Origin of the sequence: Klebsiella sp. CN_Kp091, assembly GCF_040065095.1 — a bacterium.
GTDB lineage: Bacteria > Pseudomonadota > Gammaproteobacteria > Enterobacterales > Enterobacteriaceae > Klebsiella > Klebsiella aerogenes.
This window is the reverse complement of record NZ_JBEAIO010000008.1, coordinates 52,099-109,769: the sequence shown is the minus strand read 5'-3', so window position 1 is coordinate 109,769 and position 57,671 is coordinate 52,099. Positions and strand designations below refer to the sequence as shown.

The following is a 57,671-nucleotide window of genomic DNA, read 5'->3' as shown; positions in this document are numbered from 1 at the left end:
GGCCGGTCGATATGCTGGGGAAAATCCTGCCGCGCCATCTGCAGATTATCTTCGAGATTAACGATTACTTCCTCAAGACGCTGCAGGAGCAGTATCCCAACGATACCGCGCTGCTCAGCCGTACCTCCATCATTGATGAATCCAATGGTCGCCGGGTGCGCATGGCGTGGCTGGCGGTTGTCGTCAGCCATAAAGTCAACGGCGTGTCCGAGCTGCATTCGCGCTTAATGGTCGAGTCGCTGTTTGCCGAGTTTGCAAAGATTTTCCCGATGCGCTTTACCAACGTCACCAACGGCGTCACGCCGCGGCGCTGGCTGGCGTTGGCAAACCCGCCGCTGTCGCAGGTGCTGGATGAGAATATTGGCCACACATGGCGTACCGACTTAAGCCAGTTGAGCGATCTGCTTCAGCATATAGATTACCCGACGGTGAACCAGGCGGTGCGCCGCGCCAAGCTTGAGAATAAGCAGCGGCTGGCGAACTATATCGCCCAGCAGTTGAACGTGGTGGTCAATCCCAAGGCGCTGTTTGATGTGCAGATCAAACGTATCCACGAATATAAACGCCAGCTGATGAATATCCTGCACGTCATCACCCGCTACAACCGGATCAAAGCCGATCCGCAGGCGGAGTGGGTACCGCGGGTGAATATCTTCGCCGGTAAGGCCGCGTCGGCCTACTATATGGCGAAGCATATTATTCATCTGATCAACGATGTGGCGGCGGTGGTGAACAACGATCCGCAGATTGGCGATAAGCTAAAAGTGGTGTTTATCCCTAACTACAGCGTGAGCCTGGCGCAGCTGATTATCCCGGCGGCGGATCTCTCCGAGCAGATTTCGCTGGCGGGAACGGAAGCGTCCGGTACCAGTAATATGAAGTTTGCGCTCAACGGCGCGCTAACCATTGGTACGCTGGATGGCGCTAACGTCGAGATGCTGGAGCACGTTGGCGAAGACAATATCTTTATCTTCGGTAATACCGCGGAACAGGTGGAAGCCCTGCGCAGCAACGGCTATAAACCGCGCGATTACTATGAGCAGGATGAGGAGCTGCATCAGGCGTTGACGCAGATTGGCACCGGTCTGTTCAGCCCGTCGGAGCCTGGCCGTTACCGCGACCTGCTGGATTCACTGATCAACTTCGGCGACCACTATCAGGTACTGGCGGACTATCGCAGCTACGTTGATTGCCAGGATAAGGTGGACGAACTGTACCGTCATCCGGAGGAGTGGGCCAATAAAGCGATGATGAACATCGCCAACATGGGCTATTTCTCATCCGACCGCACGATCCAGGAGTACGCCAAACATATCTGGCATATCGACCCGGTTCGTTTGTAATCGGTTAAGCATCAGCAAAACGGGGCCAGTTGGCCCCGTTTCTGTTTGTGTAGTAAACGTTTTATTCGGAAAAGTGCCGGGAGGGATTCAGGCTATTGCGGGAATATACTATTGACGTGAATTTGCCAGCAGTACGATAAATGCTCAAATAGTTTACGTTCATAGCCTAATAGCTATAATGTTGATGATAGCCTTTAGGCTATGAGGGATCGTCTATGTGGGATGTAGAAACGACGGATACGTTTGATACCTGGTTCGAATTACAAAGCAGAGCTTTAAAAGAGGATATGTTGGCCACGATGCTTATCCTGTCTGAGTTTGGTCCGCAGCTTGGGCGTCCGTATGTTGATACGGTAAAAGGTTCAAAGTTTCAGAATATGAAAGAACTTCGGGTTCAGCATCATGGGCTCCCGGTCCGCGCCTTTTTTGCTTTTGATCCTCTTCGGAAAGCTATCGTTTTATGTGCGGGCAATAAGGATGGCATGAATGAGAAACGTTTTTACAAAGAGATGATTACCCTGGCTGATAGAGAATTCAGCCAGCACCTGACTAAGGAGCGATAATGGGCACGCTAAAAGAACTCATGGCGAAACAGAGTCCTGAAAGCCAGCAGCGTATTGCAGCGAAAGCGGCAGAGATACGTCAGTCTGTCGCTTTAAACTTGCTTCGCGAAGAGTTACAAATTTCACAAACGGAGATGGCTGCGGCTATGGGGGTTAAGCAGCCAACGATCGCTAAAATGGAACAGGCTGATAACGACCCGAGGCTTTCGACCCTAAAGCGCTACATTGCGGCCTTGGGTGGGGAACTAAGTATAAATGTCACGTTGCCGACTGGAAAAAAAGTCTCGTTTAATTTGTGAATCGGTAACCCGGGTCAGGCGCAAGCCGTAGATACGGTTATTGCCCGGCGGCGCTACGCTTGCGCGGGCCTACAGACTGTAATGTAGCCCGGGCCAGGCGTAAGCCGCCGCCCGGGGTATATTAGGATGCTAACGACAGTTCAGACTTTCCCGTATGTTGCGCCAGCCACTCGCTGATGCGCGCCTGCTGCTCGGCATTCAGCCACATACCCTGCTTGGTACGGCGCCAGATAGCGTCATCCAGGCTGCGAACCCACTCGTGTTCGACCAGGTACTTCAGCTCGGCTTCATAAAACTCGTGGCCAAAATCTTCTCCCAGATCGGCAAGCGAGGTCGCTTCGCCAAGGATCCACTCGCTGTTGCTGCCGTAGGTGCGGGCATAGTGGCGGGCCATTGATTCGCTGATAAATGCGAAGCGACGGCGCAGTTTCGCCGCGTAGTCGTCGCGGTCGCCGCCGATATCGCCGCCGGGCAGAACGGCGGTTTTGGTCCACGCCGGGCCAATCCCCTGATAATACGGCGTCAGTTTTTCCAGCGCATGTTCCGCCAGTTTGCGGTAGGTAGTAAGCTTGCCGCCGAATACCGACAGCAGCGGCGCCTGACCGTTCTCATCGTGAATATCGAGCGTATAGTCGCGGGTAATCGCCTGCGGTGAGTCGGACTCATCGTCGCACAGCGGACGCACGCCGGAGTAAGTCCAGACGATATCGTCGCGCGACAGCGTCTTTTTAAAGTGCGCGTTGTAGACGTTCAGCAGGTAGTTGATCTCTTTATCATCGATCGCTACCTCTTTCGGATCGCCGTTGTACTCGACGTCGGTGGTGCCGATAATCGAGAACTCATCCATCCACGGGATGACAAACACGATACGTTTATCTTCGTTTTGCAGGATATAGGCCTGCTTCTGGGTGTGCACGCGCGGCACCACGATATGGCTGCCTTTGATCAGGCGAATGCCATACGGCGAGCGCAGATGCATGCCTTCATCGAAGAAATGTTTCACCCACGGGCCGGTTGCGTTAACCAGACCGCGCGCGTGCCAGGTGAATTTTTCGCCGCTATCGATATCTTCCGCTTCCACCACCCACAGGCCGTTTTCGCGTTTTGCCGAGATAGCGCGGGTGCGGGTGCGAACCTCGCCGCCTTTACGTACCACCATCTGGGCGTTGGCAAGAACCAGACGCGCATCGTCGACCCAGCAGTCGGAATATTCGAAACCGCGCACGATTTCCGGCTTAAGTACCGATTCCGCGCCAAAGCGCAAACCGGTCGAGCCCGGCAGGCTGGTGCGTTTGCCGAGGTGATCGTATAAAAACAGACCGATACGAATCATCCACGCCGGGCGCAGATGCGGGCGATGCGGTAAGCGGAAGCGCATCGGGAAGGCCAAATGCGGCGCCATTTTTAATAACACCTCGCGCTCCGCCAGCGCTTCGCTGACCAGGCGGAATTCGTAGTGTTCCAGGTAGCGCAGGCCGCCGTGAATCAGTTTCGAGCTGGCGCTTGAGGTGGCGCAGGCAAGGTCTCTCGCTTCCAGCATCAGCACGGATAAACCGCGCCCGGCGGCGTCTGCCGCGATACCGGCACCGTTGATGCCTCCGCCTATCACAATCAGATCTTTGATTTCCACGCTCACACCTCGTTCGCTTTCGTTTAAGCTCATAAATGTTCGATATCGCTCACTATAGCAAACAAACGCGCTTTTGGTAACATCAAAAAAACATTTCAGAGTGATGCATGTAACATATTGGCGTTTATTTACCGCCTGACGGTACACTAGCGGGTAAAATCAGGGTCGGTCATCGCCCGTCATGAAGTGCAATAGAGAAGAGAATCATGGAACAATTTGAATGTATCAATGTAGAAGAAGCGCATCAGAAACTGCATCAGCAGAAGGCGGTGCTGGTCGATATCCGCGACCCGCAAAGCTATGCCATGGGGCACACGCCGGGCGCGTTTCATCTGACCAACGATACCCTGGGCGCTTTTATGCGTGATAACGATTTTGAGACGCCGGTGATGGTGATGTGCTACCACGGCAACAGCAGTAAAGGCGCCGCGCAGTATCTGCTGCAGCAGGGCTTCGAGAACGTCTACAGCGTCGACGGCGGTTTTGACGCCTGGCATCGTCATTTCCCGGCGGAAGTCGCGCACGGCTCGCTATAAGCGCGGTACGGTATATACTAGCCCCCTTTGTGTGGAATAAGCGATCCGCTGTATGTTAATGATTACCTCTTTTGCCAACCCGCGCGTGGCCCAGGCGTTTGTCGACTATATGGCGACGCAGGGGGTCATCCTGACTATCCAACAGCACACGCAGAGCGATGTCTGGCTGGCAGATGAAAGCCAGGCCGCGCGGGTGCAGGCCGAGCTGGCCCGTTTTCTCGAAAACCCGGCCGACCCGCGCTATCTCGCCGCCAGCTGGCAATCGGGGCATACCAATAGCGGATTGCATTACCAACGCTTTCCTTTTTTAGCTACCCTGCGTAACAACGCCGGGCCGTTTACGTGGGCGATTTTGCTGGCCTGTATCCTGGTCTTCATTCTGCAAAACGTTCTGGGCGATCAGACGATGATGATCTGGCTTGCCTGGCCCTACGATCCTTCGCTGAAATTCGAAGCCTGGCGCTACCTTACCCATGCTTTCATGCACTTCTCGCTGATGCATATTCTGTTTAACCTGCTATGGTGGTGGTACCTCGGCGGTGCGGTGGAGAAGCGCATCGGTAGCGGCAAACTGGTGGTGATTACCATTATCAGCGCTCTGCTGAGCGGATTCGTCCAGCATCAGTTTAGCGGCCCGTGGTTCGGCGGTTTGTCGGGGGTAGTCTATGCGTTAATGGGCTATGTCTGGCTGCGCGGCGAGCGCGACCCGCAGAGCGGTATTTATCTGCAGCGTGGTCTGATCCTCTTCTCTTTAGTGTGGTTAGTGGCTGGATGGTTTGATGTTTTCGGCATGTCGATCGCCAATGGCGCGCACGTGGCGGGCCTGGCAGTCGGGCTGGCGATGGCGTTTGTCGATACGCTAAATGTGCGAAAACGAACGTAGAGATTCCCAGGGATATTTCATGAAACAAACACAACGTCATGACGCGATTATCGAGCTGGTAAAAAAACAGGGATACGTCAGTACCGAAGAGCTGGTGGAGCAGTTTGCCGTCAGCCCGCAGACTATCCGTCGCGATCTGAATGATTTAGCGGAACAAAAAATGATCCTGCGCCACCACGGCGGCGCGGCGATGCCTTCCAGCTCGGTCAACACCTCGTGGCACGACAGGAAAGCAACCCAGACGGCGGAAAAAGAGCGTATCGCGCGGAAAGTGGCGAGCGAAATACCCGACGGCGCAACCCTGTTTATCGATATCGGCACAACGCCGGAAGCGGTGGCCCACGCGTTGCTCGATCATAATGACCTGCGGATTGTGACCAACAATCTCAACGTCGCGAATACGCTGATGGTGAAAGACGATTTTCGCATTATCCTCGCCGGCGGCGAGCTGCGCAGCCGCGATGGCGGGATCATCGGCGAAGCGACGCTCGATTTTATCTCCCAGTTCCGTCTCGACTTCGGCATTCTTGGTATAAGCGGTATTGATAGCGACGGTTCGCTGCTGGAGTTTGATTACCATGAAGTGCGCACCAAGCGGGCGATTATCGAAAACTCGCGCCACGTGATGCTGGTGGTGGATCACTCGAAGTTTGGGCGTAATGCGATGGTGAACATGGGCAGCATTAGTATGGTCGATGCGGTTTATACCGATATCATGCCGCCCGCAGGCGTGCTGAAGGTGATTAAAGACAACAACCTGCAGCTGGAGCTGTGCTAAACAGCGTTATACCCCGTATCCCATCATTTTGAGCAACCGCTGGGCATGCTGAACGGCATCCTGGCGGTGCGCGACGCCCAGTTTCTGATACAGATTGCGAATATGCGTTTTAATCGTGGTGGCCGCAACATCCAGTTCGCCGGCGATCTGCTCGTTGCTGTAACCGGAATAGATAAGCCCTAACACCTGCCATTCGCGCTGGGTCAGCGGACTGGTGCGGATAAGCTCCGGCACTTCCGGGTGGTTCAGCAGCCGTTCGACGAAGCTCTCGTCGAAGTGGGCGAATTTATGTCGATGATGCTGGTTAATATCGCGCAGGATGCGCTGCGCGCGGTGCTGTTCCAGCTCCGGCAGCGTATTCAGTTGAATCAGCTGGCGCAGCTGCTGGGCCATGGCTTCGCCTTCAATCACGAAGTGGTTGATAAAGCCGGTGCGGTTAGCCAGGGTTAAGGCTTCCATTAACACTTTTTGCGCCTCGCCCTTGCGGTCCGCCTGCCAGTACAGCTGGTTCAACAGCAGCAGGTTACGGTTGATATCGCTCATCAGCCGCAGCGAGCGGGCGTTTTCATTTAACTCTTCCAGCACCATTTCGGCGGAATCAAAATCACCGAGCAGGATCTGCGCGCGGGCAATGTTGCGCCACTGGCTTTGCAGGAAGTGGTTATTGGCGAATTCAGGTTTCGGCGTCTGGCGCAGCCAGTTGGCCGCTGCGGTTTTATCACCGGTCATCTGCCAGTAGATCACCCGCACTTTATCGGCGTTGGAGACCCAATCGCTATGATAATGGCCGTTGCCCAGTAGATTTTCGAGACGGTTTAATAAGCTGCGGGCGTTGTCGAGATCGCCGCGCGCCAGCGAGCACTGCACCATTAACGCCAGGCATTGCAGCTGCTGCTGCGGCTGGTAGTTTGCCAGCACCGCGATGCCGCTGCGGGCGCTTTCTTCAGCTTCATCAAGACGCGCCCACGCCCATAGCAGCTGCGCGCGGATGCGCAACAGGAACTCATGCATCGGCAGCTGTTCAAGATGCTGATCGCGGATAAGCTGGAAAGCTTTATCCTGAATCTCCCATGCCGCCTGCAGGAAGCCCTGGGCAAACAGAATTTCGCTCTGCTGAATCATGCTCCACAGGGCGTAGTGCCAGACGTCATGCCGGCGAGCCATCTGTTCTGTTTGCTGCATCACCGCCAGCGATTTACTCAGGTGGCCTTTGCAGTGCAGCACTTCGCCGTGGACGGAAGTGGCGACGATGCGGCTGTAATAGCTCGCCAGCGGCAGCTCATCCAGGGCCACCATTGCCAGGCGCTCGGCTTCGTCCTGATCGCCGGCGTTGATAGCGACCTGCGCGCGCAGGGCGTTGAAATCGCCGTGCATCGCGGTGTCCATTTCGACATCCATCTCCTGCTCGGCGCGGGCCAGCAGGGTATTCACTTCGCTATAGCGATGCTGGCTCTGCATCAGCCAGGCCTGCAGCAGGATCAGCCGCGGATTTTCCAGCAGGTTCGACCACGGCAGCGCCGCCAGCGATTGTTCCAGCAATCCTAGCTCGCTATGGTTGAACATGCCCCAGGCGTGGTTGAGCAAAATATCGCGCAGCATGGCGGCATCGCCGGCGGCAAGCGCATGATGGATGGCTTCGGTGGGGAACCCCTGCGCCATCCACGCTTCGGCGGCGGCGCGGTGAATTTCCGGTAGCTCGGTGGCCATTTCCCACTGACAGCGCTGGCGCAGGAAGTTGCCGAATAGCGGGTGATAGCGGAACCACTCGCCGGAGTCATCCATCCGGTGCAGGAACAGCCCCTGACGTTCGATCTCTTCCAGTTGCATCTGGCCGTTCTCTTCGCCGGTGACGCGGACGATAAGCGCGTCATTCATCGAGCGCAGCAGCGAGCTTTTTAACAAGAAGCTGCGGGTACGGGCATCGACGTTATCCAGCACTTCATCGACCAGATAGTCGGAAAGGTGGCTGGCGTTAATCCCGGCGAGACGACGGGCGGAGTGCTGGGCTGAGGTGTTTTTCTGCCGGGCGGAGAGGGCGATGAGCTGCAGGGCGGTGGCCCAGCCGGCGACGTCATCGCACAGGCGACTGCTGTCATCGGCTTCAATGGGGGAGGCGAGGCGGCAGTCAAAGAACTGTTTCGCCTCCTGATGAGTAAAAGCCAACTGTTGGCTGCCGATTTCCAGTAACTGCTCGCGCACCCGCAGATTGGCGATCCCCAACTGCGGCAGGTTGCGCGACAGCACTACCAGCGTCATGGTCTCTGGCTGATGGCGCAAGAAGAAGCGCATGGCATCGTGGATCACCGGATTGGTGATCAGGTGATAGTCATCAATGACCAGGTACAGCGGGCGCTGCCAGTCGGCAAGCTCTATAAACAGCTGCGCAAACAGCGACGGCAGGCTGGCGTACTGGCGCTTTTGCACCATGGCTTCGCTGGCGGCGCAGTGGCCGCCTGTCGCCTGTTGAATCGCCGCAATCAGATAGCTGGCGAAGCGCTCTTGTTGATTATCGCCTTCATCGAGCGAAAACCAGCCAAGGTCATGCTTACCCGATGCCCACTGCGAAACGAGCGTGGTTTTGCCGTAACCTGCCGGGCTGGTCACCAACGCGAGACGATAATTGTTCGCGCCGGAAAGTTTCGCCAGCAACCGTTCGCGAACCACAGTGTGTTCAAGACGGGATGGACGACTTAATTTTGACGGAATCAACATAGTTCACTTTTTCGCTGTGCAAGAAAGGGATGGGGATTTTTTTTGCGCTTCGTAATTAATGACTCCTAAGGTCGGCGATAATGAAAGTTATTGCAAGTTATGTCCAAAATTGATGCTCTTGAATTTGCTCTCGGTCACAATTTCTCGCTTCGGTTTTTAATTAGCTTTAAACCGGTACCAGTACGCGCCATGCCTCGGTTTACGACGGTTTCGTCCGGGACGAAATTACTTTACACAGTGTTTTTCGTAGTTGATTGTTTTTATTAAATTATCGTCAGTGGATTCTTAGGGTTAATCTATTTCACGTATTTTTGTCATGGCATCTTTTTATTCTGTCAGTAGTTTATTTTTTATTTCACGATAATGGCACGAGCGAATTTGGCTTTGCGCTATGAATTGCGCTGTAACAAATTTGCCGTTCGTTGCGCTGGCGAAATTATTGTTCTACACGCGCAATAGGGCGGCGAATTCCCGACGACGAGCTAACGTTAAAGTGGCCGCGATCACAATTTTCGCTCATCCCCGCTACTCCTCCCTGTCTAATCCCCCTCGGGAGGAGGCAGCGGCCTCGGGAGGTCGGCACACTAAGGCTAACGTTTTAGTAAAGGACCAGGATTTCTTATGTCACAGACTTCTTTTAACCAGGCTCAGTTTCAGGCTGCACTGACGCGTCAGTGGCAGCGTTTCGGTTTATCGTCAGCCGCAGAGATGACCCAACGCCAGTGGTGGCGTGCGGTCAGCGGCGCGCTGGCGGAGCTTTTGGCGGCGCAACCGGCGGCGGAAGCCGTTAAAGGACAGCGCCACGTTAACTACATTTCGATGGAGTTCCTGATCGGTCGCTTGACCGGTAATAACCTGCTCAACCTGGGCTGGTATGAAGGGGTGAGCGAGACGCTGAAGGCGTACGACATCCAGCTGACCGACCTGCTGGAAGAAGAGACCGATCCGGCGCTGGGCAACGGCGGCCTGGGCCGTCTGGCGGCCTGCTTCCTGGATTCTATGGCCACCGTCGGCCAGTCGGCGACCGGTTACGGCCTGAACTATCAGTACGGCCTGTTCCGTCAGTCCTTTGCCGACGGTCAGCAGATGGAAGCGCCGGACGACTGGGGACGCGGCAGCTATCCGTGGTTCCGCCACAACGAAGCGCTGGATGTACAGGTGGGCATCGGCGGTAAAGTTAGCAAAAGCGGCGAATGGCAACCGGCTTTCGTGATTACCGGCGAAGCCTGGGATCTGCCGGTGCTTGGCTATCGCAATAACGTCGCGCAGCCGTTGCGCCTGTGGCAGGCCAAGCATGCCCATCCGTTCAACCTGACCAAATTCAACGACGGCGATTTCCTGCGCGCGGAGCAACAAGGTATCGACGCGGAAAAATTGACCAAGGTGCTGTATCCGAATGACAACCACCTGGCGGGGAAAAAACTGCGCCTGATGCAGCAGTACTTCCAGTGCGCCTGCTCGGTGGCGGATATTTTGCGTCGCCACCATCTGGCTGGCCGCAAGCTGCATGAGCTGGCGGATTATGAAGTGATCCAGTTGAACGACACCCATCCGACCATCGCCATCCCGGAGCTGCTGCGCGTGCTGATTGATGAGCACCAGATGAGCTGGGACGATGCGTGGGCCATCACCAGCAAAACCTTCGCTTATACCAACCATACGCTGATGCCAGAAGCGCTGGAGTGCTGGGATGAGAAGCTGGTCAAGGCGCTGCTGCCGCGCCATATGCAGATAATCAAAGAGATTAACGACAGATTTAAACTGCTGGTGGAGAAAACCTGGCCGGGCGATAAGCAGGTGTGGGCGAAGCTGGCGGTGGTGCATGACAAACAGGTTCGCATGGCCAACATGTGCGTGGTGAGCGGCTTTGCGGTGAACGGCGTCGCGGCGCTGCACTCCGATCTGGTGGTTAAGGATCTGTTCCCGGAATATCACCAGCTGTGGCCGAACAAATTCCATAACGTGACCAACGGCATTACGCCGCGTCGCTGGATTAAACAGTGTAATCCGGCGCTGGCTGCCCTGCTTGATAAGACGCTGAAGAAAGAGTGGGCCAACGATCTCGACCAGCTGATCAAGCTGGAGAAATACGCTGACGATGCCAAATTCCGTCAGGTTTATCGCGACATTAAGCAGGCGAATAAAGTGCGTCTCGCTGAGTTCGTGAAGCGGCGTACCGGTATCGACATCAACCCACAGGCGATTTTCGATATCCAGATTAAGCGCCTGCACGAATACAAACGCCAGCACCTCAACCTGCTGAACATTCTGGCGCAGTATAAAGAGATCCGCGAAAACCCGCAGGCCGACCGCGTACCGCGCGTCTTCCTGTTTGGCGCCAAAGCCGCGCCGGGCTACTACCTGGCGAAGAATATTATTCTGGCGATCAACAAGGTGGCCGAGGCGATCAACAACGATCCGCTGGCGGGCGATAAGCTGAAAGTGGTCTTCCTGCCGGATTACTGCGTATCGGCGGCGGAAATGCTGATCCCGGCGGCGGACGTCTCCGAGCAGATTTCCACGGCGGGTAAAGAGGCCTCCGGTACCGGCAACATGAAGCTGGCGCTGAATGGCGCATTGACCGTCGGCACCCTTGATGGCGCCAACGTTGAGATCGCCGAGCAGGTTGGCGAGGACAATATCTTTATCTTCGGCCATACCGTGGAAGAAGTTAAGGCTCTGAAGGCGAAAGGCTACGATCCGCTGAAATGGCGTAAGAAAGACAAGCTGCTGGACGCGGTGCTGAAAGAGCTGGAAAGCGGTAAATATAGCGGCGGCGACAAACACGCCTTTGATCAGATGCTGCATAGCCTGCTGCAAGGCGGCGATCCTTACCTGGTGCTGGCTGACTTTAGCGCTTACGTCGCGGCGCAGAAGCAGGTAGACGAACTGTATCGCGACCAGGAAGCCTGGACCCGTGCGGCGATCCTCAACACCGCGCGCTGCGGCATGTTCAGCTCCGACCGTTCTATTCGTGATTATCAGCAACGTATCTGGCAGGCAAAACGCTAAGGACAGGCCTATGGAGAATAAACGCCTTGATAACGCCGCGCTGGCGGCGGGGATCAGCCCCAGCTATATCAATGCGCACGGGCAGCCGCAGTCGATCGCGGCGGCCACCAAACAACGTTTGCTGGATGCTATGCATCGTACGTCTACTGCCGCGAAAGCGGCAGTAGAACCGCTGCCCAGCGTCAAGGTTTTTACCCACGGTAAAAAAATGCAGTTGCCGGTAGCGGGAAGTGGCGCGTTTCACTGGCTGCTGACGACCGAAGAAGGTAAGCAGTATCAGGGTGAGACGCGCGGCGGCGAAACGCTCACCCTGCCGGGGAGATTGCCGACGGGCTATCACACCCTAACCCTCACGCGGGACGGCGAACGCTGGCATTGCCGGGCGATCGTCGCCCCGGCGCGCTGCTACGAACCGCTGGCGCTCAAAGAGGGCAAAAAGCTATGGGGCGCCTGCGTCCAGCTCTACACCCTGCGTTCTGAGAACAACTGGGGCATCGGCGACTTCGGCGATCTACGCGCCATGCTGCCGGAAATCGCCCGTCGCGGCGGCGCGTTTATCGGCCTCAACCCGATTCACGCGCTCTATCCGGCGAACCCGGAGAGCGCCAGCCCGTACAGTCCGTCCTCGCGCCGCTGGCTTAACGTCATCTATATCGACGTCAACGCGGTGGAAGATTTCCAGCGTAGCCCTGCCGCGCAGGCATGGTGGCAGCTTGCGGAAACCCAGCAGGCCCTGCAGGCCGCGCGGCAGACCGCTGATGTCGACTATACCGCCGTCACAGCGCTGAAGCTGACCGCGCTGCGTCTGGCGTGGGCCGAGTTTTCTACGCGTGAAGATGAGCAAATGGCGGAGTTCCGCCAGTTCGTGCTACGCGAGGGCGAAAGCCTCTACTGGCAGGCGGCGTTTGATGCGCTGCATGCGTGGCAAAGTCAGCAGGATCCGATGCGCTGGGGCTGGCCGGCATGGCCGGAGGCGTATCAGAGTACGAGCAGCCCGCAGGTGAAAACTTTCTGTGCGGAACATGCCGATGAGGTGAGCTTCTATCTGTGGCTACAGTGGCTGGCTTATACGCAGTTCGCCGCCTGTTGGCACACCAGCCAGCAGGACGGGATGCCGATTGGCCTGTATCGCGATCTGGCGGTCGGCGTCGCCGAAGGCGGATCGGAGACGTGGTGCGATCGCGAGCTGTATTGCCTCAGGGCTTCCGTCGGCGCGCCGCCGGACATCCTCGGCCCGCTGGGACAAAACTGGGGCCTGCCGCCGATGGATCCGCATGTGATGGCTGCCCGCGCCTACGAGCCGTTTATCGAACTGCTACGGGCGAATATGCAAAACTGCGGCGCATTGCGTATTGACCACGTGATGTCGGTGCTGCGCTTGTGGTGGATACCGTATGGCGAAACTGCCGACCATGGCGCCTATGTGCAGTATCCGGTGGATGACCTGCTGGCGATCCTGGCGCTGGAGAGCCAGCGGCACCGCTGCATGGTCATTGGCGAAGACCTCGGAACCGTACCGGTCGAGATCGTCGGCAAGCTGCGCAAAAGCGGCGTTTACTCGTATAAAGTGCTCTATTTCGAAAATGGCCCTGATAAAACGTTCCGCGCGCCGAAGGCTTATCCGCAGCAGTCGATGGCGGTCGCGACGACCCACGATCTCCCGACGCTGCGCGGTTATTGGGAGAGCGGCGATTTGACGCTCGGGAAGACGCTGGGTCTGTATCCGGATGAAGTGGTGCTGCGCGGCTTATATGCCGATCGCGAGCAAGCAAAGCAGGGGTTGCTGGATGCGCTGCATCGGCACGGCTGTTTGCCGAAGCGCGCCGGGCATAAAGCCTCGCTGATGGCGATGACCTCAACGCTTAATCGCGGGATGCAGCGCTACATTGCCGACAGCAACAGCGCCCTGCTTGGGCTGCAGCCGGAAGATTGGCTGGAGATGGCTTCGCCGGTCAACATCCCGGGCACCAGTACCGAGTATCCCAACTGGCGGCGTAAGCTTAGCGTGACGCTCGAGCAGATGTTTGCCGATGCGCAGGTGAATAAGCTGATTAAAGATCTGGATAAGCGCCGCAAAGCCCGCTAATCCAGAGAGAATTCCCCGGTGGCGCTGCGCTTACCGGGGCTACGGTTGAGAGCCGAAGAACAAAAAGGGAACGAGGATTACACCACCATCCCCAGGACCGTAGCCCGGATAAGGCGCTTTGCGCCGCCATCCGGGAAACGAATAATAAAAAGGCCGGGGCGCATGATGCGCACCCGGCCTTTTTTATCTCAGGGAACGAGGGTTACACCACCATCCCCAGCAGCAGACAACCAACCAGACCGCACACGGAAATGATGGTTTCCAGTACCGACCAGGACTTGATGGTCTCGCCAATGGTCAGGTTGAAATACTCTTTGAACAGCCAGAAACCTGGATCGTTCACGTGCGAGAAGATAACGCTACCGGAACCCACGGCGATAACCATCAGCTCCGGGCTAACGCCGGTGGTGGCAATCAGCGGCGCGGCGATACCACCCGCGGTGATAGCGGCAACGGTCGCTGAACCCAGCGCAATACGCAGCACCGCGGCGATAGACCACGCCATAAACAGCGGTGACATATTGGATTCGTGCATGATAGAAGCGATGTACTTATCCATGCCGCTATCCACCAGCACCTGCTTAAAGGCGCCGCCGCCGCCGATGATCAACAGCATCATGGCAATAATTTTAATAGAGGAGGTCAGCGTATCGTTGATCTGCTCCATGGAACGGCCGCGGTTCAGGCCGAAAGTGAACAGCGCGATCAGCACCGCAATCAGGGTCGCCATCACCGGGTCGCCGAAGAACTCGGCAACGGGCAGGAAGGCGTGGCCCTTCGGCAGAACCATCTCGGCGACGGCGCGCATCGCCATCAGGATCACCGGTACCAGAGAGGTCCAGACGCTGACGCCAAAGCCCGGCATCTCTTCTTCGGTGAAGGTTTTCGGATTGTGCAGGCCTTCCGGGATCGGCTTATCAATACCTTTCAGGAAACGGGCGAAAACCGGGCCGGCGAGAATAACCGTCGGGATAGCCAGAATCGTACCGTAGAGCAGCGTTTTGCCCATATCGGCGTGGAAAATTGTCGCGATAGCGGTCGGGCCCGGGTGCGGCGGCAGGAAACCGTGGGTGACGGAGAGCGCCGCGGCCATCGGTACGCCAACGTATAGCAGCGGGATACGCGCGGAAGCGGCGATGGTAAAGACCAGCGGCAGCATCAGCACGAAACCGACTTCATAGAACAGGGCGAAACCGACGGTGAAACCGGTCAGTACAACGGCCCATTGAATATGTTTTTTACCGAATTTATCAATCAGGGTGGTTGCGATACGCTGCGCGCCGCCGCAGTCCGCCAGCATTTTACCGAGCATAGCGCCGAAGCCCATGATCAGTGCGAGGCTGCCGAGCGTGCCCCCGACGCCGTTTTTGATGGATACGATGACTTTATCCAGAGGCATACCCTGCATTAATCCGACGGCGAGCGCCACCAGAACCAGAGCGATGAAGCCGTTCATTTTGAAACGGATCATCAGCAACAATAACAGGGCAACCCCGATAGCTACGATGACTAATGGCATGATTTACCTGGCCTTAACTTGTTATGGGTAACGTTAAAGTCTGAACATCTACAGTATCCGTTCCGCAGAGGAACAAGGATGTCTTGCACCGTAAAGCTGGCATATTCCTGACCCAGAGAAAGGATAGCTGGCTATTTTTTTGTCGGTGGTGCTTGTCGTGGATGATACGGGTAACATGTGAGCTTTGAGAATGCCCTGAACCGGGTAAATTTTAAATATGAGACTTAAGTCATACTCTCTACCGGGTTTTTGCCGTGCTGGCTAGTCAGAAATGTTGTGCGGTAACATGCGGGAAGGAGAAGTCACCCGGCAAGCGGTTGTTGCCGGGCGAGAGGGCGGAAGCTTAGTAGTAGGAGTGCTCGCCGCGCTGGTGTTCGGTCAGGTCGCGCACGCCTTTCAGCTCCGGGAATTCGTTCAGCAGCTGCTTTTCGATCCCTTCTTTCAGGGTCACGTCGACCATCGAGCAGCCGTTGCAACCACCGCCGAACTGCAGGATAGCCAGACCGTCTTCGGTGATTTCCATCAGCGAGACACGACCGCCGTGACCGGCCAGCTGTGGGTTGATCTGCGACTGCAGCAGGTACTCCACGCGCTCCATTAGCGGGGCATCGTCGGAAACCTTACGCATTTTGGCGTTCGGCGCTTTCAGCGTCAGCTGGGAACCGAGTTGGTCAGTGACGAAGTCGATTTCAGCATCTTCCAGATAAGGCGCGCTGAGTTCATCAACATACGCGGTCAGCTGTTCAAATTTCAGCGCCGTGTCGGTGTCTTCCACCGCATCCGGTGGGCAGTAGGATACGCCGCACTCAGCGTTTGGGGTGCCGGGATTAATCACAAATACGCGAATTTGCGTCCCTTCTTCCTGATTTGCCAGCAGTTTGGCAAAGTGCGCTTGTGCAGCATCGGAAATACGGATCATAGCGTTGGCCTAATAGTTGACTATTTTACTGGGTTATAATACGCCCATCAGCGGGGGTCTACAAGGTACGGCATACACACCATACCTGAACCGTCGCGGCGCCGTTTCGCAAAAGCAGGCGGGAAATCTCGGCGACGGTGCTTCCGGTTGTGACGACATCATCCACAATGGCGATATGGTGGCCCCGAACGGATAATTCAACCTGGAAAGCATTTTTCAGGTTCTGCTTACGTAATCTGGCGCTTAACTGATGCTGTGTTGCGGTACGCCGGATTCGCTTCAACGCATCGCCGCGCCAGGCGCAACCCATCCAGCGCGCCAGCGGGCGGCATAGCGCCTCGCTTTGGTTAAATCCCCGACGCCAGTGGCGGCGTTGCCAAAGAGGCACGCTGATAATCCGGTCCACTGGCGGCAGCCCGCGGTTAAGGCGCAGGCGCAAAATAAGCAGTCGCGCCAGCGCTGGGGCGAGTTCCGGACGAGGCCCGAACTTTAACTGATGCACCAGTCCGCTTAGCGCAGGGGTATAGCTATTCACCGTCACCAGCCGCTGCCAGGGCGGCGGTTTTTGCAGGCAGCGTCCACAGGGTAAGGTGGGCGCCAATGCGGGTAAACCGCACTGCGGGCAGAGTGATTGTGAGATGAGCAGCGAGGCGGTGCAGCGCGAGCAAATCCCCCAGTGAGCGATGGCCAGCGGCATTTGGCATAGCCAGCATAAGCTGTGTGCTGTTAGCATAATTCCCCTCATAGTGATGGAAAGAGAACAGTAACTGATGAATGACATCTGGTGGCAAACCACGGGCGAAGGAAATTGTCATCTTGTGCTGCTGCACGGATGGGGGCTGAATGCCAACGTGTGGGATTGCATTACGCCGGAACTGGCTACGCATTTTACCCTGCACCTGGTGGATCTACCGGGTTATGGCCGCAGCGGTGGTTTTGGCGCCTTAACGCTTGAAGAGATGGCGCAGCAGGTCGTTGCAAAAGCGCCGGAGCAGGCCATCTGGCTTGGCTGGAGCCTGGGCGGGTTGGTAGCGAGCCTGGTGGCGCTGCAGCATCCGCAACGCGTGCAGGCGCTGGTGACCGTCGCTTCTTCGCCGTGTTTTGGCGCGCGCGACCCGTGGCCGGGGATTAAACCGGAAGTGCTGAGCGGCTTCCAGCAGCAGCTTAGTGAAGATTTCCAGCGTACCGTCGAGCGTTTTCTCGCCCTGCAAACCATGGGTACCGAAAGCGCGCGCCAGGACGCCCGTGCGCTGAAAAGCACCGTTCTGTCGCTGCCGATGCCGCCTGCTGAGGTTCTCAACGGCGGGTTGGAGATTCTCAAAACCGCCGATTTGCGTCAACCGCTCGCCGCGCTGACCATGCCGTTTTTGCGCCTCTATGGTCGTCTGGATGGGCTGGTGCCGCGTAAAATCGTTCCGCTATTGGATGAGCTGTGGCCGCAAAGTGAGTCTATCATTTTCGAAAAGGCGGCCCATGCGCCGTTTATTTCACATCCCCAGCCATTTTGTGAGCCTCTGATCGCGTTGAAAAAGCGGCTTAATAATTATTTTTAGCGCCGCGTGGTAAATCATCAGGATCGGGCAATACTTAGGTTGTTGCGGCGGTTGATTATTTCGTTTTTGCCGCCGCAAACTAAAAATAACAACCTTATGGAGAGTAAAGGCTATGAAACTTGTTACAGGTATTGTTGCATCTCTGGTGATTGGCTCCCTCTCTTTTGGCGCGTTCGCGGCGAAAGAGATCCAGAAAGATGAAGTCGCGAAAATGAATCTGACCAAGGTCGGTAGCATCACGACTTCCCGTACCACGTCGCCGATGGACGCGAAGCGCGATCTGTCGAAGAAAGCGGATGAGTTGGGTGGTAAGTACTTCGTGGTGATTGCCGGCGAGAAGAACGAGAAGACGGTTCACGCGAACGCCGACGTGTATAAGTAAGCCCGATTTTCCCTGCCAGGCGCAACCTGGCAGGGCTCCTGCTCAACGTCGTTGGGTAGCCCGGATACGGCGCAACGCGCCGCCATCCGGGATGTCTTATTCAGCGCAAAGACCACCACTCCCGCAGGCAGGCTTTCCCTTCCGGGCAGCTTTTACAGCTGCCGGAAAGGCAGCCATCGGCATCTTCGGTCTTTCTGACGACTTTCCCCATCGCCTCCAGGCGGCTTAATATGGCGTCGATCAGCGGTCGCGGCGTATGCAGGCGGGCGCTCAGCTGTGCGGCTTCCATGCGCCCCTGCAGGGCCAGCATATCGCGAACGTCAATTAACGATGCCATGATGATTGCTCCTTAGTGGCAGTCGCCGGCCGGACTCTGGCAGCAAGACGTCGGGGTTTTACGCGTCGCCAGCAGCGAAACGTCTACCCGGCTCCGCGCCCGACGCAGCAGGCCAAAGACCACGACGTTAAACAGAATCACCGCCAGAATACACACCAGGCTGTAGCGCGGGTGCTGGCTAAAGCTCACGGTCTGGTAGTACAGCGTTGATAGCGAGTAGGCGATATTCAACCCCCACAGCACCGAGAACATCATCCAACCGCGGCTGGACTCACGGGCAATCGCCCCCATCACGGAAATGCATGGAATATAGAGCAGGACGAAGATCAGGTAGCTGTACGCGGCGGCGGCGCTGCCGAATTTACTGCCCATCACGCCCATTGCGCCGGTTTCCATTTCGCCATCGCCTTTGCTTGCTTCAATCGGGTTCGCCAGCACGCTCAGGCTAAAGGTGTCTTTCAGTCCCTGCCAGGTTTCATCGACGGCGGCTAACAGCTCGTCGCCAAGGCTAAACTCCTGTGGGTTAAACTCTTCATTCTGGATATCTTCCGCGGTGTAGAGGGTATTCAGCGTACCGACCACCACTTCTTTCGCCATCGCGCCGGTAAACAGGCCGACGGTTGCCTGCCAGTTATCTTCGTGCACGCCAATGGGCTTAAACACCGGGGTAATCACCCGGCTGACCGAAGCCAGCGCCGAGTCGTTGATGTTATCGACCACTTTGCCGCTGAGCGAGAAGCTGTTCAGCGCGCTGAGGAAAATACTGACGATGACAATCACCTTACCGGCGCGCAGGACGAAGCCTTTCAGGCGCTGCCAGGTTTGAATAACCAGGCTCTTGATGTGCGGTACGTGATACACCGGCAGCTCCATCACAAACGGCGAGGCTTCGCCGCGCATAATGGTGTATTTGAGCATCAGGCCGGTGAGGATCGCCATCACGATGCCCAGCACGTACAGTGAGAAGACCGCCAGCGCGCCGTTCTGCCCGAAGAAGGCAGCGGCGAAGACCGCGAAAATCGCCAGTCGCGCGCCGCAGGACATAAATGGCGCCATCATGATGGTCATTAGCCGTTCACGCGGCGCATCCAGCGTACGGGCGCCCATTACCGAAGGCACGTTACAGCCGAAACCGACGATCAGCGGCACGAAGGATTTCCCCGGCAGGCCTAACGCCTGCATCAGGCGGTCCATCACGAAGGCCGCGCGCGCCATATACCCGGAGTCCTCAAGGAAAGAGAGGAACAGGTACATCATGCCGATTTGCGGCACCAGCGGCAGCACGGTATTGATACCGCCGCCCAGCCCTTGCGCGAGGAACACGGTCAGCCAGTCCGGGAAGTGCAGGGTGTAGCCCAGCCACTGGATGCCGTGAATGAAGATAGCCACCGAACCGGCGTCGAAAATCGGCTGCAGGGCGCCGCCGATGTTGATAGCCAGCAGGAACATCAGGTACATCACGAACAGGAAGATCGGTAAGCCGAGGAAGCGGTTAAGGATAATTTTATCCATCGCCGTGGTGAAGCGGCTCGGCTCGGCGGTCAGGGTGTTACTGACGGCATCGCATACCGCGGCAATGCTTTGATAGCGGGCATCGGCGATATAGAGCGCCGGATCGTCCATCTCGCCGCTCAGGTTGGCCAGCGCCAGATCGAGTTTGTCGGCGGCGTTGCCGGCAAAGGCGCGGCTATAAATATCGCCTTCCAGCATCTGCAGCCCCAGCCAGCGGCGCTGACGCAGCGGCATATCAGCAGGCATCGCCTGCGCCAGCATATCGGCTTCGCGCTGCAGGGATTGCGGATAGTGCACCAGTTCCAGCGGCTGATTTTGCTCATGGCGGTCAAGCGCCATTTTCAGCGCTTCAATACCGCGGCCGCGGGTGGAGACCAGCGGAATCACCGGGCAGCCGAGGCGGGCCGCCAGCGCGTCGACGTCGATGCGGATTTGCTGTTTTTCGGCAATATCGAGCATGTTTAGCGCGACGACGCAGGGAATACCCAACTCCAGCAATTGCAGAGTCAGATAGAGGTTACGTTCCAGGTTCGAGGCGTCGATGACGTTAATCAGCAGGTCGGCATCGCCGCTGAGAATATAGTGACAGGCAATCTGTTCATCGAGCGACGTCTGCGAGGAGATGGTGGTCAGCGAATAGGTGCCCGGCAGGTCAACCAGAGTAACCTGGTGGTCGGTGGTGGTGAAGGCGCCTTCTTTACGCTCAACGGTGACCCCCGCCCAGTTACCCACCCGCTGGCGCGCGCCGGTTAGCTGATTAAATAACGTTGTTTTGCCGGAATTAGGATTACCAATTAAACCAACGGTTAATTTTTTCATTTTTCAGACTCTTAGTGCCGGGTCAGGTGTTATTGCGCAACCGCTTCCAGTTCAATTAACGCGAGGTCTTTTTTACGTAATACCAGGCTCACGCGCCGGGTCTCAATATGAATAGGATCGCCCAGCGGCGCCACGCGCACGACATGAAACGAAGAACCGGGCAACATTCCCAGGGAGAGCAGTTTCTGCCGATAAGCCGGGCTAATATCGCGGGAAAAGCCGGTGATTTTCCACGCACTATCAGGAGTGAATTGCATAGGGCCTACTTGTTATCGCTAACCGAAAAGAGAATTTCCAGGCGCGGCTATTAAAGCGGCGCTGGGGACTATAGCCAACGAAGAAGAATAAAACTTAACTGATAACGATGATAATGAGAATGGTTTGTATCATCAATACATGGCATGGATAATAAATGCGGTTTTCCGGGGAATTTGCTTATTTTTTGATATGACGCAAGAACGTCGCTGTAGCCAAAAATAAGGGAAAAATTAATTTCTTCACTTAATGTTTAATAAAGGTTTCATTAGTTAACAGAATGAAACTTTATAAATTTCGAACTTATTGAAAGGTTACTGGAATATATTAATCGAGGCTCAGGCATTAAAAAGCGGAAAATTGCCCCTCGTAGAGAGGGGCAGGGAAGGATTAACGTTTTTTTCCCATCGCGGCGGCTAGCGCATCCATCATCGCGCTGTTGCCGGCTGGCTGAGCATCGCGACCGCGCGGCTTCGCCGCTTTTGCCGCCGGGCGGTTACCCTGCGGGCGATCGTTGCCGCCGCCGCGGCGCGCGTTGCTGTCGCCCGGTTGTTCATCCAGGCGCATCGTTAACGCGATGCGTTTACGCGGCAGGTCCACTTCCATCACCTTCACTTTGACGATATCGCCCGCTTTGACCACGGTATGCGGGTCTTCAACGAACTTATTCGACAGCGAAGAGATATGGACCAGGCCATCCTGGTGCACGCCGATATCGACGAAGGCGCCAAAGTTGGTAACGTTGGTGACCGCGCCTTCCAGAATCATCCCCGGCAGCAGGTCGTTCATCGTCTCAACGCCGTCGGCGAACTGGGCGGTTTTAAACTCAGGGCGCGGATCGCGGCCCGGTTTTTCCAGCTCTTTGATGATATCGGATACCGTCGGCACGCCGAACTTATCATCGGTAAAATCAGAGGCTTTCAGGTTGCGCAGCTCGCTGCTGTTGCCCATCAGATCTTTCAGCGCCTGCTGGGTTGCGGCCAGAATACGCTCGACCACCGGGTAGGCTTCCGGGTGAACGGTTGAGGCGTCCAGCGGGTTATCGCCGTGGTTAATACGCAGGAAGCCTGCGCACTGCTCAAAGGCTTTCGGCCCCAGACGGCTTACCTTCAGCAACTGCTGGCGGTTATGGAACTGGCCGTTCTCGTCGCGCCAGGCGACGATATTCTGCGCCATCATGCGGGTCAGGCCGGCAACGCGGGTTAACAGCGCCACCGAGGCGGTGTTAAGGTCAACGCCGACGGCGTTAACGCAGTCTTCCACCACCGCATCCAGCTTACGCGCCAGCTGCGTCTGACTAACGTCATGCTGATACTGACCGACGCCGATTGATTTCGGATCGATTTTCACCAGCTCGGCCAGCGGATCCTGCAGACGGCGGGCGATAGAGACCGCGCCGCGTAGGGAAACGTCGAGGTCCGGGAACTCCTGCGCCGCCAGTTCGGAAGCCGAGTAGACCGATGCGCCGGCTTCGCTGACGATCACTTTCTGGGCGGTTACTTTCGGGAACTGTTTTTGCACGTCGAGGAAGAAACGCTCGGTCTCGCGGGAAGCGGTACCGTTGCCGATAGCCACCAGCTCAACGTTATGTTTCTCGCACAGCGCCGCCACGACGACGGCGGCTTTAGCCGCCTGTCCGGTATGCGGGTAGATGGTATCGGTGGCCACCAGTTTGCCGGTGCCATCGACTACCGCCACTTTGACGCCGGTACGCAGGCCCGGGTCGAGACCCATGGTGGCGCGCAGGCCGGCAGGTGCGGCCATCAGCAGGTCATGGAGGTTACGGGCGAATACGTTAATCGCTTCGTCTTCCGCGCGTTCGCGCACGGTGCCCATTAATTCGGTTTCGAGGTGCATCAGCACCTTGATGCGCCAGGTCCAGCTGACGACGCCTTTGCGCCAGCTGTCCGCCGGGGCGTTGTTCAGGCGCAGGCCGAGATGATCGATAATGATCTGCTCGCAGTGGCTCTCTTTCGGCGGCTCGTCAAACTGCGGGTCGGCGTTGAGCGACAGCTGCAGCACGCCTTCATTGCGCCCGCGGAACATCGCCAGCGCGCGGTGTGACGGCACGGAAGCGATCGGTTCATGGTGGTCGAAGTAATCGCGGAATTTAGCGCCTTCTTCTTCCTTGCCGCTGACGACGCTGGCCACCAGATGGGCGTTTTTCCACAGATAATCACGCACCTTCGCCAGCAGGGCGGCGTCTTCCGCGAAGCGTTCCATCAGGATATAGCGCGCGCCGTCGAGAGCGGCTTTGCTATCCGCCACGCCTTTATCGGCGTCGATATAGTTTGCCGCTTCGGTTTCCGGATCGTGGGAAGGCTCATTCCACAGCAGATCGGCCAGCGGTTCGAGGCCGGCTTCAATGGCGATTTGCCCGCGGGTGCGGCGTTTGGGTTTGTACGGCAGGTAGAGGTCTTCGAGCTCGGTTTTGCTGAGGGTGGCGTTGATGGCTTTTTCCAGCGCTTCGCTGAGCTTGCCCTGTTCGCCGATCGATTTGAGGATCGCCTGGCGGCGGTCTTCCAGTTCGCGCAGATACCCGAGGCGAGTTTCCAGATTACGCAGCTGCGTGTCATCCAGACCGCCGGTGACTTCCTTACGATAACGTGCAATAAACGGCACGGTGTTCCCTTCATCAAGCAGGCGAACGGCAGCTTCTACCTGTTCGGCTCTGGCCTGAAGTTCACCCGCAATAATGCGGCAGAGCGAATCATTCATCATCGGTTTTATTCATCATTAGGGTCAAAAATCAGGGGATAGTTATACGGGCTGCCAGGCTAAAATGCCAGCCGCGACCGGGTTCTCTCGGAATGTTCCGGCGCTATTTCACGTATTCAATTTCATTGACGTACCAGCTGGCTTCGCCCGCCGGGGTGTTAACGATAGCCAGGTCGCCCACCTCTTTCTTTAGTAAGGCGCGAGCCATTGGCGAATCGATAGAGATATAGTCTTTGCGGCCGAAGATTTCATCGTAGCCGACAATGCGAAAGCGCTTGGTATCGCCATTGTCGTTCTCGATTTCCACCCACGCTCCGAAGAACACTTTGCCTTCCTGCTGCGGGGAATAATCGACGATTTTGAGATTTTCCAGACACTTGGTGAGATAACGCACCCGGCGGTCAATTTCGCGCAGGCGCTTTTTATTGTACTGATAATCGGCGTTTTCGCTGCGGTCGCCAAGACTCGCCGCCCAGGTCACTTTCTTGGTGACTTCCGGGCGCTCTGTACGCCACAAGTAATCCATCTCTTGCTTCAGTTTTTCATACCCTTCACGGGTGATCAGCGGCGTTTTCATCTGTGGTTCATCCAAAATAATCTCGTCCCGCCGTACCTTAACCAGCCATTTCGGCAAGGTAAAGCGGTGGGCGAAGAAATCGCGGCTACTGGCTGCGGGTAAAAATGGTAATCACCTGATCAATATGATTTTTCATTGCTTTTTTTGCCGCACGGACGTCGTGGGCCTCAATGGCTTCAAGGATCGCGCGATGCTCTTGTTCCGAGCGATGCGGCATATCGTCCGGCGTATAGTGGCGCTGCAGCATGCGGAACATACTGCCGTAACGGTGGCCGAGTAGGTGGCCGATGATAAACGCGTACGCCGGGTTACCGCTGGCCTGAGCGATACGGATATGGAACAGGCGATCGCCGGGATGGGTGGTTGAACCGGCACGGTTATCGCGACAGTTCTGTTCAAAGGCCTCGCGGATAGCGGCCAGCTCCTCGGGGCTGGCATGGCGCGCCGCCAGCGCGGCGGTTTCCGGTTCTATTAACAGACGCGCCTGCAGCAGAGAAAATGGCGGTAGTTCGGCGTTAAAATCGAGGTCTATGTTGAGTTCGTCGTCGATCTCCGTCCACTGGTCGCGACCGGCCTGCGCCATCACCGGCTCTTTGGTGGCGACGAGCGGCGTCTGCGATTTGACGATTACCCCGTTGCCGACGCGCACGTCCACCAGGCCAATCACCTCCAGCGCAATCAGCGCTTCACGTACCGATGCGCGGCTGACGTTCAACTGCTGGGCTAAATCTCGCTCAGACGGCAGACGGCTGCCGGGCGGAAATTCGTTGTTCTCAATTAATCGCTTGAGTTGGTCTGCTATCTGTCTGTAAATCCTTGGGTTTTCCAGTCTGGTAATCGGCATGTTTCACCTTTGCTCATGCGATAGACAGTGATAAAGCGCACAAATATTGGTCAGCACACTTGAGTGTTTGTTAGTCGAGTGTAATTAATTGGTTAACCAATGTGCCGTTTGTGGCCGTTTTTGCAACATATGAGCTTCACGATAGCGGGTTATGCCTGACTTGTCATGCGAAAGGTCAGGCCTTTGACTACCATCAATGGCCTGACCATTAGTCCTTTAGACCAGGGGAGAGAAATGGAACTAACCGGAAAACGCGTTCTGATTACCGCCGCAGGGCAGGGGATTGGCAACAGCTGCGCGCGGCTATTTGCCGCCGCTGGCGCGGAAGTGATTGCCAGCGATATCAACATTGCCGGATTGAGCGATATCCCCGGCGTACAGCCGCTGCAGCTGGATGTCACCCGCGCCGACGCCATTGCCGCCGCCGCGGAAACGCTGGGCCCGCTGGATGTCTTGTTCAACTGCGCCGGGGTGGTGCATAGCGGCAGCATTCTTGAATGTAGCGAGCGGGAGTGGCAGTTCGCTCTCGATCTGAATGTCACCGCCATGTTCCACACGATTCGCGCCTTTTTGCCGGCGATGATCGCCCGCGGCGGCGGCTCGATTATCAACATGTCATCGGTGGCTTCCAGCGTGAAAGGGGTACCAAACCGCTTCGCCTACAGCGCCAGTAAAGCGGCGGTCATTGGCCTGACCCGCTCGGTCGCCGCAGATTTCGTCACCCAGGGCATTCGTTGTAATGCGATTTGTCCGGGCACCGTCGATTCACCTTCGCTGCGTGGACGTATTGCCGAGCAGGCTCGCGAACAAGGGTTGAGCGAAGAGGCGGTTTATGAGGCGTTTGTCGCCCGCCAGCCTATTGGCCGCATTGGCAAGCCGGAAGAGATCGCCCAGCTGGCGCTGTATCTGGCTTCCGACGCCAGCGCCTACACCACCGGTACGGTACAGATTATTGACGGCGGCTGGAGCAACTAACCGCGCGGCGCTTTATTTCACTATCAGGAAAACGCATGAAATTACTCCGTTTTGGCAATCCCGGCAGCGAGCGTCCGGGCGTACTCGACAACGACGGCCGCCTGCGCGACCTATCGAACTATGTGACCGATCTGCGCGGCGACGCGCTGCTGCCGGAGAGTCTGGCGCGTCTGCGCCAGCTGGATCTCTACAGCCTGCCGCTGGTTGAAGGCAATCCGCGTATCGGCGCCTGCGTTGGCGGTATCGGTAAATTTATCTGCATCGGCCTGAACTATGCCGATCACGCCGCAGAGACCGGCGCCGATATTCCGCAGGAACCGGTGGTATTCAGCAAGTGGACCAGCGCGGTGGTCGGGCCGAACGACAACGTGATTATCCCGCGTGGTTCGCAAAAGACCGACTGGGAAGTCGAGTTAGGGGTGGTGATTGGTAAAGGCGGGCGCTATATCGACGAGCGCGACGCCATGCAGCACGTTGCTGGCTACTGCGTGATTAATGACGTCTCCGAACGTGAGTATCAAATCGAGCGCGGCGGCACCTGGGATAAAGGCAAAGGCTGCGACACGTTCGGGCCGACCGGCCCCTGGCTGGTGACCGCCGATGAAATACCCGACCCTAACTCCCTTAACCTGTGGCTGGAGGTTGACGGCAAACGCTATCAGGACGGCAACACTCGCACCATGATTTTCAAAGTGCCCTATATCATCAGCTACCTGAGCCGCTTTATGAGCCTGCAGCCGGGCGATGTCATCTCTACCGGCACGCCGCCGGGGGTGGGTATGGGCCAGAAACCGCAGCCGGTCTATCTACGCGCCGGCCAGACTATCCGTCTGGGCATTGAAGGGTTGGGCGAACAGCAGCAGCTGACCGTGGAGGACAAACAATGACGCAAATTACCGCCCTGCGGGTAGAGGATATCCGCTTTCCCACCTCGCAGCAGTTGGACGGCTCCGATGCGATGAATCTCGACCCGGATTACTCCGCCGCCTACGTGATCCTCGAAACCGACAATCCGCAGCTCACCGGTCACGGGCTGACCTTCACCATTGGCCGCGGCAACGAAATTTGCTGCGCGGCGATTCAGGCGCTGGAGCATTTAATCGTCGGCGAGCAACTCGAGACGATCGCCGCCGATATGGGCGCCTTCTGGCGGCGCTTTACCAGCGATAGCCAGCTGCGCTGGATTGGCCCGGACAAAGGGGCGATTCACCTGGCGACCGGCGCGGTGGTCAATGCGGTGTGGGATCTGTGGGCGAAGGCCGAAGGCAAACCGGTCTGGCGACTGGTTGCCGATATGAGCCCGGCCGAGCTGGTGCGCTGCATTGATTTTCGCTACATCACCGACTGCATTACCCCGGAGGAGGCGCTGCGCCTGATGGAAAGCCGTGAGGAGGGTAAAGCCCAGCGGCTTGAACAGCTACAGGCGCAGGGTTATCCGTGTTACACCACGTCAGCGGGCTGGCTGGGTTACGGTGATGACAAACTGCGTCGTCTTTGTCAGCAGGCGGTGGACGCCGGTTTCTCGCATATCAAGCTGAAGGTTGGGCGCGATATTGAAGATGACATCCGCCGCGTGCGCATTGCCCGTGAAGTGATTGGCCCCGAGCGGAAACTGATGATTGACGCCAACCAGGTATGGGAAGTGGACGCCGCCATTCCATGGGTCAAAGCGTTGGCCTTCGCCAACCCGTGGTTTATCGAAGAGCCGACCAGCCCGGATGATATCGAAGGCCACCGCAAGATCCGCGAGAACATCGGCGCGGTGAAGGTCGCCACCGGCGAGATGTGCCAGAACCGGATTATGTTCAAACAGTTCATTATGCGCGGCGCGATTGACGTGGTGCAGATCGATGCCTGCCGGTTAGGCGGCGTCAACGAAGTGCTGGCGGTGATGCTGATGGCGGCGAAGTACAACCTGCCGGTTTGCCCGCACGCCGGCGGCGTCGGACTGTGCGAATACGTCCAGCACCTGTCGATGATTGACTACCTGTGCATCGCCGGTACCCATGAAGGGCGGGTGATCGAGTTTGTCGACCATCTGCACGAGCACTTCCTGCACCCTTGCGAAATCCGCGGCGCAGCTTATATGCCGCCGCAGGCGCCGGGCTACTCGATTGAAATGCATCAGGCTTCTATCGAGCAGTACCGCTACCGTGGAGAAGCGCATGTTGCGCATTGATGCCCACCACCACTACTGGCGCTATCAGCCACAGGATTACCCGTGGATTGATGACGACATGCCGCAACTGCGCCGGGATTTTTACCCCCCGCAGCTCCAGCCGCTGCTGGCACAGCACCGGCTCGATGGCGCGGTGGTGGTGCAGGCGCGTCATGACGAAAACGAAACCGCCTGGCTGGTGGCGCAGGTTTCTCAGGCGGTTGGCGTATGCGGCGTGGTGGGCTGGCTGGATATTACCGCCGCGGATCTCGAGGACAAGCTGACGCAGTGGCGCGACCAGCTGTGCGGGTTGCGCCATCAGGTGCAGGATGAAGCCGACCCGGCAGCGTGGCTTGAGCGCGAGGCGGTCTCCCGCGGCATGCGGCGACTACAGCAACGCGGCTATAGCTGGGATCTACTGGTTACCCATCATCATCTCGCGGCGGCGGCACGCTTTGCCGCCCGCCACGATGATCACTGGCTGGTACTCGACCATTTCGGCAAGCCGGATATCGCGCGCGGCGCGGCCCACTGGGCCGAACAGGCGAGGCCGCTGGCCGCATTACCGCATGTGGTGGGCAAACTTTCCGGCCTGGTGACCGAAGCCGGGCGCGGATGCTGGACCGAGCAGCAACTGCTGCCTTTCTTCGACGCCGCGCTGGAGTTGTTTGGCCCGCAGCGGCTGATGTTTGGTTCCGACTGGCCGGTATGCCTGCTGGCGGCGGAGTACCACCAGGTTTACCAGCTATGCGAAACGGCGCTGGCCCCGCTGACGGAAACGCAGCGGTCAGCTATCTGGGGCGGCACTGCCTGTCGGGTTTATGGTTTAACGGAGGCGAAGCGTGGATCTATTTCTTAAAGACAAAGTGGTTATCGTCACCGGCGGCGGCTCGGGGATCGGCGCGGCCGTGACGCGACTGCTGGCGGAAGAGGGCGCGGTGCCGGTCATCGTCACTAATGCCCAGCCAGAGCAGGGGTTTATGGATGGGCTGAAGCAAATCGCGCCGCAAAGTGAGCTGATTATCGCCGACCTGTGCCAGGAGGCTGAATGTGCCGCGGCGGTAGGCCAGGTGCTGGCGCGCTTTGGCCGCATTGATGCGCTGGTGAATAACGCTGGAGTGAACGATGGCGTAGGGCTTGAGGCCGGGCGTGAGGCGTTTCTCGGATCGCTTGAGAAAAACCTGATCCACTACTACCAGATGGCCCACCTGTGCCGCGAGGCGCTGGAGGCGGCGCGGGGCGCTATCGTCAATATTGCCTCGAAAACCGCGCTCAGCGGCCAGGGCGGCACCAGCGGCTATACCGCGGCGAAAGGGGCAGTGCTGGCATTAACCCGTGAATGGGCGGTATCGCTGCGCGAGAGCGGCGTGCGGGTTAACGCGGTGGTACCGGCGGAAGTGCTGACGCCGCAGTACCAGCGCTGGATAAATACCTTCCCCGATCCACAGCGGCAGATGGCGGCGATTAACCAACGCATTCCGCTGGGCAAACGCATGACCACGCCGGAAGAGATCGCCAATACCGTGGTGTTTCTTATCTCCTCGCGCGCGTCGCACACTACCGGGCAGTGGCTGTCGGTGGACGGCGGGTATTTGCATCTCGACAGGGCGCTGTCATGAGCGCCGCGCGGCGGCTGTGTCAGGCGCTGGATTTAGTCGATTCGGCGGAGAAAATTGCCGAATACCAGCGTCTGCATGAACGTATCTGGCCGGAAGTCGCCGGGCATCTACGCGACCATGGCGTGCTGGATATGGAGATTTACCGGCTTGGCACGCGGCTGTTTATGGTGATGGAGGTCGCCGGGGATTTCGATGACGAACGCTTTGCTCAACACAGCCTGAACCACCCGGTCATTCAGCGTTGGGAAGCGCTGATGTGGCAATACCAGGTTCCCACCCCCTGGACGCCGGTAGGCGAAAAATGGGTGTCGATGGAGCGCATATTCTCTTTGCAGGATCAATAAAACAACTCTGTACTCTACTGAGGATCTCACCATGCTAGTGAATAAAACGGCGGAGCCGCTGGCGGCCCGCGCCGGGGCGACCCCTAATCTGCGCTGGGCATTTATGCTGGTCACCAGCCTGTTCTTTATGTGGGGGCTCTCTTACGGCCTGCTCGATGTTCTCAATAAACATTTTCAGGAGACTCTGCACGTCACCAAAGCGCAGTCCGGTTTACTGCAGGCGGCTTATTTTGGCGCCTACTTCCTGGTGGCGCTGCCCGCCGGCTATTTTATGGATAAACGCGGTTATAAAGCGGGGATCCTGGTCGGTTTGTGCCTGTATGCGCTTGGCGCGCTGCTGTTTGTGCCGGCGGCGAGCGTGAATAGCTTTGCGCTGTTCCTCTTCGCACTGTTTGTGATTGCCTGCGGATTAGGCTGCCTTGAGACCGCGGCGAACCCTTATGCGACGGTACTTGGCGACAGTAAAGGCGCCGAGCGGCGGTTGAATCTGGCGCAGTCGTTTAACGGACTGGGGCAGTTTATTGGCCCGCTGATCGGCGGCACGCTGTTCTTTTCAGCCACTCAGAGCAATACCGGCGACCAGAGCTCGGTAAAAATCACCTATGTCGCTATCGCCGTACTGGTGCTGGCTATCGCGCTGCTGTTCCGCCGCACGCCGATGCCGGATATTCGCGAGGATGAGGGCAGTCAGCAAGAAGCGGCGCAGGGGCTGTGGCAGCATCGCCACTTTACCGGCGGGGTCATCGCCCAGTTCTTTTACGTTGCCGCGCAGGTCGGCGTGGGGGCGTTCTTTATCAACTATGCGACCGAGCACTGGCATGGCGTGACAAACCAGCACGCTTCCTATCTGCTGTCGATTGCGATGATTAGCTTTATGGTCGGTCGTTTCTTCAGTACCTGGCTGATGGGGCGGGTGCAGGCGGCGACGCTGCTGATGGTTTACTCGCTGGTCAATATCGTGCTCTGCGGTTTGGTGATGATGAGCATTGACGGCGTGTCGGTGGTGGCACTCATTGCGGTCTTCTTTTTTATGTCGATTATGTTCCCGACCATTTTTGCGCTGGGCGTTAAAAACATGGGCAGCCATACCAAACGCGCCAGCTCATTTATGATTATGGCCATCGTCGGCGGGGCGATTATGCCTTACTTCATGGGGGCGTTGGCCGACCGCTACAGCACCGCGCTGGCCTATGGGTTGCCGCTGCTATGTTTCCTGGTGGTGCTGTGGTACGGCATGAGCCAACGACGCGCGTAAACGGTAAAATTAGCTAAAAAGGCGGAGGAGACCCTCCGCCTTTTTCTTTTTTGTCGCGCCGGTGGTAAATTTTGCTCAGAATGACGGGTTTACCCTAAATAATTCGAGTTGCAGGAAGGCGGCAAGTGTGTGAATCCCCAGGAGCATAGATAACTATGTGACTGGGGTGAGCGCACGCAGCCAACGCACGTGCAATTTGAAGAATGACGGGTATAAATTGCTGTTTAATATGCTTTGTAACAATTTCGACTAGAATATATACCAGATTTGGCTGGTCGTATTAGCGTGGGTTTTTAAGAATACGCACTAACGATTGCAGTGAACCTTTGGGAGTACAAACAATGCAAGAGAATTATAAGATTCTGGTTGTGGATGACGATATGCGCCTGCGCGCGCTGCTGGAACGTTATCTGACCGAGCAGGGCTTCCAGGTTCGTAGCGTGGCGAACGCCGAACAGATGGATCGCCTGCTGACCCGTGAATCCTTCCACCTGATGGTGCTGGATCTGATGCTGCCGGGCGAAGATGGTTTATCTATCTGCCGCCGTCTGCGTAGCCAGAGCAACCCGATGCCGATCATTATGGTGACGGCGAAAGGGGAAGAAGTCGACCGTATCGTGGGGCTGGAAATCGGCGCCGATGACTACATTCCTAAACCGTTTAACCCGCGCGAACTGCTGGCCCGTATCCGCGCCGTGCTGCGCCGCCAGGCGAACGAGCTGCCGGGCGCGCCATCGCAAGAAGAAGCGGTGATCGCTTTTGGCAAATTTAAACTGAACCTCGGCACCCGCGAGATGTTCCGTGAAGATGAGCCGATGCCGCTCACCAGCGGTGAGTTCGCGGTATTAAAAGCGCTGGTGAGCCATCCGCGTGAACCGCTGTCCCGCGATAAGCTGATGAACCTTGCCCGCGGCCGCGAGTACTCGGCGATGGAGCGTTCTATCGACGTACAAATCTCCCGCTTGCGCCGCATGGTGGAAGAGGATCCGGCGCACCCGCGCTACATCCAGACCGTTTGGGGCCTGGGCTACGTCTTCGTGCCGGACGGTTCTAAGGCATGAAGCGCGTGCGTTTTTCGCCGCGAAGCTCATTTGCCCGCACCCTGTTACTGATCGTCACCCTGCTGTTCGTCAGCCTGGTGACGACTTATCTGGTGGTGCTGAATTTCGCGATCCTGCCGAGCCTGCAGCAGTTTAATAAGGTGCTGGCATACGAAGTCCGTATGCTGATGACCGATAAACTGCAGCTGGAAGACGGCACCCAACTGGTGGTACCGCCGGCGTTTCGCCGCGAAATTTACCGCGAGCTGGGGATTTCGCTCTATTCCAATGAGGCGGCGGAAGACGCAGGCCTGCGCTGGGCGCAGCATTATGAATTCTTAAGCCAGCAGATGGCGCACCAGCTTGGCGGGCCGACCGAAGTGCGGGTTGAGGTCAACAAAAGCTCGCCAGTGGTGTGGCTGAAGACCTGGCTTTCGCCGAATATCTGGGTGCGGGTGCCGCTGACTGAAATCCATCAGGGCGATTTCTCGCCGCTATTCCGTTATACGCTGGCGATAATGCTGCTGGCCATTGGCGGCGCGTGGCTATTCATCCGTATCCAGAACCGACCATTGGTCGATCTGGAGCACGCCGCGTTGCAGGTCGGGCGTGGGATTATTCCGCCGCCGCTACGCGAATACGGCGCGTCGGAAGTGCGTTCGGTGACCCGCGCCTTCAACCATATGGCCGCCGGGGTCAAACAGCTGGCGGACGACCGTACGCTGCTGATGGCTGGGGTCAGCCACGATTTGCGCACGCCGCTGACGCGGATCCGGCTGGCGACGGAGATGATGGGCGAGCAGGACGGCTATCTCGCCGAGTCGATCAATAAAGATATCGAAGAGTGCAACGCCATCATCGAGCAGTTTATTGATTACCTGCGCACCGGCCAGGAGATGCCGATGGAGCTTGCGGATCTCAACGCCGTGTTAGGCGAAGTCATCGCCGCCGAAAGTGGCTACGAGCGGGAAATCGCCACCGATCTGCAGGCCGGAGAAATTCCGCTGCGTCTGCATCCGCTGTCGATCAAACGCGCGTTAGCCAATATGGTGGTGAACGCAGCACGTTACGGTAAGGGCTGGATTAAAGTCAGCAGCGGCAGCGAAGCCAGCCGTGCCTGGTTCCAGGTGGAAGATGACGGCCCGGGGATTAAACCGGAACAGCGCGAACATCTGTTCCAACCGTTTGTGCGCGGCGATAGCGCCCGTAGCACCAGCGGCACCGGGCTGGGGCTAGCGATAGTGCAACGTATTATCGACAATCATAACGGTCGCCTGGAGATTGGCACCAGCGAACGCGGCGGCCTGCTGATCCGCGCCTGGCTACCGATTCCGGTGCATCGCGCGCTGTCGCCGGCGAAGCCTGCGAAAGAGAGTTGAAATATAAAAAAGCCGGGCATCGCCCGGCTTTGTTGTCTCTGCGACCTGATTAACGCTTCGGACCGGCCGCAACCAGCGCAGCGCCGGCCGGGGTATCGGTATACTTCTCGAAGTTCTCAATAAACAGTTTCGCCAGCTGATCGGCTTTCTCCTGCCACTGCTCCGGAGAACCGTAGGTATTACGCGGGTCGAGGATATGGGTATCGACGCCCGGCAGCTCGGTTGGGATCTGCAGGTTGAACATTGGCAGGGTGAAGGTTTCGGCGTTATCCAGCGAACCGTCGAGGATGGCGTCGATAATCGCGCGGGTATCTTTAATCGAGATACGCTTGCCGGTACCGTTCCAGCCGGTGTTGACCAGGTAAGCCTGGGCGCCGGAAGCCTGCATGCGTTTTACCAGCACTTCAGCGTACTGCGTCGGGTGCAGCGACAGGAACGCGGCGCCGAAGCAGGCGGAGAAGGTTGGGGTCGGCTCGGTGACGCCGCGCTCGGTACCGGCCAGCTTGGCGGTAAAGCCAGACAGGAAGTGGTACTGGGTCTGGTCAGCGGTCAGGCGCGAAACCGGCGGCAATACGCCAAAGGCGTCGGCGGTCAGGAAGATAACCTTGGTGGCGTGACCGGCTTTCGACACCGGCTTAACGATATTTTCGATATGGTCGATCGGGTAGGAGACGCGGGTGTTCTCGGTCTTCGAACCGTCATCAAAATCGATGGTGCCGTCAGCGAGTACCACGACGTTTTCCAGCAGCGCATCGCGGCGGATCGCGTGATAGATATCCGGCTCGTTGGCTTCCGACAGCTTAATGGTCTTCGCGTAGCAGCCGCCTTCGAAGTTAAATACGCCGTCATCATCCCATCCGTGCTCGTCATCGCCAATCAGGCGGCGTTTCGGGTCGGTGGAGAGGGTGGTTTTACCGGTGCCGGAGAGGCCGAAGAACACGGCGACGTCGCCTTTTTCGCCGACGTTAGCGGAGCAGTGCATCGAAGCGATGCCCTGCAGCGGCAGCAGGTAGTTCATGATCGAGAACATCCCTTTCTTCATTTCGCCGCCGTACCAGGTGCCGCCGATGAGCTGGATGCGCTCGGTCAGGTTGAAAGCCACGAAGTTTTCGGAGTTCAGACCCTGCTCTTTCCACTGCGGGTTGGTGCACTTCGCGCCGTTCATGACGATAAAGTCCGGCTCGAAGGCTGCCAGCTCTTCTTCGCTCGGGCGAATGAACATGTTCTTAACAAAGTGTGCCTGCCAGGCGACTTCAGTAATAAAGCGCACGCTGAGGCGGGTGTCGGCGTTGGCGCCGCAGAAGGCGTCGACGATAAACAGGCGTTTGCCCGACAGCTGGTGAGTCACCAGGCCTTTCAGGTGCTGCCAGGTTTCCTGGGAGAGCGGCTTGTTGTCGTTCTTGCCATTGCCTTTATCAGACCACCACACGGTATCGCGAGTGGTATCGTCACGGACGATATATTTATCTTTCGGCGAACGGCCGGTGAAAATGCCGGTATCGACGGCGATGGCGCCAAGATTGGTTAATACGCCACGCTCATAACCTTCCAGTTTCGGGTCGAGCTCTTCCTGATACAGCGTATCGAAGCTCGGGTTGTGGACAATTTCCTGGACGTCATTGATACCGTAAGCCTTGAGATCCTGCGGGGTTAAACTATTAACGCGCATGTCACTGCTCCTTAGCCAATATGTACTGCTTTAAATTGTAGGGTTTCTTTCAGGGAATAGACCGCGACCAGGCTCATAGATTTACGTATCTCGACAAACGCCTTTCTTACGAAAAACACAGTGACTCCTGTCACGAAGTGCGCGTGATTATCTCAGGAAAACGGCCGCAGGTGGCGATAGATGTTTCCGAATGGTTAAAAAGTAATTAAAAAAACTGCTGAAATGTGAATGTAATCGCTTTCTTGAAAGAAAGTTACGTAACTCTTTCAGTGAAAATCGATTCAACACGCGGTCGAAATAGTTGACGCCAGGCGCGGCGGGTTAGAAAAACCCGGCAACGCCCGGCGAGAGGGGCGATTAGTGTACCTGCGGATCCGCCGGCGAGGCGTTATTGCGGATCTCGGCGATATCCATCGCGTTGAACAGGTAATGATTGCCGCAGTAGTCGCAATGCATATCAATTTCGCCTTCGTCGGCGAGGATGCTGTCGACTTCTTCATCCGGCAGCGTCTTCAGCGCATCGGCGCAGCGCTGGCGAGAACAGGTGCATTTGAACTCGACGTCTTGCGGGTCGTATACCGTCACCTCTTCCTCATGGTACAGGCGCCATAATACATCGGTCGCCGGCAGGGTGAACAGCTCTTCCGCCTTGATGGTCTCGGTCAGGGTCGCCAGATGCTCGAAGTCGTTAAGCTGCGCGTCCTGAGCCGGCATCACCTGCAGCAGCATGCCGCCGGCTACCGCTTTACCGTCGTGCTCGCCGGTACGAATGAACAGTCGGGTCGGCAGCTGTTCGGAACGCTGGAAGTAATCTTCCAGGCATGCCGCCAGGGTATCGCCTTCCAGGCCAACAACGCCCTGATAGCGCTCGCCTTCCTGTGGAGAGATGGTAATGACCAGGTAGCCGTTGCCGACCAGCGTTTTCAGGTCCGCGCCTTCCGGGATTTCGCCCTGAACGCGAGCGACGCCGCGCAGCTGCTGCTGGTTATTGCCGTTGATCACCGCCAGCGAGAGCGGGCCGTCGCCCTGCAGCTGAACGGTAATATCGCCGGCGAACTTCAGCGTGGCGGTCAGCAGGCTGGTGGCGACCAGCAGCTCCGACAGCACGGTTTTCACCGGCTGCGGGTAGCTATGGTTGGCCAGGATCTGTTCCAACGTGTCCGATACGGTGACCAGTTCACCGCGCACGGCATAGTTTTCAAACAGATAACGATGTAATTGATCGTGTTGAGTCATAATCATCTCTCTTGCTGGCGGCAGCGCTATTCGCTGTCGCCGTGTTTAAATCTCATCAGGTCGCGGCGCTCTTTTTTGTCCGGACGTCTGTCTGGGTGCGGCATCGTGAGCGCATTCAGCTTACGCGCCAGCGCCACTTTTTCGCGTTTCTCGATACTCTCTGCCGTCTCTTCATAAAGCATGACGGCTTCGCTGGCTGGCCTGCGCTGTTCGGTAACGCTTTTGACGATAACGGTGCGCTCGTCGTTGCCCTGGCGCAGGGTCAGGGTGGCATTCAGCTCGACGATTTTGCTCGGCTTACTACGTTGTCCGTTGTAGTGCACCTTGCCGCCTTCAACCATCTCGCGCGCAATGGCGCGGGTTTTATAAAAGCGGGCTGCCCAAAGCCATTTGTCCAGCCTGACGCTTTCTGCGGGCTTATCTTTCATGGCCTCTCCTCCGGAGTCAGGGAAGGGATCAGCCGCCGGTAATCGTTCACGCCAGGATGGCGGGCATACTGTTTTTCCGCCAGGCCGGAATCCGGATTGGTGACGCCCAGGCAATAACGAATGCCGAACTGCGCCGCCGCGTCCAGGATAGCCTCGCTGTCATCGACAAACAGCGTTTTGCGCGCATCAAGGCCGGTTTCTTCCGCCACCGCGCGCCACAGGCGCTGATCCTCTTTCGGATAACCAAATGTGTGGGTGGAAAGTAATAAATCAAGGTGCGCGTCCAGACCGGTGTGCTTGAGCTTCACCGCCAGATTATGCGGGTGCGCGTTGGTCAGCAGGATGCGGCGCTTGCCGCTGGCCCGCAGCGCATCAAGGAATGGCACGGTATCTTCCCGCAGTTTTGCCCGCGGCCCCTGTTCGCTGGTCATCGCACAAATATCCAAACCCAGTCGCTCGCTCCAGTAATCAAGACAGTACCAGTTTAGCGTATGCTGCACGGCGTGATACTCCTGGTGCATTGCCGCTTTGGCTTCCTGCAGGTTGAGTCCGCGCGCGGCGCCCCAGGTTTCCGGGACCAGTTTTTGCCAGAAGTAGTTGTCGAAGGCGAGGTCGAGCAGCGTGCCATCCATATCCAGCAGAACGGTATCAACCTCCTGCCACGCGATATTGATTTGCATGGTGAGTCTCCAGCGAGGGGGAAATGCGCGACAGGGTATCACACCCTGTCGCGCAGGAATTAATCTTGATGATCTGGGGAAGGGATGAGAACCGGATTCAGGCAGCTTTCATAATATTTTTGAATTTCTTCCATGCGCTGGCGCTGGCGCTGATAGCGGCGGATCGCCTGCACGCCGTGCCACGACATACAGCCAAGCATCGCCAGCAGCAGCAGAGTGGTGCCAAGATAGCGCCACAGCCCGCTGCGATCGGGAATGCGGTGCAGGTTGATATGCTGGGTGCCATTGGCGTCGGTATAAAGATTGGTGACAATCCCCTCCGCATGGAATGGCGTGTGCATCAACATGCCCGCCAGACGCTGCAGCTCGCCCCACTGCTCGTGGGCGGGATAATCGTACAGGCTGATAGCCGGCCACGGCTGATTGACCAGTTCGCTGCCTTCATCGCTGGCGATCAGGAATCCGCCAGGGGCCGGGCTATTTAGCGCCTGCGCCGCGCGGGAGGTTTCACGCATCACAAACGGCGCGGTGGAGGTCGTCACCAGATTCTCCAGCGATTCGGCGCTCACCGGGCGCAGCAACACGTTCACTCCATCGAGCTTACCGGCGGTGGCGCGTTTGGTTAGCGCTTCCCAGTTGCGGGTATTGCCAAGGTTGACCAGCGCGTTCTTCAGACGCACGCAGTCATCTTTCGCCGAGCAGAGCTCGTTGGTTTTCAGCACGATATCGCCGAAGTCATCCAGCAGCACCATTCCTGATTTCTGAATTGCCGAACGTAATGCCGGGCTAACGTGCGAATCGTCGTCCGGGTCAGGATGCAACTGGCGCTGTACCGCCTGGACCAGCGCCGTGGCCTTACCGACGATATCGGACTCCGGCAGCGGCAGGGGAGGCGCGTCGTTCCAGATGATCTGCGAACAATCGAACGGCGTAAACGGCGAGGCTTCTTTCGCGCTCCAGGCGCCCGGCGTACGGATGTTGCACATCCCGGTACCTTTTAATTGCAGCGTGTCGCCAATACGCACTTTCGCCTTCTCAAGCTGGCCGACGGTGGTGGCTTCGATGGTCTGCGCCCCCTTAAGCCAGGAGAGCGTGAATTTAAAGGGCATATTCAGCGGGACGCTAATCCACAGCATGATGACGACCAGCAGCGCGCCGGCGGCGATAATCGCGCTGCGTAGCCAGTACTGCAGCGGGAAGTTTTTCACTTCATCGTGCAGCGACAGGAAGCGCCCCTGGCGAACCACATGGCGGTTAAGATAAATATCAATATCGGTTTGCTGCCCCAGGTCCTGGGCGATCCATGGTTGCCAGTGGCGCGGATAGATAAGGTCGATAATCCCCAGCGAAATATTATTGACGTGTTCCTGGTCGTTCTCGCCAAACAGCCCCCAGCGTTTCGGCATTCCGCGCAGGCAGTGGATCTCGCGTAGCGAACCGGCCAGCGGCGGCGCATAGATGCCCCATAAGCCCGCAGCCAACAACAGTACGCCGCCGCCGAGCAGCCACGGCGCAAAGACGTCAGGGGAGATTAGGCAGCAATAGAACAGCAGGAAGGCTGCGACGATCATGATCCCTTCGCGCAGGCTGTCAGGACGGCTGAGGGCATGCTCTTCCTGAGTTTCCTGGCGGATGTTCAGCAGCTCGACCTGCTCGCTCTCCTCACCGCGAATCGACGCCTGGGTAGCTGATGCGCGTTCAAGCGCGTAGCCGCGGGCTTCCTGCGGATAGTCGCGCAAGGTGTGGTCGTTGAGAACAATCACCAGCGGCAGGCTGTCGGTTGGGATCAGCGAGACGCTGTTTTCGTCGTTGATATGCTGTTCCCAGAACGGCGGCAGGTGAACCTCCACCGAGTCGAGGAAGTATCGCCATTTGTTGGGCTCATCAGACGAAATGCCATAGCGGGTGACGGCGCGGGTGACGGTATAAACGGTGTCGCTCTGCTCATTCAGTTTCAGGGCGACAGGCGCGACGCTGGCGCCGGTTGCCGGTACCTGTTGCGACTGGCTGAGGCCATCGAGATACTTTTCGACCGCCTGGCGTTCATCATCAGAAAGCTTGCGGGTCGTCGCGTCGCTAAAGGCTTGCAGTAAGGGGAGGCGACGACGTCTGGCATGAGATCGATACCACCACCCGATAAGCAAGACACAGAGTAGCAGAGCTGTGAAAAAGGTCAGAAAGGTGCCCATGCCCATCCCATCGTCATAGTAATTTTAATTGTTTATCGGCACATGTTGTCTAATGCAGGAAATTTTATTGTGCAATGCAGCAGCATGTAAGCTTATCAAAAACGGGAAAACTCAGGAATCGGTAAATTCTCAAAACAAATTCAACCTATTGACTTTTTTATCTTTATGAATCTTTGCATTGCAAGCAAAACGTTGCAACTATGTAAATTAGTGGCAATTTGGATTGCCGAAACCGTGCTGCGTATCGCACAATGACTTCTGTAATCACAGCATAGACCGATGACAATGAGCAAATCATTACAAAAACCCACCATTCTCAACGTTGAAACGGTAGCGCGTTCGCGTCTTTTTAATGTTGAAAGCGTGGACCTGGAGTTCAGCAACGGCGTGCGTCGCGTTTATGAACGCATGCGGCCCACCGCGCGTGAAGCCGTAATGATTGTGCCGATTGTTGACGACCACATTATTTTAATCCGCGAATATGCGGTCGGTACCGAATCCTACGAATTGGGTTTCTCCAAAGGGCTTATCGACCCCGGCGAGACGGCCATGGAAGCCGCCAACCGCGAGCTGAAAGAAGAGGTGGGTTTCGGCGCCCGTCAATTGACCTTCCTGAAGAAGCTCAGCATGGCGCCATCTTATTTCTCCAGCAAAATGAACATTATGGTGGCGGAAGATCTCTATCCGGAATCGCTGCCGGGCGATGAGCCGGAACCGCTGCCGCAGGTGCGCTGGCCGCTGTCGCAGCTGATGTCGCTACTGGAAGAAGAAGACTTCAATGAAGCGCGTAACGTCAGCGCGCTGTTTCTGGTGCGTGAATGGCTACAGGCGCAGGGGCGTTTGTAGTTATAAGCGTCTCATCCGGACATAAAAAAAGCGCCTGCAGGCGCTTTTTTTATTAGAACAACTCGTGGGTTTCGCCACCGCTATCGGTAATGGTGGTGCCAACTTCGCGCACCGCCTGATGGGTTGGCTGCGTGCCCTCGATGAAGTACTCGGCGCGGCTGTTGCCGCCGTTAGCCAGTTGACCTGTGCTACGGTCGATATTCACCGTCACAATACCCGGCGGCGGCGTTAACGGCTCTTCCGGCACGCCTTCCAGCACCCGTTTCATAAAGTCATCCCAGGCCGGTTGGGCGCTTTTAGCGCCGCCTTCATAACCCGAAATCTGATCTTTAATCGCGCCGGAAGCGGTGGTACGGCCCAAATCGCGGCGGTGGTCATCGAAACCAATCCACACCGACGTCACGACGCCCGGGCCGTAGCCGGAGAACCATGCGTCTTTTGAGCTGTTGGTGGTACCGGTTTTGCCGCCGATATCATGACGCTGCAGATCGCGGCCCGCACGCCAGCCGGTGCCCATCCAGCCCGGTTCGCCGAAAATATTGGTATTCAGCGCGCTCTTAATCAGGAAGGCCAGCGGCGTGTTAATAACATGCGGGGCATACTCCGGCGCGCCGCTTTGCGCGACCAGCGACTGATTAGCCTGCTCAAGCTGCGGCTGCGGCGGAACGTCGCCGTTTTGCGGCTCCTGAGAGGTGGCGACCTCTTCAACATCCTGGTTTTCCAGCACGTTGGATTTCGGCGTATCGCCGTAGATCACCGGCGAATTACACTGCGGACAGGCGACCTTAGGCCGCTCTTCAAACAGCACGCCGCCCTGGTCGTTCTCGATCTTGCTAATGAAGTACGGGTTAATCAGGAAGCCGCCGTTAGCCATTACCGAGTAGCCGCGGGCGACCTGTAGCGGAGTAAAGGAAGCGGAACCCAGCGCCAGTGATTCGGTATGGACGATGTTCTGCGCCGGGAAGCCGAAACGCTGCAGATACTCTGCCGCATAATCGACGCCCATTGCGCGCATTGCGCGCACCATCACCACGTTCTTCGACTGGCCTAATCCCTGACGCAGACGAATAGGGCCGGCGTACTGCGGCGGCGAGTTTTTCGGCCGCCAGTCGGAGCCCGCGCCGGCATCCCAGCGGGAGATCGGCACATCGTTAAGCATACTGGCGAGGGTTAAGCCTTTGTCCATCGCCGCAGTATAAAGGAATGGCTTGATATTGGAGCCAACCTGACGCAGCGCCTGGGTAGCGCGGTTGAACTTACTCTGATTGAAGTCAAAGCCGCCGACCAGAGCGATAATCGCGCCATTTTGCGGGTTGATAGATACCAGCGCGGAGTTCACTTCCGGCACCTGCGACAGCCACCATTTGTCGCCCTCTTTGCGCACCCAAATCTGCTGCCCGGTCTGAATGACGTCGGTCACTTTGCGCGGCGTCGAGCCTTGTTGCGTATCGGAAACGTAGCGACGCGCCCAGCGGACGCCATCCATCGTTAACGCCACCGACGTGCCGTTGCCCAGCAACGCGACTGCTTCCTGCGGATTCGCGGAGGTCACTACCGCCGGCGCCAGCGGGCCGACGCCCGGCAGTTTTTTCAGCGTATCGAGGATTTTTTTGTTATCCCACGGGGTCTCGCCAACTTTCCACAGCACGTTGGCCGGGCCGCGGTAGCCGTGGCGCATGTCGTAATCGAGCACGTTTTTACGCACCGACTGCTGGGCGGCCTGTTGGTTTTTACGCGTGATGGTGGTGTAGACGCGATAGCCGTCTTCGTAGGCCTGCTCGCCGTAGCGGTTGACCATCTCCTGACGCACCATCTCGCTCAGATACGGGGCGGAGAAGGCGATTTCCGGCGTATGGTAGCTGGCGTCAATCGCCTCGCTGCGCGCCTGATCGAACTGTGCCTGGGTGATATAGCCTTCGCTTAACATTCGCGACAGCACCACGTTGCGACGCGCGGTCGCGCGGTCCAGCGAATAGAGCGGGTTAAAGGTGGAAGGCGCTTTCGGCAGACCGGCGATAACCGCTATTTCGCTCAGCGTCAGCTGATCGACCGTTTTACCGAAGTAAACCTGCGCGGCGGCGCCGACGCCATAGGCGCGGTAGCCGAGGTAAATTTTATTGAGGTAAAGATCGAGAATTTCGTCTTTATTCAGCAGCTGCTCGATGCGGATCGCGAGGAAAACCTCTTTGATCTTACGCGTTATTGTTTTCTCCGGGCTGAGGAAAAAGTTACGCGCGAGCTGCTGAGTAATAGTACTGGCGCCCTGCGAGGCATGGCCTGAGAACATCGCTACGCTCGCGGCGCGGAAAATCCCCACCGGATCGACGCCATGATGCTCATAGAAGCGGCTATCTTCAGTCGCGATAAACGCTTTTATCAGCTCCGGCGGCATCTGCTGCAGAGTGACGGGGATGCGGCGCTTTTCGCCATATTGCGCAATGAGCTCGCCGTCCGCGCTATAGACCTGCATCGGGATCTGCAGACGCACATCCTTTAAGGTCGCGACATCGGGGAGTTGCGGCTCTATAAATTTGTAGAGGCCATAAATCGAGCCTGCTCCCAGCAGAACGCAACAAACTGCAAGGATAAAAAGATACTTTACGAACTTCACCGGAGAATTCCCATTTAGTTTTATTTGGGCAGTTTATAAACAAACGCGCGGTAGTATAAAGGCAAGCCAGGAGCATTGATATACCCCCACGGGGCGGCTTGCTGGCGCTATGCCTTCCGGACGGCGTGTCGATCGACGCTAAAAGCCTCCATTTCGCCACATGGTATATCCAGGCTGCTCCTTGAATCGCAATCGCGGATAAGGAGATCTAAGCATGACTTTCAGAAATTGGCGTATAGGAATTCACATTCAACAGGATAGCGTCGCCATCGTGGCGCTGTTGTACGAACGCGGGCGCTGGGCGTTGCGTCGCTGGTGGCGAATTCCGCTGCCGCCCGGCCTGGTGGTGCAGGGCAGCATCATTGACCTTAATGAGGCGGTGAAGCGGTTACGTGATTGGCGCCGCGAGCTGCCGCTACAACATCAGGTGTGCATTGCGCTTCCTGCCAGCCGTACGCTGCAAAAGCAGTTGCCTGCGCCACAGGTGTCGCTACGTGAAAGCGAAAGAGCGACATGGATAACGGGCACGATGGCGCGTCAGCTGGAAATGCCTGCCTCTTCGCTGTGTATCGATTACGCCGCCCGCGCGGCTAACGACGGCTGGCAGGCGACGGCGGCTCAGCGTTTGGATATCGACAGCCTGCGTCAACTGGCGCGGCGGCTGAAGCTGCGCCTGACGGCGATCGTGCCGGATGCGGCTGCTCTCACTTCTTTTTTCCCCTGGCTTACTGGCGCTGCTCAGGGCCTGGTCTGGCAGGGGGACGCGCAGTGGTTATGGGCGACCCAGGAGCGCTGGGGCTATTGTCCATGCGCTGAAGCCCCCTCTTTCTCGCACTTAACCTCGCGCCTCAATGATGAACAGTTCCAGCTCTGTAGCAGCCTGCCGTTGGCGGAAAATAGCTTTGATTGCTGGAGCGTGCTCCACCGCCTGCAGCCGCCGCTACCCGCATGCGGCGATCGTTTTGCTATCGCGCTTGGTTTGGCGCTGGGGGGTAAATAACTATGGCGCAGCAGATTAATCTTCTGCCGTGGCGCGAGACGCGACGGCGGCAAAGCTTGCGTATGGGCGGGCTGCTGGTGGCGGCGATGGCGCTAAGCATTATCGCCCTGACGATAGCGACGCGCACGTTACGTCAGATAGACGTGGCGCAGCAGGTAATGCGCACCCAGGCCGACCATCTGCTTTATTCCGCGTTGTTACAACGCGAGCGGGAGATGCGCGAGGAAATACAGCGCGGTGAGCGGCAGGCACGGCGAGCGCAGCGGCGGGCGGCGACGCGTGCCTGGCAGCCGCGACTGTTATCGCTGGCCGCACTATTACCGGAGCGGCTGTGGCTGACCGGGCTGGACTATCAGCCGCAGGGCATCACTCTTTACGGTCTGGCGTTGAACCTCAAGGCGGTGGCGGCGCTGGAACAAGCGCTTGGCAAGCTGGAGGGCTTTCAATCGGTTACGCCAGGGGCGACGCGACGTGATGCACAGGGGCGCTGGTCATTCAGCTTTTTCCTTGCTGGAGAAACTACCGATGCGGTTAGCGATTGAACGCCTGCTGGCGCTGAGCGGATGGCCGTTAGCGTTACTCTGCGGCGCAGTGTTGGCTGCGGCAATGTATCTGGCGTTTTCGCTTGCTGCTGTCAGCGCTTCGCAGCCTGCGCCGCCGCCCCTACAGACGCAATGGCGGCGAGTATTGCCGCTGCGCGCCACGCTGCAGCAACGCGTGGTTGATGATTGGACGGCCCGGCGTTTTTCACCGCTGGAACCACCCGTGGCCGGTATCTTGTTACAGGCCTGGCAACCGCGAGGGCGCGGCGGCGAGATGCTTGCTGTGGTTGACTGGCAGGCGGTGCCGCCGCTGTTTGCCTGGCTTGCCGACTGCGGGGTATACCCTGGCGCTTTTTCATTGAATATCGAAAAAGGGGCGTTGCAGTTGTCGCTACAGCTGGAGAAGGACGATGAACCATAAAGGATACTTGCTGCTGTTGTTTTGCCCGCTGCTGGCAGGGGCGCGGGATCCTTTTTTACCGGTCGAGGATCGCTGCCAGACCACGCAGCTGACACAGTGGCGATACGGCGGCGGCACTGGCCGTCCGGCGCTGTGGCTGGGCCTTATTCAGGAGCGCACCGGTCAGTGGCGGCGTGTACGAAGCAACGATATTTTGCCTGGCGGTTGGCGAATTCGACAGCTAACGGCAGAAACATTAACTCTGGAGGCCAGCGCCGGGTGCGAACCCGCACGCTGGGTCTGGTCACGAAAGGGAAGCCAACCTGATGCGAAGGATAAGCCTGCTGCTACTTCTGCTGCTGCCGCTGCTGGCCGCGGCGGCGAAAAAAGAACCGCCGGTGTCGTTGGTGGTTGATGATGTACCGGTGGTTCAGGTACTGCAAAGCCTGGCGGAAATGCAAAATCTTAATGTAATCGTGGCGCCGGAAGTCAGCGGTACGCTGTCGCTTCACTTAAACAGCGTTCCCTGGCGACAGGCGCTCCAGTCGGTTCTCGATAGCGCCGGGCTGACAATGGCCCGGCAGGGCACGGTGTTGTACATCCATACACAGGCGTGGCAGCAAGCAAAACGAGCGCAGCTGGAAGCCGAGCAGGCTAAACGCTGGCAGAATCTGCCATTACGCAACCACAGTATCCCGCTGCGCTATGCCGACGCAGACGAACTGGCGAAATCCGGGAGCAAGCTGTTGAGCGCCCGCGGCACGATGACCGTCGATCGGCGAACTAATCGTCTGTTAATCCGCGACGACGATCGTCATCTGCCGGCGCTGAAGGCGTGGGCTGAAGAGATGGATCTGCCGGTCGGGCAGGTGGAGCTGGCGGCGCATATTGTGTCAATGAGCGCGACCAGCCTGCGCGAGCTTGGCGTGAAGTGGAGCCTGGCGGAGGCCAGCAGCACGCCGGGGATGGGGAAAATGACCAACCTGAGCAGCAATCTGGCGGTGTCAGACGCAACCACCCGCGGCGGCTTTAATATCGGCCGGATTAACGGGCGGTTATTGGAGCTGGAGCTTTCCGCGCTGGAGCAAAAGCAGCAGGTGGACATCATCGCCAGTCCGCGCCTGCTGGCGTCGCATATGCAACCCGCTAGTATCAAACAGGGCAGCGAAATCCCCTATCAGGTCTCCAGCGGAGAAAGCGGCGCCACCTCGGTCGAGTTTAAAGAGGCGGTCCTGGGGATGGAAGTGACGCCGACGGTGCTACAGCAGGATCGCGTGCGCCTGAAGCTGCGCATTAGCGAAAATACGCCAGGCCAGGTTCTGCAGCAGGAAAACGGCGAAGCGCTGGCAATTGATAAGCAAGAGATTGAAACCTTAGTCGAGGTGAAAAGCGGCGAGACCCTGGCGCTGGGCGGTATTTTTTCACAGAAGAATAAGTCGGCGCGCGACAGTGTGCCGTTGCTTGGCGAAATCCCCATACTCGGGCAGCTGTTTCGCCATGATGGTAAAGATAATGAACGACGTGAACTGGTTGTCTTCATCACGCCGCGGATTCTGGCAGTACATTAAGCGGGTTTTTCATGCTAAACACGTTTCAGGTGTTTGACGCGGGGACGGATTTAGCATACAAGGGGTACCGATTTGAGAGTCGGGTACGACATCAATCCTCCCTTTATGTCCGGTGATTTTATTCTGTTGCCAAACCAGCCGGAGTATTGAGATAATTTTTAGTCTGACTCTCGCTCTATTGCATATGAGGTTTCAGTTCATGTCCTGCTGCGCTGGGTGTCTGCGAAGCGGGTTTATCATTAACGAATAGTCTTAGTAGTACCGAAAAAATGGCAGAGAAACGCAATATCTTTCTGGTTGGGCCTATGGGTGCCGGCAAAAGCACTATTGGGCGCCAGTTAGCCCAACAGCTCAACATGGAATTTTACGATTCTGATCAAGAGATTGAGAAACGCACTGGCGCAGACGTCGGCTGGGTCTTCGATGTCGAAGGCGAAGAAGGCTTCCGCGATCGTGAAGAAAAAATCATCAATGAGTTGACGGAAAAACAGGGAATCGTACTCGCCACTGGCGGCGGCTCAGTAAAATCCCGTGAAACGCGTAACCGTCTCTCCGCCCGCGGCGTGGTGGTCTACCTGGAAACAACGATCGAAAAACAACTTGCTCGTACGCAGCGCGATAAAAAGCGTCCTTTATTACAAGTAGATGCGCCGCCACGTGAAGTTCTTGAAGCGTTGGCAGATGAACGTAATCCACTGTATGAAGAGATCGCCGATGTGACTATCCGCACCGACGATCAAAGTGCGAAAGTCGTTGCAAACCAGATTATTCATATGCTGGAAAGCAACTGATTCTGGCTTAATAAAGTGCGTCAGAGTAAAGCAACTGAGGTGGACGTCGCGTTATGGAGAAGCTGACTGTAACTCTCGGGGAACGTAGTTACCCGATTACCATCGCGGCTGGTTTGTTTAACGATCCAGCTTCTTTTCTGCCACTGAAATCAGGCGACCAGGTCATGCTGGTCACCAATGAAACGCTGGCGCCGCTTTATCTTGATACCGTTCGCTCCGTACTGGAGCAAGCGGGTGTCAACGTCGACAGCGTGATCCTGCCGGATGGCGAGCAATATAAAAGCCTGGCGGTGATGGATACGGTATTTACCGCGCTGTTGCAAAAACCACATGGCCGCGACACCACACTCGTGGCGCTCGGCGGCGGCGTGGTTGGCGATTTAACCGGTTTTGCCGCTGCGAGCTATCAGCGCGGCGTACGTTTTATTCAAGTTCCCACCACGCTGCTTTCGCAGGTGGACTCTTCGGTTGGCGGCAAAACGGCCGTAAACCATCCCCTCGGTAAAAATATGATTGGCGCCTTCTGGCAGCCGGTTTCCGTGGTCGTCGACCTTAATTGCCTCAAAACCTTGCCGAAGCGCGAGCTCTCCTCCGGCCTGGCTGAGGTCATTAAGTACGGCATTATTCTTGACGGCGAGTTCTTCTGCTGGCTTGAAGACAACATCGATGCGCTGATGGCGCTGGATGAATCGGCGATGGCGTACTGTATTCGCCGTTGTTGTGAGCTAAAAGCCGAAGTTGTCGCTGCCGACGAGCGCGAAACCGGGTTACGTGCTTTACTGAATCTGGGACATACATTTGGCCATGCTATCGAAGCTGAAATGGGCTACGGTAACTGGCTACATGGCGAAGCTGTGGCGGCCGGAATGGTCATGGCGGCGCATACGTCCGAGCGTTTAGGGCAGTTTAGCGCGCAGGATACGCAGCGTATGATTGCGCTGTTGCAACGAGCAGGGTTGCCGGTACGCGGGCCGCAGGAAATGTCTGCAGAAGCGTATTTGCCTCACATGATGCGTGATAAAAAGGTACTGGCAGGCGAAATGCGCCTGGTATTACCGCTCGCTATAGGAAAGAGCGAGGTCCGCGGCGGAGTGTCGCACGATGTAGTTCTTGGCGCGATTGCTGATACTCAGCAGGCGCAACAATAAGAAGGTCTAGCCGCGTCCGCGCGGCGTTATCATTTCGGGCAACATGCAATAATCGTGAGCATAAGCCTTTTAGTGGGGTGTTAAATGGATGATTTCAAACCAGAAGACGATATGAAAGCCGATCGCAACGATCGTCGTGCTGGTCGTTCCCGTCAGTCTTCCGAGCGTGACGCCGATCCGCAGATCAATTTCGACGATCTCGATCTTGAGGCCGATGAAGGCCGTCCGACGCGCGCGAACAAAGCCCGTCGTGAACGCGATGAAGAAGAGTACGAAGAGGACCTCGAGTCCGAAGAAGAAGTAGAAGAAGAGCAGCAGGTTGAACGTCGCCCGCGTAAACGCAAAAAGGCCCCTGCTAAGCCGGCTTCCCGCCAGTATGTCATGATGGGCGTCGGGGTGCTGGTACTCCTGCTGCTGATTGTCGGCGTGGGTTCGGCGCTGAAATCGCCATCTTCTTCCAATGAATCCGCTTCTGGTGAGAAGAGCGTTAACCTGTCAGGCGATCAAAGCATGACCGCTGACCAGAACAACAATGCCGCGCAGCCGGCCGATCAAACTGCGGGCAACACCAACCAGCAACAGCCGCAGGACGTTTCTCTGCCGCCGATCGCCTCCAATCCGACTCAGGGTCAACCCGCCTCCGAGCCGCAGGGCCAGCAGCGTGTGGAAGTTCAGGGCGACCTGAATAACGCGCTGACTCAGCAGCAGGGTCAACTGGATAGCGCCGTTGCTAACTCCACCTTACCGACCGAACCTGCGACCGTTGCGCCGATGCGTAATGGCGCCGCGCCGCGTCAAACGACCGAACGCCAGACGGCCGCCACGCCGCGTCCTGCTGAGCGTAAACAGGTGGTGATTGAACCGAAACCGCAAAGCAAGCCGCAGGCTACCGCCAAAGCGCCGGTTGAAACCAAACCTAAACACGTAGAGAGCGCGCCGGCGGCTACCGCCAGCAAGCCTGTCGCCACTGCGCAGACTAAACCGGCTGCAACAACCGCGCCAACGGCTACTGCGCCTGCCGCCACTACCTCCGCCCCGGCGGCCACTGCGCCTGCAGCGACCGCAGCGACCGCAGCGGCTGGCAGCAAAACCGCTGGCGATGTTGGCTCGATGAAGTCTGCGCCTTCTGGCAACTATACGTTGCAGCTCAGCAGCTCCTCTAACTACAACAACCTGAACAACTGGGCGAAGAAAGAGAAGCTGGAAAAATATGTTGTCTATGAGACGACTCGCAACGGTCAACCGTGGTATGTGCTGGTCAGCGGCATCTACGCTTCGAAAGATGAAGCGAAACGTGCTGTCGCCACGCTCCCTGCGGATGTTCAGGCGAAAAATCCATGGGCAAAACCGCTGCACCAGGTACAAGCTGACCTGAAGTAATGCCGCGAGTAGTCTTAAGCGCAGGATGCTGTCGGAGCGATTTCTCCACAGCCGGAGAAAGTGTAATTAGTTAGGCAGCATGAAAAAGAATCGCGCTTTTCTGAAGTGGGCGGGGGGGAAATACCCCCTGCTCGACGATATTAAAAAGCATTTGCCGGAAGGTGAATGCTTGATTGAGCCCTTCGTGGGCGCCGGGTCGGTATTCCTGAATACCGACTTTTCTCGTTATATCCTCGCGGATATCAATAGCGATCTGATTGGCCTGTATAACATCGTCAAATTGCGCACCGACGAATACGTCAGCGCCGCACGTGAGATGTTTACGCCGGAAAACAACGCCGCGGAGCGTTACTATCAGTACCGTGATGAATTCAACCAGAGTCAGGATCCCCTGCGTCGCGCGGTGCTGTTCCTGTATCTGAATCGCCACGGCTACAACGGTCTGTGCCGCTACAACCTGCGCGGCGAGTTCAACGTGCCGTTTGGCCGCTACAAAAAGCCCTATTTCCCCGAGGCTGAGCTCTATCACTTCGCCGCAAAGGCGCAGAACGCCGAGTTTTACTGCGAATCTTATGAAGAGTGTATGAAGCGCGCCGATAGCCGGGCGGTGGTCTATTGCGATCCGCCGTACGCGCCGCTGACGGCGACGGCGAATTTTACCGCCTACCACACCAACAGCTTCAACCTTGATCAGCAGGTACTGCTGGCGAAAAAGGCGGAATCGTTGATGAAAAAGCGGATCCCGGTGCTTATCTCAAACCACCGCACGCCGCTGACGCAGGAGTGGTATAAAAACGCGGCGGAAACGCATATTGTGAAGGTTCGGCGCAGCATCAGCAGCAACGGTGGTACGCGTAAAAAGGTGGACGAGCTATTAGCGCTGTACCGTCCGCCGAAGACCAAATAAATTTCAAGGAGATGCGGATGAAGCAGTATTTGATTGCCCCTTCGATTCTGTCGGCTGATTTTGCCCGCTTGGGCGAGGATACCGCTAAGGCATTGGCGGCGGGCGCGGATGTCGTACACTTCGACGTCATGGACAACCACTACGTGCCTAATCTGACGATTGGCCCGATGGTGCTGAAGTCGCTGCGCAACTACGGCATTACCGCGCCGATCGATGTACACCTGATGGTAAAGCCGGTCGACCGCATCATTCCTGATTTTGCCGAAGCCGGCGCCAGTATTATCACTTTCCACCCGGAAGCCTCTGAACACGTCGACCGCAGCCTGCAACTTATCAAGGAGCACGGCTGTAAAGCGGGGCTGGTATTCAACCCGGCAACGCCGCTGAGTTACCTCGATTACGTTATGGATAAGCTGGATGTGATCCTGCTGATGTCGGTTAACCCAGGCTTTGGCGGCCAGTCCTTTATTCCGCACACCCTTGAAAAACTGCGTCAGGTGCGTCAGCTTATCGATCAATCCGGCTACGATATTCGCCTTGAAGTCGATGGCGGCGTGAAAGCCAGCAACATTGGTGAAATTGCCGCCGCCGGTGCGGATATGTTTGTCGCCGGTTCGGCGATCTTCGGCCAGCCGGACTACAAAAAAGTTATTGATCAAATGCGTAGTGAATTAGCGAAGGTTAGTCATGGATAAATTACAGGCCATCCGCGGCGTGGCATTTGACCTGGACGGCACGCTGGTCGATAGCGCGCCGGGTCTAACCGCCGCCGTTGATAGCGCGCTTTACGCGCTGGAACTGCCGGTGGCAGGTGAAGAACGCGTCGTGACCTGGATTGGCAACGGCGCAGACGTCCTGATGGAACGGGCGCTGAACTGGGCTCGCCAGGAGCGCGCCACGTTACGCGCGGCGATGGGGAAACCTTCCGTCGACGATCATGATATACCGCAAGACGAACAGCTACGCGTTTTGCGTAAACTGTTCGACCGCTATTACGCCGAAGCGGCGGAAGAAGGCAGTTTCTTGTTCCCGTCGGTGGCCGATACGCTCGGCGCGCTGTATGCCAAAGGCCTGCCGCTGGCGCTGGTCACTAACAAACCAACGCCGTTCGTGGCGCCCTTGCTCGAGGCGCTGGATATCGCGAAATACTTTAGCGTGGTGATCGGCGGCGACGATGTGAAGAATAAAAAGCCGCATCCGGATCCGCTGCTGCTGGTGGCGGAAAAGCTCTCTCTGACGCCTGCCGAACTCTTGTTCGTCGGGGATTCGCGCAATGATATTCAGGCGGCGAAAGCGGCGGGTTGCTGCTCTATCGGTCTGACTTACGGCTACAACTACGGCGAGCCGATAGCGCTGAGCGAGCCGGATTTTATCTTTGACCAATTTAATGAACTCTTGCCCGCTCTTGGGCTACCGTACAGTGAAACTCAGGAATTAAAAAATGACTAAGCCCATCGTTTTTAGTGGCGCACAGCCCTCAGGTGAATTGACCATTGGCAACTATATGGGTGCGCTGCGTCAATGGGTAAACATGCAGGATGACTATCACTGTATTTACTGCATCGTTGACCAGCACGCGATCACCGTGCGTCAGGATCCGCAGAACCTGCGTAAAGCAACGCTGGATACGCTGGCGCTGTATCTGGCCTGCGGTATCGATCCGCAAAAGAGCACCATTTTCGTCCAGTCTCACGTGCCGGAACACGCACAGCTGGGCTGGGCGCTCAACTGCTACACCTATTTCGGCGAACTGAGCCGCATGACCCAGTTTAAGGACAAGTCCGCGCGCTACGCCGAGAACATCAACGCCGGTCTTTTTGACTACCCGGTACTGATGGCCGCTGACATCCTGCTGTACCAGACCAACCAGGTACCGGTAGGCGAAGATCAGAAACAGCATCTTGAGCTGAGCCGCGACGTTGCGCAGCGCTTTAACGCTATCTATGGCGATATCTTTAAAGTGCCTGAGCCGTTTATTCCTAAGTCCGGCGCGCGCGTCATGTCGCTGCTGGAGCCGACCAAGAAGATGTCCAAGTCCGATGACAACCGCAACAACGTCATTGGCCTGCTGGAAGACCCGAAATCGGTAGTTAAGAAGATCAAACGCGCGGTGACCGATTCCGACGAGCCGCCGGTTGTCCGTTACGATGTGCAAAACAAAGCGGGCGTTTCCAACCTGCTGGATATCCTCTCCGCCGTCACCGGCCAGAGCATTCCGGAGCTGGAACAGCACTTTGAAGGTAAAATGTACGGCCACCTGAAAGGCGAAGTCGCCGAAGCCGTTTCCGGTATGCTGACCGAGCTGCAGGAGCGCTATCACCGTTTCCGCAACGACGAAGCGTTCCTTAATCAGGTGATGAAAGAGGGCGCCGAGAAGGCCAGCGCGCACGCTTCTAAGACCCTGAAAGCGGTATATGAAGCGATTGGCTTTGTCGCTAAGCCGTAATAAGGCTCGCTGAAGGTAAAAAAAACCGGGATTATCCCGGTTTTTTTGTGTCTGTCAGAGCGCATTAGCTTAATGGTTAGAAAACCAGTTCAGCTTGTCGCGTAGCGCCACCACGCGGCCCACGATAATCAACGCCGGGCTGGCCATCTGCTGCGCCAGAATATCCAGCCGATCCAGGGTGCCGGTGACGACCTTCTGGTTGACCGCGGTGCCGTTCTCGACGATGGCGGTCGGCATATCCGCCGCCATGCCGTGGGCGATCAGCTTTTCGCGGATCGCCGGCGCCTGGTTTAGCCCCATATAGAACACCAGCGTCTGTTTTTCCGCCGCCAGATTTTGCCAGTCGAGATCGCTACCGGTTTTCAGATGGCCGGTGATTAGACGTACGCCCTGGGCGAAATCGCGGTGGGTGAGTGGAATGCCGGAGTAGGCCGAGCAGCCGGAGGCGGCGGTGATCCCCGGCACTACCGAGAACGGAATACCTGCCGCGCAGAGGGTCTCCAGCTCTTCGCCGCCGCGGCCAAAAATAAACGGATCGCCGCCTTTCAGGCGCACGACACGTTTGCCGCTTTGCGCTTCGCGCAGCAGGATTTGGTTAATCTCCTCCTGCGGCACGCAGTGATAGCCTGCACGTTTGCCGACAAACACCCGATCGGCATCACGGCGCACCAGGTTCATAATGTCGTCGGACACCAGTCGGTCATAAACCACCACATCGGCCTGCTGGATCTGCTGCAGTCCCTTGAGAGTGAGCAGCCCGGCATCGCCCGGACCGGCGCCAACCAGCACCACTTCGCCACGATGTTCCAGCGGCTCATTCAATAATCGTTCCGTGGTATCGGCAACGGCCTGACGATCATCGTTCGCCAGCGATTGGGCGAGGCCATCGTTAACAAACAGCTTTTCCCAGAAGCGGCGGCGCTCGCCGACGGTAGCGAACTGTTTTTTCACCCTTGAGCGCAGCTGCCCGGCATAGCGGGCGATTTGTCCGAGATGCAGCGGCAAGAGCGATTCGAGCTTTTCACGCAGCAGGCGCGCCAGCACCGGCGAGGTACCGCCGGAAGACACGGCGACCATCAGCGGCGAGCGGTCGATAATTGACGGCATGATAAAGCTGGCCTGACGGGGCGCATCCACCACGTTGCAGAAAATACGCCGTGATTCAGCGGCCTCGCTGACCTGCTGATTAACGACATCATCGTCGGTGGCGGCGATTGCCAGCCAGCAGTTATCGAGCAGCGCAGGATTAAAATCGCCCTGCGCCAGCGTCAGCATTTGCTCCTCGGCCCACACCTGAAACTGCGGAGTAAACCGGCGTGAGTTGACCGTTAACCTGGCACCTGCGTCGAGCAACAGACGCGCCTTGCGTTCAGCGACATCGCCGCCGCCGACCAGCAAGCAGTCGCGATCGCGTAGTTGGCAAAAAATAGGTAAGTGGTCCACGGCAGATCCTCACGGCAAGGGGGGAATGGGAATGCGGTCGTAGCATAGCAGCAGAGGGATTCACGGAGATATGAATTTTGCCGCCTCTACTTATTAGTGGTCATAAGCTGATGATATGGTTCCCCCCGCGGCGCGGAGGGAACCATGCGGCATCAGGCTTTCAGCTGCACTTTGCCATCTTTAACACGGGCTTCGTAGTGGGCGATGGAGTGGCTCTCATCTTCCATGCACAGCCCGTCGCTGAGACGGAAGCGCTGCTTTTTCAGCGGGCTGGCAACCCACAGCGCGCCGTCATGCTCAGCGATAATCCCTCGGGACAGCACGCTGGCACTGAAGAACGGATCGATATTGCTGATGGCGAACACTCTGTCGTCATGGTACGGACGAAAGATAGCCACCTGCTGTTGCCCCAGCAGCGCGCAGACGCCGGTCGCCGGCAGGATGTCGTCAATTTTGCAGATGTTTACCCACTGGCTCATACGTTTTCCTCCACCAGCGTGACCGGGATGCGCTCATAGGGCGTGGCCGGGCGATGCTGGTCACGTTCCGGCACCACCTGAACGTTCGGGTCGCGCTGGTCGCTGTTGATAAAGTGTTTGAAGCGCGTCTGCGCCGCCGGGTTATTGACGGTCTCGGTCCATTCGCAGGCGAAAGCGGCGCGCAGGCGAGCCAGCTCTTCTTCAAGGTGATCGTTCAGGCCCAGCTTATCGTCGATGATGACGCTGCGCAGATAGTCGATGCCGCCTTCCATGTTGTCCAGCCACGGCGCGGTACGGGTCAGCTTATCGGCGGTGCGGATGTAGAACATCATAAAGCGGTCGAGATATTTGATGAGCGTATCGCGATCGAGGTCCGCGGCCAGCAGATCGGCGTGGCGTGGTTTCATCCCGCCGTTACCGCACACGTACAGGTTCCAGCCTTTCTCGGTGGCGATGATCCCAACGTCTTTACCCTGGGCTTCCGCGCATTCACGGGTACAACCGGAGACGCCGAACTTCATTTTGTGCGGGGTACGGATACCTTTATAGCGGTTTTCCAGTTCTACGCCGAAGCCGACGCTATCGCCGACGCCGTAGCGGCACCAGGTACTGCCGACGCAGGTTTTCGCCATACGTAACGCTTTGGCGTAGGCATGGCCGGTTTCGAAGCCGGCTTCAATCAGTTGACGCCAGATTTCCGGCAGGTCGTCTTTTTGCGCGCCGAACAGGCCGATACGCTGGGAGCCGGTGATTTTGGTATACAGATTAAATTCGCGCGCGATGCGACCGACGGCAACCAGGCCTTCTGGCGTAATTTCGCCGCCTGCGGAGCGCGGGATAACCGAGTAGGTGCCATCTTTCTGGATGTTGGCGAGGAAGTTATCGTTGGTGTCCTGCAGCGGCGTGTGTTGTGGTTTGAGGATGTACTCATTCCAGCAGGAGGCCAGCAGGGAACCGACGGTCGGCTTACAGACTTCACAGCCGTAGCCCTGACCGTGTTTTTCCAGTAGTTCGTCGAAGGTTTTGATGCCTTCCACGCGGATCAGGTGGAACAGCTCCTGGCGAGAGTAGGCGAAGTGCTCGCACAGATTGTTGTTCACTTCGATACCCTGTTTCGCCAGCTCGGCGTTGAGCACCTGCGTCACCAGCGGAATACAGCCGCCGCAGCCGGTTCCGGCTTTGGTTTCCGCTTTCAGCGCCGCCACGGTGTGGCAGCCTTTATTGATAGCGGCGATCAGGTCGCCTTTGCTGACGTCGAAGCAGGAACAAATCTGCGCGCTGTCCGGCAGTTTATCCACGCCGATAGACGGCTTGCCGCTGCCGGCGTGGGCCGGGAGGATCAGCGAATCCGGGTTTTCCGGCAGCTCAATGGCATTCAGCACCAGCTGCAGCAGGTTGCCGTAATCGCTGGTGTCGCCGACCAGTACCGCGCCGAGCAGGGTTTTGTTATCTTCGCTGACGATAAGACGTTTGTAGACTTCTTTGCTTTCGTCGAGATAGACGTAGCTACGCGCGCCCGGCGTGCGCCCGTGGGCGTCGCCGATACCGCCAACGTCCACGCCGAGCAGCTTCAGCTTGGCGCTGAGGTCGGCGCCGGTGAACAGATTGTCGTTGCCGAGGATATGGTCAACGGTAACCTGCGCCATTTTGTAGCCCGGGGCGACAAGACCATACACGCGGTTATTCCAGCTGGCGCATTCGCCGATAGCGTAGATATCCGGGTCGGAGGTCTGGCAGCTATCGTTGACCATGATGCCGCCGCGTTGGGCAACGGCGAGACCGCACTGGGTAGCCAGCTTGTCGCGCGGACGGATACCGGTAGAGAAGACGATGAAATCGACCTGCAGTTCGCTACCGTCGG

Annotated in this window: 52 protein-coding genes (2 of these 52 only partly in view); 32 read left to right on the top strand and 20 right to left on the bottom strand. The window is 57.4% G+C overall.

Features of this window, described 5'->3' with window-relative positions:
- From glgP to ABLV17_RS09160, 3 genes are all read left to right on the top strand, one after another.
- A protein-coding gene (glgP, locus tag ABLV17_RS09170) for a glycogen phosphorylase (protein WP_047047942.1) crosses the window boundary here: on the top strand, window positions 1-1,343 show its 3' portion. The gene continues 1,105 nt to the left of window position 1, outside the view; only the last 1,343 of its 2,448 coding nucleotides appear in the window; its start codon lies off the left edge, out of view; the stop codon is at window positions 1,341-1,343.
- 215 nt (window positions 1,344-1,558) lie between these two features.
- On the top strand, window positions 1,559-1,906 hold the full coding sequence (locus ABLV17_RS09165) for a type II toxin-antitoxin system RelE/ParE family toxin (protein WP_045394830.1): 348 nt from the start codon (window positions 1,559-1,561) through the stop codon (window positions 1,904-1,906).
- Window positions 1,906-2,205, top strand: a complete 300-nt coding sequence (locus tag ABLV17_RS09160; RefSeq protein WP_045394831.1) for a helix-turn-helix domain-containing protein — start codon at window positions 1,906-1,908, stop codon at window positions 2,203-2,205. The genes ABLV17_RS09165 and ABLV17_RS09160 overlap by 1 nt, the downstream gene beginning before the upstream one ends.
- Window positions 2,206-2,326: 121 nt before the next feature.
- Here the strand turns inward: ABLV17_RS09160 and glpD are convergent, their stop codons facing one another.
- The gene (gene glpD, locus ABLV17_RS09155; protein ID WP_020077778.1) at window positions 2,327-3,835 is read right to left on the bottom strand and encodes a glycerol-3-phosphate dehydrogenase; all 1,509 of its coding nucleotides are present in this window, start codon (window positions 3,833-3,835) and stop codon (window positions 2,327-2,329) included.
- A 206-nt stretch (window positions 3,836-4,041) separates the two neighbouring features.
- Between glpD and glpE the strand changes: the two genes are divergently transcribed.
- The 3 genes from glpE to ABLV17_RS09140 are packed head-to-tail and all read left to right on the top strand — an operon-like array spanning window position 4,042 to window position 6,032.
- Complete coding sequence (glpE, locus tag ABLV17_RS09150; RefSeq protein WP_015369349.1) at window positions 4,042-4,371, top strand: thiosulfate sulfurtransferase GlpE; 330 nt, start codon at window positions 4,042-4,044, stop codon at window positions 4,369-4,371.
- Between the two features lie 52 nt (window positions 4,372-4,423).
- Entirely contained in the window at window positions 4,424-5,254 is an 831-nt protein-coding gene (glpG, locus tag ABLV17_RS09145) for a rhomboid family intramembrane serine protease GlpG (protein WP_271032838.1), read from the top strand.
- A gap of 19 nt (window positions 5,255-5,273) precedes the next feature.
- A complete protein-coding gene (locus ABLV17_RS09140) occupies window positions 5,274-6,032 on the top strand; it encodes a DeoR/GlpR family transcriptional regulator (protein ID WP_015369351.1) in 759 nt (252 codons plus the stop codon).
- A gap of 6 nt (window positions 6,033-6,038) precedes the next feature.
- Here the strand turns inward: ABLV17_RS09140 and malT are convergent, their stop codons facing one another.
- A complete protein-coding gene (gene malT, locus ABLV17_RS09135; protein WP_045394833.1) occupies window positions 6,039-8,744 on the bottom strand; it encodes an HTH-type transcriptional regulator MalT in 2,706 nt (901 codons plus the stop codon).
- A gap of 621 nt (window positions 8,745-9,365) precedes the next feature.
- Between malT and malP the strand changes: the two genes are divergently transcribed.
- Together malP and malQ are read left to right on the top strand one after the other, a co-directional pair.
- Window positions 9,366-11,756 (top strand): maltodextrin phosphorylase, encoded by a 2,391-nt coding sequence (gene malP, locus ABLV17_RS09130; protein ID WP_271032839.1) that lies wholly within the window; start codon window positions 9,366-9,368, stop codon window positions 11,754-11,756.
- A 10-nt stretch (window positions 11,757-11,766) separates the two neighbouring features.
- The gene (gene malQ, locus ABLV17_RS09125; protein ID WP_271032840.1) at window positions 11,767-13,842 is read left to right on the top strand and encodes a 4-alpha-glucanotransferase; all 2,076 of its coding nucleotides are present in this window, start codon (window positions 11,767-11,769) and stop codon (window positions 13,840-13,842) included.
- A 202-nt stretch (window positions 13,843-14,044) separates the two neighbouring features.
- Here malQ and gntT read toward each other — a convergent pair whose 3' ends face one another.
- The 3 genes from gntT to gntX form a co-directional block, all read right to left on the bottom strand.
- Entirely contained in the window at window positions 14,045-15,361 is a 1,317-nt protein-coding gene (gene gntT / locus ABLV17_RS09120) for a gluconate transporter (protein ID WP_015369355.1), read from the bottom strand.
- 343 nt (window positions 15,362-15,704) lie between these two features.
- Window positions 15,705-16,280: a Fe-S biogenesis protein NfuA gene (gene nfuA / locus ABLV17_RS09115; protein ID WP_015369356.1), complete on the bottom strand. Its 576-nt coding sequence runs from the start codon at window positions 16,278-16,280 to the stop codon at window positions 15,705-15,707.
- Between the two features lie 58 nt (window positions 16,281-16,338).
- The gene (gntX, locus tag ABLV17_RS09110) at window positions 16,339-17,013 is read right to left on the bottom strand and encodes a DNA utilization protein GntX (RefSeq protein WP_213794136.1); all 675 of its coding nucleotides are present in this window, start codon (window positions 17,011-17,013) and stop codon (window positions 16,339-16,341) included.
- A 37-nt stretch (window positions 17,014-17,050) separates the two neighbouring features.
- Between gntX and bioH the strand changes: the two genes are divergently transcribed.
- A complete protein-coding gene (bioH, locus tag ABLV17_RS09105) occupies window positions 17,051-17,833 on the top strand; it encodes a pimeloyl-ACP methyl ester esterase BioH (protein WP_087859058.1) in 783 nt (260 codons plus the stop codon).
- A 112-nt stretch (window positions 17,834-17,945) separates the two neighbouring features.
- On the top strand, window positions 17,946-18,215 hold the full coding sequence (locus ABLV17_RS09100) for a YdgH/BhsA/McbA-like domain containing protein (protein WP_015369359.1): 270 nt from the start codon (window positions 17,946-17,948) through the stop codon (window positions 18,213-18,215).
- Window positions 18,216-18,315: 100 nt separating this feature from the next.
- Here the strand turns inward: ABLV17_RS09100 and feoC are convergent, their stop codons facing one another.
- The 6 genes from feoC to ABLV17_RS09070 form a co-directional block, all read right to left on the bottom strand.
- Window positions 18,316-18,552 carry a [Fe-S]-dependent transcriptional repressor FeoC gene (gene feoC / locus ABLV17_RS09095; protein WP_047038098.1) on the bottom strand — a complete coding sequence of 79 codons (237 nt, stop codon included), beginning with the start codon at window positions 18,550-18,552 and terminating at the stop codon, window positions 18,316-18,318.
- A 12-nt stretch (window positions 18,553-18,564) separates the two neighbouring features.
- A complete protein-coding gene (gene feoB, locus ABLV17_RS09090; RefSeq protein ID WP_015703678.1) occupies window positions 18,565-20,883 on the bottom strand; it encodes a Fe(2+) transporter permease subunit FeoB in 2,319 nt (772 codons plus the stop codon).
- Window positions 20,884-20,912: 29 nt separating this feature from the next.
- The gene (feoA, locus tag ABLV17_RS09085) at window positions 20,913-21,140 is read right to left on the bottom strand and encodes a ferrous iron transporter A (protein ID WP_015703677.1); all 228 of its coding nucleotides are present in this window, start codon (window positions 21,138-21,140) and stop codon (window positions 20,913-20,915) included.
- Window positions 21,141-21,528: 388 nt separating this feature from the next.
- Complete coding sequence (locus ABLV17_RS09080) at window positions 21,529-23,859, bottom strand: Tex family protein (RefSeq protein ID WP_015703676.1); 2,331 nt, start codon at window positions 23,857-23,859, stop codon at window positions 21,529-21,531.
- Window positions 23,860-23,959: 100 nt separating this feature from the next.
- Window positions 23,960-24,433, bottom strand: a complete 474-nt coding sequence (greB, locus tag ABLV17_RS09075; RefSeq protein ID WP_113373948.1) for a transcription elongation factor GreB — start codon at window positions 24,431-24,433, stop codon at window positions 23,960-23,962.
- An 85-nt stretch (window positions 24,434-24,518) separates the two neighbouring features.
- Window positions 24,519-25,277: a FadR/GntR family transcriptional regulator gene (locus ABLV17_RS09070; RefSeq protein ID WP_015369365.1), complete on the bottom strand. Its 759-nt coding sequence runs from the start codon at window positions 25,275-25,277 to the stop codon at window positions 24,519-24,521.
- 234 nt (window positions 25,278-25,511) lie between these two features.
- Between ABLV17_RS09070 and ABLV17_RS09065 the strand changes: the two genes are divergently transcribed.
- From ABLV17_RS09065 to envZ, 9 genes are all read left to right on the top strand, one after another.
- A complete protein-coding gene (locus tag ABLV17_RS09065) occupies window positions 25,512-26,252 on the top strand; it encodes an SDR family oxidoreductase (RefSeq protein ID WP_015703673.1) in 741 nt (246 codons plus the stop codon).
- A gap of 35 nt (window positions 26,253-26,287) precedes the next feature.
- On the top strand, window positions 26,288-27,139 hold the full coding sequence (locus tag ABLV17_RS09060) for a fumarylacetoacetate hydrolase family protein (RefSeq protein WP_087859063.1): 852 nt from the start codon (window positions 26,288-26,290) through the stop codon (window positions 27,137-27,139).
- Window positions 27,136-28,431, top strand: a complete 1,296-nt coding sequence (locus ABLV17_RS09055) for an L-fuconate dehydratase (protein ID WP_213794134.1) — start codon at window positions 27,136-27,138, stop codon at window positions 28,429-28,431. Before ABLV17_RS09060 ends, ABLV17_RS09055 begins: the two co-directional genes overlap by 4 nt.
- Entirely contained in the window at window positions 28,418-29,269 is an 852-nt protein-coding gene (locus ABLV17_RS09050; protein WP_213794133.1) for an amidohydrolase family protein, read from the top strand. The genes ABLV17_RS09055 and ABLV17_RS09050 overlap by 14 nt, the downstream gene beginning before the upstream one ends.
- Entirely contained in the window at window positions 29,253-30,029 is a 777-nt protein-coding gene (locus ABLV17_RS09045) for an SDR family oxidoreductase (RefSeq protein ID WP_308957698.1), read from the top strand. Before ABLV17_RS09050 ends, ABLV17_RS09045 begins: the two co-directional genes overlap by 17 nt.
- A complete protein-coding gene (locus tag ABLV17_RS09040) occupies window positions 30,026-30,373 on the top strand; it encodes an L-rhamnose mutarotase (RefSeq protein WP_213794132.1) in 348 nt (115 codons plus the stop codon). The genes ABLV17_RS09045 and ABLV17_RS09040 overlap by 4 nt, the downstream gene beginning before the upstream one ends.
- A 31-nt stretch (window positions 30,374-30,404) precedes the next feature.
- Window positions 30,405-31,628: an L-fucose:H+ symporter permease gene (gene fucP / locus ABLV17_RS09035; RefSeq protein ID WP_063415087.1), complete on the top strand. Its 1,224-nt coding sequence runs from the start codon at window positions 30,405-30,407 to the stop codon at window positions 31,626-31,628.
- A 341-nt stretch (window positions 31,629-31,969) separates the two neighbouring features.
- Window positions 31,970-32,689, top strand: coding sequence for a two-component system response regulator OmpR (ompR, locus tag ABLV17_RS09030; protein ID WP_001157751.1), 720 nt, complete (start codon window positions 31,970-31,972; stop codon window positions 32,687-32,689).
- A complete protein-coding gene (gene envZ / locus ABLV17_RS09025) occupies window positions 32,686-34,047 on the top strand; it encodes a two-component system sensor histidine kinase EnvZ (RefSeq protein ID WP_015369373.1) in 1,362 nt (453 codons plus the stop codon). The genes ompR and envZ overlap by 4 nt, the downstream gene beginning before the upstream one ends.
- Window positions 34,048-34,096: 49 nt before the next feature.
- Here the strand turns inward: envZ and pckA are convergent, their stop codons facing one another.
- The 5 genes from pckA to ABLV17_RS09000 form a co-directional block, all read right to left on the bottom strand.
- A complete protein-coding gene (gene pckA / locus ABLV17_RS09020; RefSeq protein WP_045375850.1) occupies window positions 34,097-35,716 on the bottom strand; it encodes a phosphoenolpyruvate carboxykinase (ATP) in 1,620 nt (539 codons plus the stop codon).
- A gap of 357 nt (window positions 35,717-36,073) precedes the next feature.
- Window positions 36,074-36,952, bottom strand: a complete 879-nt coding sequence (gene hslO, locus ABLV17_RS09015; RefSeq protein WP_015703666.1) for an Hsp33 family molecular chaperone HslO — start codon at window positions 36,950-36,952, stop codon at window positions 36,074-36,076.
- A gap of 26 nt (window positions 36,953-36,978) precedes the next feature.
- Window positions 36,979-37,380, bottom strand: coding sequence for a ribosome-associated heat shock protein Hsp15 (hslR, locus tag ABLV17_RS09010; RefSeq protein WP_015369376.1), 402 nt, complete (start codon window positions 37,378-37,380; stop codon window positions 36,979-36,981).
- A complete protein-coding gene (yrfG, locus tag ABLV17_RS09005) occupies window positions 37,377-38,060 on the bottom strand; it encodes a GMP/IMP nucleotidase (protein ID WP_047047984.1) in 684 nt (227 codons plus the stop codon). Before yrfG ends, hslR begins: the two co-directional genes overlap by 4 nt.
- Before the next feature lie 59 nt (window positions 38,061-38,119).
- Complete coding sequence (locus ABLV17_RS09000; protein WP_087859069.1) at window positions 38,120-40,249, bottom strand: intracellular growth attenuator family protein; 2,130 nt, start codon at window positions 40,247-40,249, stop codon at window positions 38,120-38,122.
- Between the two features lie 285 nt (window positions 40,250-40,534).
- On the opposite strand from ABLV17_RS09000, the gene nudE reads away from it, so the two are divergent.
- On the top strand, window positions 40,535-41,095 hold the full coding sequence (gene nudE / locus ABLV17_RS08995) for an ADP compounds hydrolase NudE (protein WP_015703662.1): 561 nt from the start codon (window positions 40,535-40,537) through the stop codon (window positions 41,093-41,095).
- Between the two features lie 52 nt (window positions 41,096-41,147).
- Here nudE and mrcA read toward each other — a convergent pair whose 3' ends face one another.
- Entirely contained in the window at window positions 41,148-43,706 is a 2,559-nt protein-coding gene (gene mrcA, locus ABLV17_RS08990; protein ID WP_087859070.1) for a peptidoglycan glycosyltransferase/peptidoglycan DD-transpeptidase MrcA, read from the bottom strand.
- 214 nt (window positions 43,707-43,920) lie between these two features.
- On the opposite strand from mrcA, the gene ABLV17_RS08985 reads away from it, so the two are divergent.
- From ABLV17_RS08985 to trpS, 12 genes are all read left to right on the top strand, one after another.
- Window positions 43,921-44,706, top strand: coding sequence for a pilus assembly protein (locus ABLV17_RS08985; protein WP_213794131.1), 786 nt, complete (start codon window positions 43,921-43,923; stop codon window positions 44,704-44,706).
- A gap of 2 nt (window positions 44,707-44,708) precedes the next feature.
- Entirely contained in the window at window positions 44,709-45,248 is a 540-nt protein-coding gene (locus tag ABLV17_RS08980) for a PilN domain-containing protein (RefSeq protein ID WP_213794130.1), read from the top strand.
- Window positions 45,232-45,669, top strand: coding sequence for a hypothetical protein (locus ABLV17_RS08975; RefSeq protein ID WP_271032849.1), 438 nt, complete (start codon window positions 45,232-45,234; stop codon window positions 45,667-45,669). The genes ABLV17_RS08980 and ABLV17_RS08975 overlap by 17 nt, the downstream gene beginning before the upstream one ends.
- Window positions 45,659-46,063 carry a HofP DNA utilization family protein gene (locus ABLV17_RS08970; RefSeq protein ID WP_271032850.1) on the top strand — a complete coding sequence of 135 codons (405 nt, stop codon included), beginning with the start codon at window positions 45,659-45,661 and terminating at the stop codon, window positions 46,061-46,063. The genes ABLV17_RS08975 and ABLV17_RS08970 overlap by 11 nt, the downstream gene beginning before the upstream one ends.
- Window positions 45,972-47,216 carry a DNA uptake porin HofQ gene (hofQ, locus tag ABLV17_RS08965; RefSeq protein WP_213317297.1) on the top strand — a complete coding sequence of 415 codons (1,245 nt, stop codon included), beginning with the start codon at window positions 45,972-45,974 and terminating at the stop codon, window positions 47,214-47,216. Before ABLV17_RS08970 ends, hofQ begins: the two co-directional genes overlap by 92 nt.
- A gap of 269 nt (window positions 47,217-47,485) precedes the next feature.
- Window positions 47,486-48,007 carry a shikimate kinase AroK gene (gene aroK / locus ABLV17_RS08960; protein ID WP_002920267.1) on the top strand — a complete coding sequence of 174 codons (522 nt, stop codon included), beginning with the start codon at window positions 47,486-47,488 and terminating at the stop codon, window positions 48,005-48,007.
- Between the two features lie 53 nt (window positions 48,008-48,060).
- Entirely contained in the window at window positions 48,061-49,155 is a 1,095-nt protein-coding gene (aroB, locus tag ABLV17_RS08955; RefSeq protein ID WP_015369386.1) for a 3-dehydroquinate synthase, read from the top strand.
- Between the two features lie 84 nt (window positions 49,156-49,239).
- The gene (gene damX, locus ABLV17_RS08950) at window positions 49,240-50,535 is read left to right on the top strand and encodes a cell division protein DamX (RefSeq protein WP_271032851.1); all 1,296 of its coding nucleotides are present in this window, start codon (window positions 49,240-49,242) and stop codon (window positions 50,533-50,535) included.
- Window positions 50,536-50,614: 79 nt separating this feature from the next.
- Window positions 50,615-51,442 (top strand): adenine-specific DNA-methyltransferase, encoded by an 828-nt coding sequence (gene dam, locus ABLV17_RS08945; protein WP_015369388.1) that lies wholly within the window; start codon window positions 50,615-50,617, stop codon window positions 51,440-51,442.
- Window positions 51,443-51,459: 17 nt separating this feature from the next.
- Window positions 51,460-52,137, top strand: coding sequence for a ribulose-phosphate 3-epimerase (gene rpe / locus ABLV17_RS08940; protein ID WP_015369389.1), 678 nt, complete (start codon window positions 51,460-51,462; stop codon window positions 52,135-52,137).
- Window positions 52,130-52,891 (top strand): phosphoglycolate phosphatase, encoded by a 762-nt coding sequence (gene gph, locus ABLV17_RS08935; protein ID WP_213794126.1) that lies wholly within the window; start codon window positions 52,130-52,132, stop codon window positions 52,889-52,891. Before rpe ends, gph begins: the two co-directional genes overlap by 8 nt.
- Window positions 52,884-53,888 (top strand): tryptophan--tRNA ligase, encoded by a 1,005-nt coding sequence (gene trpS / locus ABLV17_RS08930; RefSeq protein ID WP_015369391.1) that lies wholly within the window; start codon window positions 52,884-52,886, stop codon window positions 53,886-53,888. Before gph ends, trpS begins: the two co-directional genes overlap by 8 nt.
- A 69-nt stretch (window positions 53,889-53,957) precedes the next feature.
- On the opposite strand, the gene cysG is transcribed toward trpS, so the two are convergent.
- From cysG to nirB, 3 genes are all read right to left on the bottom strand, one after another.
- Window positions 53,958-55,331 carry a siroheme synthase CysG gene (cysG, locus tag ABLV17_RS08925; protein WP_113373934.1) on the bottom strand — a complete coding sequence of 458 codons (1,374 nt, stop codon included), beginning with the start codon at window positions 55,329-55,331 and terminating at the stop codon, window positions 53,958-53,960.
- 152 nt (window positions 55,332-55,483) lie between these two features.
- A complete protein-coding gene (nirD, locus tag ABLV17_RS08920) occupies window positions 55,484-55,810 on the bottom strand; it encodes a nitrite reductase small subunit NirD (protein WP_271032852.1) in 327 nt (108 codons plus the stop codon).
- Window positions 55,807-57,671, bottom strand: the 3' portion of a protein-coding gene (gene nirB, locus ABLV17_RS08915) for a nitrite reductase large subunit NirB (RefSeq protein ID WP_015369394.1). Its footprint extends 679 nt past the window's final position; only the last 1,865 of its 2,544 coding nucleotides appear in the window; the start codon falls outside the window, past its right edge; the stop codon is at window positions 55,807-55,809. The genes nirD and nirB overlap by 4 nt, the downstream gene beginning before the upstream one ends.

What these genes read in the sequence shown, in the direction of transcription:
- aroK (WP_002920267.1), top strand. Translation starts at nt 47,486, where the DNA reads ATGGCAGAGAAACGCAATATCTTTCTGGTTGGGCCTATGGGTGCCGGC.
- fucP (WP_063415087.1), top strand. Translation starts at nt 30,405, where the DNA reads ATGCTAGTGAATAAAACGGCGGAGCCGCTGGCGGCCCGCGCCGGGGCG.
- ABLV17_RS09140 (WP_015369351.1), top strand. Translation starts at nt 5,274, where the DNA reads ATGAAACAAACACAACGTCATGACGCGATTATCGAGCTGGTAAAAAAA.
- rpe (WP_015369389.1), top strand. Translation starts at nt 51,460, where the DNA reads ATGAAGCAGTATTTGATTGCCCCTTCGATTCTGTCGGCTGATTTTGCC.
- ABLV17_RS09065 (WP_015703673.1), top strand. Translation starts at nt 25,512, where the DNA reads ATGGAACTAACCGGAAAACGCGTTCTGATTACCGCCGCAGGGCAGGGG.
- gph (WP_213794126.1), top strand. Translation starts at nt 52,130, where the DNA reads ATGGATAAATTACAGGCCATCCGCGGCGTGGCATTTGACCTGGACGGC.
- damX (WP_271032851.1), top strand. Translation starts at nt 49,240, where the DNA reads ATGGATGATTTCAAACCAGAAGACGATATGAAAGCCGATCGCAACGAT.
- ABLV17_RS08970 (WP_271032850.1), top strand. Translation starts at nt 45,659, where the DNA reads ATGAACCATAAAGGATACTTGCTGCTGTTGTTTTGCCCGCTGCTGGCA.
- ABLV17_RS09000 (WP_087859069.1), bottom strand. Translation starts at nt 40,249, where the DNA reads ATGGGCACCTTTCTGACCTTTTTCACAGCTCTGCTACTCTGTGTCTTG.
- malT (WP_045394833.1), bottom strand. Translation starts at nt 8,744, where the DNA reads ATGTTGATTCCGTCAAAATTAAGTCGTCCATCCCGTCTTGAACACACT.
- yrfG (WP_047047984.1), bottom strand. Translation starts at nt 38,060, where the DNA reads ATGCAAATCAATATCGCGTGGCAGGAGGTTGATACCGTTCTGCTGGAT.
- ABLV17_RS08975 (WP_271032849.1), top strand. Translation starts at nt 45,232, where the DNA reads ATGCGGTTAGCGATTGAACGCCTGCTGGCGCTGAGCGGATGGCCGTTA.
- nirD (WP_271032852.1), bottom strand. Translation starts at nt 55,810, where the DNA reads ATGAGCCAGTGGGTAAACATCTGCAAAATTGACGACATCCTGCCGGCG.
- feoC (WP_047038098.1), bottom strand. Translation starts at nt 18,552, where the DNA reads ATGGCATCGTTAATTGACGTTCGCGATATGCTGGCCCTGCAGGGGCGC.
- ABLV17_RS09055 (WP_213794134.1), top strand. Translation starts at nt 27,136, where the DNA reads ATGACGCAAATTACCGCCCTGCGGGTAGAGGATATCCGCTTTCCCACC.
- ABLV17_RS08980 (WP_213794130.1), top strand. Translation starts at nt 44,709, where the DNA reads ATGGCGCAGCAGATTAATCTTCTGCCGTGGCGCGAGACGCGACGGCGG.
- ABLV17_RS09070 (WP_015369365.1), bottom strand. Translation starts at nt 25,277, where the DNA reads ATGCCGATTACCAGACTGGAAAACCCAAGGATTTACAGACAGATAGCA.
- ABLV17_RS09160 (WP_045394831.1), top strand. Translation starts at nt 1,906, where the DNA reads ATGGGCACGCTAAAAGAACTCATGGCGAAACAGAGTCCTGAAAGCCAG.
- dam (WP_015369388.1), top strand. Translation starts at nt 50,615, where the DNA reads ATGAAAAAGAATCGCGCTTTTCTGAAGTGGGCGGGGGGGAAATACCCC.
- ABLV17_RS09050 (WP_213794133.1), top strand. Translation starts at nt 28,418, where the DNA reads ATGTTGCGCATTGATGCCCACCACCACTACTGGCGCTATCAGCCACAG.
- ABLV17_RS09060 (WP_087859063.1), top strand. Translation starts at nt 26,288, where the DNA reads ATGAAATTACTCCGTTTTGGCAATCCCGGCAGCGAGCGTCCGGGCGTA.
- glpG (WP_271032838.1), top strand. Translation starts at nt 4,424, where the DNA reads ATGTTAATGATTACCTCTTTTGCCAACCCGCGCGTGGCCCAGGCGTTT.
- glpE (WP_015369349.1), top strand. Translation starts at nt 4,042, where the DNA reads ATGGAACAATTTGAATGTATCAATGTAGAAGAAGCGCATCAGAAACTG.
- gntX (WP_213794136.1), bottom strand. Translation starts at nt 17,013, where the DNA reads ATGCTAACAGCACACAGCTTATGCTGGCTATGCCAAATGCCGCTGGCC.
- nfuA (WP_015369356.1), bottom strand. Translation starts at nt 16,280, where the DNA reads ATGATCCGTATTTCCGATGCTGCACAAGCGCACTTTGCCAAACTGCTG.
- malQ (WP_271032840.1), top strand. Translation starts at nt 11,767, where the DNA reads ATGGAGAATAAACGCCTTGATAACGCCGCGCTGGCGGCGGGGATCAGC.
- ABLV17_RS09165 (WP_045394830.1), top strand. Translation starts at nt 1,559, where the DNA reads ATGTGGGATGTAGAAACGACGGATACGTTTGATACCTGGTTCGAATTA.
- ABLV17_RS09100 (WP_015369359.1), top strand. Translation starts at nt 17,946, where the DNA reads ATGAAACTTGTTACAGGTATTGTTGCATCTCTGGTGATTGGCTCCCTC.
- hslO (WP_015703666.1), bottom strand. Translation starts at nt 36,952, where the DNA reads ATGACTCAACACGATCAATTACATCGTTATCTGTTTGAAAACTATGCC.
- gntT (WP_015369355.1), bottom strand. Translation starts at nt 15,361, where the DNA reads ATGCCATTAGTCATCGTAGCTATCGGGGTTGCCCTGTTATTGTTGCTG.
- malP (WP_271032839.1), top strand. Translation starts at nt 9,366, where the DNA reads ATGTCACAGACTTCTTTTAACCAGGCTCAGTTTCAGGCTGCACTGACG.
- pckA (WP_045375850.1), bottom strand. Translation starts at nt 35,716, where the DNA reads ATGCGCGTTAATAGTTTAACCCCGCAGGATCTCAAGGCTTACGGTATC.
- trpS (WP_015369391.1), top strand. Translation starts at nt 52,884, where the DNA reads ATGACTAAGCCCATCGTTTTTAGTGGCGCACAGCCCTCAGGTGAATTG.
- greB (WP_113373948.1), bottom strand. Translation starts at nt 24,433, where the DNA reads ATGAAAACGCCGCTGATCACCCGTGAAGGGTATGAAAAACTGAAGCAA.
- bioH (WP_087859058.1), top strand. Translation starts at nt 17,051, where the DNA reads ATGAATGACATCTGGTGGCAAACCACGGGCGAAGGAAATTGTCATCTT.
- nudE (WP_015703662.1), top strand. Translation starts at nt 40,535, where the DNA reads ATGAGCAAATCATTACAAAAACCCACCATTCTCAACGTTGAAACGGTA.
- feoA (WP_015703677.1), bottom strand. Translation starts at nt 21,140, where the DNA reads ATGCAATTCACTCCTGATAGTGCGTGGAAAATCACCGGCTTTTCCCGC.
- envZ (WP_015369373.1), top strand. Translation starts at nt 32,686, where the DNA reads ATGAAGCGCGTGCGTTTTTCGCCGCGAAGCTCATTTGCCCGCACCCTG.
- hslR (WP_015369376.1), bottom strand. Translation starts at nt 37,380, where the DNA reads ATGAAAGATAAGCCCGCAGAAAGCGTCAGGCTGGACAAATGGCTTTGG.
- ompR (WP_001157751.1), top strand. Translation starts at nt 31,970, where the DNA reads ATGCAAGAGAATTATAAGATTCTGGTTGTGGATGACGATATGCGCCTG.
- feoB (WP_015703678.1), bottom strand. Translation starts at nt 20,883, where the DNA reads ATGAAAAAATTAACCGTTGGTTTAATTGGTAATCCTAATTCCGGCAAA.
- aroB (WP_015369386.1), top strand. Translation starts at nt 48,061, where the DNA reads ATGGAGAAGCTGACTGTAACTCTCGGGGAACGTAGTTACCCGATTACC.
- ABLV17_RS09080 (WP_015703676.1), bottom strand. Translation starts at nt 23,859, where the DNA reads ATGATGAATGATTCGCTCTGCCGCATTATTGCGGGTGAACTTCAGGCC.
- ABLV17_RS09040 (WP_213794132.1), top strand. Translation starts at nt 30,026, where the DNA reads ATGAGCGCCGCGCGGCGGCTGTGTCAGGCGCTGGATTTAGTCGATTCG.
- ABLV17_RS08985 (WP_213794131.1), top strand. Translation starts at nt 43,921, where the DNA reads ATGACTTTCAGAAATTGGCGTATAGGAATTCACATTCAACAGGATAGC.